39 protein-coding genes (1 of these 39 running past the window's edge) are annotated in these 41,961 nt (G+C 72.5%); 13 read left to right on the forward strand and 26 right to left on the reverse strand.

Features of this window, described 5'->3' with window-relative positions:
- Positions 1-89, reverse strand: the 5' portion of a protein-coding gene (locus K313_RS22095; RefSeq protein ID WP_029210618.1) for a hypothetical protein. It extends 361 nt beyond the left edge of the window; the window shows 89 of its 450 coding nt (coding positions 1-89); it begins with the start codon at positions 87-89; its stop codon lies beyond the left edge, outside the window.
- A gap of 9 nt (positions 90-98) precedes the next feature.
- Positions 99-2,453, reverse strand: a complete 2,355-nt coding sequence (locus K313_RS0104615; RefSeq protein WP_029210619.1) for an ATP-binding cassette domain-containing protein — start codon at positions 2,451-2,453, stop codon at positions 99-101.
- A 174-nt stretch (positions 2,454-2,627) separates the two neighbouring features.
- On the opposite strand from K313_RS0104615, the gene K313_RS0104620 reads away from it, so the two are divergent.
- Both K313_RS0104620 and K313_RS0104625 read left to right on the forward strand, forming a co-directional pair.
- On the forward strand, positions 2,628-3,053 hold the full coding sequence (locus tag K313_RS0104620) for a MarR family winged helix-turn-helix transcriptional regulator (protein WP_034251664.1): 426 nt from the start codon (positions 2,628-2,630) through the stop codon (positions 3,051-3,053).
- Positions 3,050-4,492, forward strand: a complete 1,443-nt coding sequence (locus K313_RS0104625) for an MFS transporter (RefSeq protein ID WP_029210621.1) — start codon at positions 3,050-3,052, stop codon at positions 4,490-4,492. Before K313_RS0104620 ends, K313_RS0104625 begins: the two co-directional genes overlap by 4 nt.
- On the opposite strand, the gene K313_RS0104630 is transcribed toward K313_RS0104625, so the two are convergent.
- Together K313_RS0104630 and K313_RS0104635 are read right to left on the reverse strand one after the other, a co-directional pair.
- The gene (locus tag K313_RS0104630; RefSeq protein ID WP_029210622.1) at positions 4,467-5,618 is read right to left on the reverse strand and encodes a flavin-containing monooxygenase; all 1,152 of its coding nucleotides are present in this window, start codon (positions 5,616-5,618) and stop codon (positions 4,467-4,469) included. The genes K313_RS0104625 and K313_RS0104630 overlap by 26 nt on opposite strands.
- Positions 5,615-6,457: an SDR family NAD(P)-dependent oxidoreductase gene (locus tag K313_RS0104635; RefSeq protein WP_029210623.1), complete on the reverse strand. Its 843-nt coding sequence runs from the start codon at positions 6,455-6,457 to the stop codon at positions 5,615-5,617. The genes K313_RS0104630 and K313_RS0104635 overlap by 4 nt, the downstream gene beginning before the upstream one ends.
- A gap of 226 nt (positions 6,458-6,683) precedes the next feature.
- On the opposite strand from K313_RS0104635, the gene K313_RS0104640 reads away from it, so the two are divergent.
- Positions 6,684-7,544 carry an aldo/keto reductase gene (locus K313_RS0104640; RefSeq protein ID WP_029210624.1) on the forward strand — a complete coding sequence of 287 codons (861 nt, stop codon included), beginning with the start codon at positions 6,684-6,686 and terminating at the stop codon, positions 7,542-7,544.
- Between the two features lie 121 nt (positions 7,545-7,665).
- Here the strand turns inward: K313_RS0104640 and K313_RS0104645 are convergent, their stop codons facing one another.
- From K313_RS0104645 to K313_RS0104655, 3 genes are all read right to left on the reverse strand, one after another.
- Complete coding sequence (locus tag K313_RS0104645; protein WP_029210625.1) at positions 7,666-7,878, reverse strand: hypothetical protein; 213 nt, start codon at positions 7,876-7,878, stop codon at positions 7,666-7,668.
- A gap of 151 nt (positions 7,879-8,029) precedes the next feature.
- A complete protein-coding gene (locus tag K313_RS0104650; protein WP_029210626.1) occupies positions 8,030-9,403 on the reverse strand; it encodes an MFS transporter in 1,374 nt (457 codons plus the stop codon).
- Positions 9,400-10,848, reverse strand: coding sequence for an FAD-binding oxidoreductase (locus K313_RS0104655; protein WP_029210627.1), 1,449 nt, complete (start codon positions 10,846-10,848; stop codon positions 9,400-9,402). The genes K313_RS0104650 and K313_RS0104655 overlap by 4 nt, the downstream gene beginning before the upstream one ends.
- A 158-nt stretch (positions 10,849-11,006) precedes the next feature.
- On the opposite strand from K313_RS0104655, the gene K313_RS0104660 reads away from it, so the two are divergent.
- Positions 11,007-12,905 (forward strand): helix-turn-helix domain-containing protein, encoded by a 1,899-nt coding sequence (locus tag K313_RS0104660; RefSeq protein ID WP_029210628.1) that lies wholly within the window; start codon positions 11,007-11,009, stop codon positions 12,903-12,905.
- A 6-nt stretch (positions 12,906-12,911) separates the two neighbouring features.
- On the opposite strand, the gene K313_RS22100 is transcribed toward K313_RS0104660, so the two are convergent.
- The 5 genes from K313_RS22100 to K313_RS0104685 all read right to left on the reverse strand — a co-directional run bounded on the left by K313_RS22100 (position 12,912) and on the right by K313_RS0104685 (position 15,565).
- A complete protein-coding gene (locus K313_RS22100; RefSeq protein WP_029210629.1) occupies positions 12,912-13,355 on the reverse strand; it encodes an NUDIX domain-containing protein in 444 nt (147 codons plus the stop codon).
- A gap of 162 nt (positions 13,356-13,517) precedes the next feature.
- Entirely contained in the window at positions 13,518-13,829 is a 312-nt protein-coding gene (locus K313_RS0104670; RefSeq protein WP_029210630.1) for a hypothetical protein, read from the reverse strand.
- 22 nt (positions 13,830-13,851) lie between these two features.
- Positions 13,852-14,256, reverse strand: coding sequence for a single-stranded DNA-binding protein (locus tag K313_RS20060; RefSeq protein ID WP_029210631.1), 405 nt, complete (start codon positions 14,254-14,256; stop codon positions 13,852-13,854).
- A gap of 119 nt (positions 14,257-14,375) precedes the next feature.
- Positions 14,376-14,999: a hypothetical protein gene (locus tag K313_RS0104680; RefSeq protein WP_029210632.1), complete on the reverse strand. Its 624-nt coding sequence runs from the start codon at positions 14,997-14,999 to the stop codon at positions 14,376-14,378.
- Complete coding sequence (locus tag K313_RS0104685; RefSeq protein WP_029210633.1) at positions 14,999-15,565, reverse strand: hypothetical protein; 567 nt, start codon at positions 15,563-15,565, stop codon at positions 14,999-15,001. The genes K313_RS0104680 and K313_RS0104685 overlap by 1 nt, the downstream gene beginning before the upstream one ends.
- Positions 15,566-15,680: 115 nt before the next feature.
- On the opposite strand from K313_RS0104685, the gene K313_RS0104690 reads away from it, so the two are divergent.
- Together K313_RS0104690 and K313_RS0104695 are read left to right on the forward strand one after the other, a co-directional pair.
- On the forward strand, positions 15,681-17,108 hold the full coding sequence (locus K313_RS0104690) for an MFS transporter (protein ID WP_029210634.1): 1,428 nt from the start codon (positions 15,681-15,683) through the stop codon (positions 17,106-17,108).
- Between the two features lie 122 nt (positions 17,109-17,230).
- Positions 17,231-17,590: an RNA polymerase-binding protein RbpA gene (locus tag K313_RS0104695; RefSeq protein ID WP_019285870.1), complete on the forward strand. Its 360-nt coding sequence runs from the start codon at positions 17,231-17,233 to the stop codon at positions 17,588-17,590.
- Between the two features lie 80 nt (positions 17,591-17,670).
- Here the strand turns inward: K313_RS0104695 and K313_RS0104700 are convergent, their stop codons facing one another.
- The 9 genes from K313_RS0104700 to kdd form a co-directional block, all read right to left on the reverse strand.
- A complete protein-coding gene (locus K313_RS0104700) occupies positions 17,671-18,276 on the reverse strand; it encodes an FxsA family protein (protein WP_029210635.1) in 606 nt (201 codons plus the stop codon).
- The gene (locus K313_RS0104705) at positions 18,273-19,037 is read right to left on the reverse strand and encodes a polyprenol monophosphomannose synthase (protein WP_029210636.1); all 765 of its coding nucleotides are present in this window, start codon (positions 19,035-19,037) and stop codon (positions 18,273-18,275) included. The genes K313_RS0104700 and K313_RS0104705 overlap by 4 nt, the downstream gene beginning before the upstream one ends.
- 41 nt (positions 19,038-19,078) lie before the next feature.
- A complete protein-coding gene (gene lnt, locus K313_RS0104710; RefSeq protein ID WP_029210637.1) occupies positions 19,079-20,650 on the reverse strand; it encodes an apolipoprotein N-acyltransferase in 1,572 nt (523 codons plus the stop codon).
- 524 nt (positions 20,651-21,174) lie between these two features.
- Entirely contained in the window at positions 21,175-21,588 is a 414-nt protein-coding gene (gene kal, locus K313_RS0104715) for a 3-aminobutyryl-CoA ammonia lyase (RefSeq protein ID WP_029210638.1), read from the reverse strand.
- Entirely contained in the window at positions 21,585-22,373 is a 789-nt protein-coding gene (gene kamE / locus K313_RS0104720) for a lysine 5,6-aminomutase subunit beta (protein WP_029210639.1), read from the reverse strand. The genes kal and kamE overlap by 4 nt, the downstream gene beginning before the upstream one ends.
- The gene (kamD, locus tag K313_RS0104725; protein WP_029210640.1) at positions 22,370-23,959 is read right to left on the reverse strand and encodes a lysine 5,6-aminomutase subunit alpha; all 1,590 of its coding nucleotides are present in this window, start codon (positions 23,957-23,959) and stop codon (positions 22,370-22,372) included. The genes kamE and kamD overlap by 4 nt, the downstream gene beginning before the upstream one ends.
- A complete protein-coding gene (locus K313_RS23835; RefSeq protein WP_169516819.1) occupies positions 23,956-24,417 on the reverse strand; it encodes an amidohydrolase family protein in 462 nt (153 codons plus the stop codon). Before K313_RS23835 ends, kamD begins: the two co-directional genes overlap by 4 nt.
- Positions 24,345-25,529: an amidohydrolase family protein gene (locus tag K313_RS0104735; protein WP_029210642.1), complete on the reverse strand. Its 1,185-nt coding sequence runs from the start codon at positions 25,527-25,529 to the stop codon at positions 24,345-24,347. Before K313_RS0104735 ends, K313_RS23835 begins: the two co-directional genes overlap by 73 nt.
- Positions 25,530-25,533: 4 nt before the next feature.
- Positions 25,534-26,643: an L-erythro-3,5-diaminohexanoate dehydrogenase gene (gene kdd / locus K313_RS0104740; RefSeq protein WP_029210643.1), complete on the reverse strand. Its 1,110-nt coding sequence runs from the start codon at positions 26,641-26,643 to the stop codon at positions 25,534-25,536.
- An 88-nt stretch (positions 26,644-26,731) separates the two neighbouring features.
- Here kdd and K313_RS0104745 point away from each other — a divergent pair, with 88 nt between their 5' ends.
- Complete coding sequence (locus K313_RS0104745; RefSeq protein ID WP_029210644.1) at positions 26,732-28,174, forward strand: KamA family radical SAM protein; 1,443 nt, start codon at positions 26,732-26,734, stop codon at positions 28,172-28,174.
- A gap of 84 nt (positions 28,175-28,258) precedes the next feature.
- Here the strand turns inward: K313_RS0104745 and K313_RS20065 are convergent, their stop codons facing one another.
- From K313_RS20065 to benA, 4 genes are all read right to left on the reverse strand, one after another.
- The gene (locus K313_RS20065; protein ID WP_029210645.1) at positions 28,259-30,952 is read right to left on the reverse strand and encodes a helix-turn-helix transcriptional regulator; all 2,694 of its coding nucleotides are present in this window, start codon (positions 30,950-30,952) and stop codon (positions 28,259-28,261) included.
- Positions 30,953-30,974: 22 nt separating this feature from the next.
- Positions 30,975-33,944, reverse strand: a complete 2,970-nt coding sequence (gene benC, locus K313_RS0104755; protein ID WP_029210646.1) for a benzoate 1,2-dioxygenase electron transfer component BenC — start codon at positions 33,942-33,944, stop codon at positions 30,975-30,977.
- A 77-nt stretch (positions 33,945-34,021) separates the two neighbouring features.
- Positions 34,022-34,573, reverse strand: coding sequence for a benzoate 1,2-dioxygenase small subunit (gene benB, locus K313_RS0104760; protein WP_029210647.1), 552 nt, complete (start codon positions 34,571-34,573; stop codon positions 34,022-34,024).
- 10 nt (positions 34,574-34,583) lie between these two features.
- Complete coding sequence (gene benA, locus K313_RS0104765; RefSeq protein ID WP_029210648.1) at positions 34,584-35,969, reverse strand: benzoate 1,2-dioxygenase large subunit; 1,386 nt, start codon at positions 35,967-35,969, stop codon at positions 34,584-34,586.
- Between the two features lie 243 nt (positions 35,970-36,212).
- Here benA and K313_RS0104770 point away from each other — a divergent pair, with 243 nt between their 5' ends.
- The 5 genes from K313_RS0104770 to ybaK all read left to right on the forward strand — a co-directional run bounded on the left by K313_RS0104770 (position 36,213) and on the right by ybaK (position 40,258).
- The gene (locus tag K313_RS0104770; RefSeq protein ID WP_029210649.1) at positions 36,213-37,127 is read left to right on the forward strand and encodes a LysR substrate-binding domain-containing protein; all 915 of its coding nucleotides are present in this window, start codon (positions 36,213-36,215) and stop codon (positions 37,125-37,127) included.
- Positions 37,124-38,290, forward strand: coding sequence for a mandelate racemase/muconate lactonizing enzyme family protein (locus K313_RS0104775; RefSeq protein WP_029210650.1), 1,167 nt, complete (start codon positions 37,124-37,126; stop codon positions 38,288-38,290). The genes K313_RS0104770 and K313_RS0104775 overlap by 4 nt, the downstream gene beginning before the upstream one ends.
- A 136-nt stretch (positions 38,291-38,426) precedes the next feature.
- Positions 38,427-39,299 (forward strand): catechol 1,2-dioxygenase, encoded by an 873-nt coding sequence (catA, locus tag K313_RS0104780; RefSeq protein WP_029210651.1) that lies wholly within the window; start codon positions 38,427-38,429, stop codon positions 39,297-39,299.
- A gap of 43 nt (positions 39,300-39,342) precedes the next feature.
- Positions 39,343-39,624 (forward strand): muconolactone Delta-isomerase, encoded by a 282-nt coding sequence (gene catC, locus K313_RS0104785; RefSeq protein ID WP_029210652.1) that lies wholly within the window; start codon positions 39,343-39,345, stop codon positions 39,622-39,624.
- 148 nt (positions 39,625-39,772) lie between these two features.
- Positions 39,773-40,258: a Cys-tRNA(Pro) deacylase gene (ybaK, locus tag K313_RS0104790; RefSeq protein WP_029210653.1), complete on the forward strand. Its 486-nt coding sequence runs from the start codon at positions 39,773-39,775 to the stop codon at positions 40,256-40,258.
- Here ybaK and K313_RS20070 read toward each other — a convergent pair.
- On the reverse strand, positions 40,236-40,778 hold the full coding sequence (locus tag K313_RS20070; RefSeq protein ID WP_029210654.1) for an Lrp/AsnC family transcriptional regulator: 543 nt from the start codon (positions 40,776-40,778) through the stop codon (positions 40,236-40,238). The two genes, ybaK and K313_RS20070, sit on opposite strands and share 23 nt — an antisense overlap.
- Before the next feature lie 85 nt (positions 40,779-40,863).
- Here K313_RS20070 and K313_RS0104800 point away from each other — a divergent pair, with 85 nt between their 5' ends.
- Complete coding sequence (locus tag K313_RS0104800) at positions 40,864-41,820, forward strand: 5'-3' exonuclease (protein ID WP_029210655.1); 957 nt, start codon at positions 40,864-40,866, stop codon at positions 41,818-41,820.
- Positions 41,821-41,961: the final 141 nt, after the last annotated feature.

Below are 41,961 nucleotides of genomic sequence, written 5' to 3' on the forward strand. Positions count from 1 at the left end.
TGCGCCGTGCTCGAGGTGCCGGCGGCAAGACGCGTCTGGAGGTGGGCGATGAGGTCGTCCTTGACCTGTTGCTTGCTGCGGCTGTCCATGGATCAAGCCTAGGCGCCGACGTACTCGGCCAGGTGCTTGCCGGTCAGCGTGTCCCGCCGGCGCACGAGCTCGGCGGGCGTGCCCTCGAAGACGACGCGTCCGCCGTCGTGACCGGCGCCCGGACCCAGGTCGATGATCCAGTCCGCGTGGGCCATGACGGCCTGGTGGTGCTCGATGACGACCACCGACTTGCCGCCGTCGACCAGCCGGTCGAGCAGGCCGAGGAGGTTCTCGACGTCGGCCAGGTGCAGGCCGGTGGTCGGCTCGTCGAGCACGTAGGTCGTGCCCTTGTCCCCCATCTGCGAGGCGAGCTTGAGGCGCTGCCGCTCGCCGCCGGACAGGGTGGTGAGCGGCTGACCGATCGACAGGTAGCCGAGGCCCACGTCCTCGAGCCGCTGCAGGATCGTGTGAGCGGCGGGGATCCGCGCGTCCCCCTCGGCGAAGAACGCGCACGCCTCGGCCACCGACATCGCCATGACCTCGGCGATGTCCTTGCCGTCGAGGTGGTACTCCAGCACCTCGGGCTGGAAGCCCTTGGCCTCGCACACCTCGCAGGGCGTCGACACGGTGTCCATGAAGCCGAGCTCGGTGTAGACCACGCCCGCCCCCTTGCAGTTGGGGCAGGCGCCCTCCGAGTTCGCCGAGAAGAGAGCGGGCTTGACGCCGTTCGCCTTGGCGAAGGCCTTGCGGACGGGCTCCAGCAGGCCGGTGTAGGTCGCCGGGTTGGACCGCCGCGAGCCCTTGATGGCGCTCTGGTCGATGACGACGACCTCGTCGCCCCGCAGCGACCCGTGGGTCAGCGACGACTTGCCCGAGCCCGCGACCCCGGTCACCACGCACAGCACGCCGAGGGGCACGTCGACGTCGACGTCCTGCAGGTTGTGGGTCGAGGCTCCCCGGATCGGGAAGGTCGACGACGACTCCCGCACGGTCTCCTTGAGCCGTGCCCGGTCGTCCAGGTGGCGCCCGGTCAGCGTGCCGCTGCCGCGCAACCCCTCCACGGTCCCCTCGAAGCAGACCGTCCCGCCCGCGGACCCGGCGCCCGGGCCCAGGTCGACGACGTGGTCCGCGATCGCGATCATCTCGGGCTTGTGCTCCACGACGAGCACGGTGTTGCCCTTGTCGCGCAGCCGCACCAGCAGCTCGTTCATCCGCTGGATGTCGTGCGGGTGCAGGCCGATCGACGGCTCGTCGAAGACATAGGTGACGTCGGTCAGCGACGACCCGAGGTGGCGGATCATCTTGGTGCGCTGGGCCTCTCCCCCGCTCAGCGTCCCGGCGGGCCGGTCCAGCGACAGGTAGCCCAGCCCGATCTCGACGAACGAGTCGAGCAGGTGCAGCAGCCCCGTGAGGAGCGGCGCCGCCTGGGGGTGCTTCAGCCCGCGCACCCAGGCCGCGAGGTCGGTGATCTGCATGGCGCAGCACTCGGCGATGTTGACGCCGTCGATGCGCGAGTCGAGCGCGTGCTGCGCCAGGCGGGTGCCGTCGCAGGCGGGGCAGTCCTGGAAGACGACCGCCCGGTCGACGAAGGCCCGGATGTGCGGCTGCATGGCCTCGCGGTCCTTGGACAGCATGGACTTCTGGATGCGCGGGATGATGCCCTCGTAGGTCAGGTTGATGCCCTCGACCTTGATCTTGGTCGGCTCCTTGTGGAGCAGGTCCTGCAGCTCCTTCTGGGTGAACCGCGCGATCGGCTTGTCCATGTCGAAGCCGAAGCCCGAGAAGATCCGGCCGTACCACCCGTCCATGCTGTAGCCCGGGACCAGGATCGCCCCGTCGGCGAGGGAGCGGGTCTCGTCATACACCGCTGTCAGGTCGAAGTCCGAGACCTTGCCGGTCCCCTCGCACTCGGGGCACATGCCGCCGGTGATCGAGAAGGTGCGCTTCTCCTTGGTGCCCTTCTTGGCGCCGGTCTGGATGGTGACCGCGCCGGCCCCGGACACCGAGGGGATGTTGAACGCGTACGCCTGCGGCGAGCCGACGTGCGGGGTCCCCAACCGGGAGAACAGAACTCGCAGCAGGGCGTTGGCGTCCGTCGCGGTGCCGACGGTCGAGCGGATGTTGGCGCCCATGCGCTCCTGGTCGACGAGGATCGCCGTCGTCAGGCCCTCGAGGTGGTCCACGTCCGGGCGCGCGAGGGAGGGCATGAAGCCCTGCAGGAAGGCGCTGTAGGTCTCGTTGATCATGCGCTGCGACTCGGCCGCGATGGTCGCGAAGACCAACGAGCTCTTGCCCGACCCGGACACCCCGGTGAAGACGGTCAGCCGGCGCTTCGGCAGCTCGACGCTGATGTCCTTGAGGTTGTTCTCCCGCGCGCCGTGCACGCGGATCAGGTCGTGGTGGTCGGCGCTGTGCTGCGTCATCGGGTCTCCGTCCGTCGGACCTGTGGGCTCAGGTCGCACGCGCCATTGTGGCGCCTCGCCCAGTCGAGAGCACCCAGCTGGCGGGTCCTCTCGGTGCGGCGCTCCAGCCCGGTCCCCCACCTGGCCGTATGACGTCTCCGCCGTCATCGGTGGTTGTAGGTATACAATGGTTGCATGAATACAACTAAGACGGTCACGACGGCCGAGGTCTGGACCCTGCTGGCGGCGGTGTTCACCGACCATCGGCACCTCTGGCAGCCGCTGGTCGTCGAGCGGATGGGGCTTCCCTTCAGCCGGTTCCGCGCCCTGCGGCGGATCGAGCGCCGGCCCATGAGCGGTGCCGGCCTGGCGGCCGAGCTGGGGGTCGACGCACCCGCGGCCAGCCTGATCGTGAGCGACCTCGCCGACCGGGGCCTGGTCCGCAAGGAGCCCGACGAGTCGGACGGCCGGCGCAAGATCGTGACGGTCACGCCGCAAGGACGCGCGCTCATGGACGACATCCGGGCCCTGCCCGGCCCCGTCCCCGGCCTGGAGGCCCTGTCCCCGACCGAGCTGTCCACGCTGCACACCCTGCTCGCGAAGGTGCAGGGACACCGGTGAGCGCGCCGGCCGCCACGGCCCGCCGCTCCCGTCAGGACTCCTCCAGCCGATGGCTCGTCCTGGCCATCTGCTGCCTGAGCATCTTCGTCGTCGGGCTCGACATCTCCGCGCTCAACCTCGCCCTGCCGTCGATCCAGCGCGACCTGCACGTCTCCGACTCCCACCTGCAGTGGATCCTCGACTCCTACACGGTCGTGCTGGCCAGCCTGCTCATGCTGTCGGGATCGATCGCCGACCGCGTGGGCCGCCGACGCGTCTTCCAGACCGGCCTCGTGACCTTCGGCATCGGGTCGGCCTGGTGCGCCTTCGCCACCTCGGGGGACATGCTGATCGCGTCCCGCGTCCTCCAGGCGGTCGGGGGCTCGATGATGAACCCCGTCGCGATGTCGATCATCACCACCACCTTCACCGATGCGCGCGAGCGCGCCCAGGCCATCGGGTTCTGGGGCGGCACGATCGGTCTGTCGATGGCACTCGGGCCCGTCGTCGGCGGCGTGCTCGTCCAGACCCTGGGGTGGGAGGCGGTCTTCTGGATGAACGTCCCGGTCACCCTGACCGCGTTCGTCCTGGCTGCGCGCTACGTGCCCGAGTCGCGCTCCCCACGGCCACGTCGCCTCGACCCGGTCGGGCAGCTGCTCGTCATGATCGTCCTGGCCACGGTGACCTTCGCCCTGATCGAGGGTCGCGAGGCGGGGTGGACCTCGATCGTGGTGCTGGCCTGCCTGGCCGCGGCGGCCGGGTCGCTGATGGCCCTGGTGGTGGTCGAGCTGCACCTGCCCGAGCCGCTGATCGACCCGAGGTTCTTCCTCAGCATCCCCTTCAGCGGCGCCGTCCTGTCCGCCGTCGTCGGGTTCGCCGCGCAGTCCGGGTTTCTGCTGGTCAACACGTTGTACCTCCAGGCCGAGCGTGGCCTGTCACCCCTGCACGCCGGGCTGATGACCTTGCCCATGGCCCTGGCCACCGGGCTCTTGTCGCCGGTGTCGGGGCGGATGGTCGGTGCGCGGGGGCCTCGGGCGCCGATGGTGCTGGCCGGGATCGGGATCGCCGGATCGGCGGCGGTGCTCGGATCCCTGACGGCGACCACCGACACGCTCGTCCTGCTCGCCGCCTACGCGTTGTTCGGCTGCGGGTTCGGTCTGCTCAACGCCCCCATCACCAACGCCGCCGTCACAGGGATGCCCCGGCACCAGGCGGGTGTCGCGTCCGCCGTGGCGTCGACCTCGCGCCAGGTGGGCACGGCCCTCGGGGTCGCGCTCTTCGGGACGCTGACCTTCTCCGCGCTGGGCTCAGGGACGAGCAGCCTCGCGATCGCCTCGCACACGGCTTGGCACGTGATGCTGGCGTGCGGCATCGCCCTGGTCGTCGTGGCCCTGCTCGTCACCACGGACGCGGCCAGGCGCAGCAGCGACCGGGTCAGCGCGCTGCTGGGCTCCTCGTGACCCCGCGCGCCGCCCGCCGGTTTGGCCGGATGGCGCGGGCGATCCGGGTGGCGTCGATCCGCAGCTCGCGGAACATCCCCGAGATGGGGTTGGTGAAGCCGGTGAAGTGCAGCCCCGGGAGCGCGGGCTCCGCGCCGTGCGAGCGTGGGAGCCCTCGGGCGTCCAGGACGCCGAGCGCCCCCACGAGGGGCTCGAGGTTCTGGCGGTAGCCGGCGGCCACGACCACCGCGTCGGGGCGCAGCCGCGAGCCGTCGGTCAGCACGACCTCGTCGCCCTCGAAGCGCGCCGGGCTCTTCACGGGGACCACCGATCCGCTCTGGATCGAGCCGACGATCCCGACGTCCTGGACGGGGATGGTCCCGGCGAGGACCTTGGAGTAGAGGCCGCCCGACGGGCGCGGCAGGCCGTGGGCGGACAGGTCGGGCGTCTCCAGCCGCAGCATGCGGTCCTGGAGCAGGTCCACCACGCGAACCGGCAGGTGCCGCACCATGATCCCAAGCAGGTTGGCGGTCATGGGGCCGCGGTCGCGCACCAGGATGTAGGGCGGGGTGCGGACGCCGATCCACACCGGACCGGCTCCGTGCTCGACCAGGTCGGTGGCGATCTCCGCGCCGGTGTTGCCGATCCCCACGACGAGCACGCTTCTGCCGCGCCAGGGTTCGCCGTTGCGGTAGGCGGACGCGTGGATGATCTCGCCCGTGAACGACTCCGTCCCCGGCCAGGTGGGCATGGCGGGCGTGTTGTTGTATCCCGTTGCCACGACGACGTTCTCGGCATCCAGCCTCCCGCCGTCCGCCGTCGTGACGGTCCAACCGCCGTGCTGCTGAGCGAGATCGGTCACCTCGACGCCGGTGCGGACGTCGAGGCGGTGGTGGGCGGCATACAGCTCGAGGTAGCGCACGACGTCGTCGCGCGACACCCACCGGCCGAACCTGCGCGGGATCGGATAGCCCGGCAGGCCGGACAGCTCGCGCGGGGTGTGCAGGTGCAGCCGGTCGTAGTGACCGCGCCACGAGCTCCCCACTGCTGCAGCCTTGTCCACCACGGTCACGGTCTCGCCGCGCTGCTGCAGGGCCGCCGCGACCGCCAGCCCGCCGGGGCCCGCGCCGATGACGACGGTGCTCATCGCTCCCCCTCGTGGGTGATCCGGTCCTGGCGCTCGCAGGCCTGCCGCGAGCCGCGGTCGGTCAGGCCGGGCAGGAACCGGTCCGAGCGCCACAGCGCCTGGGCGAGCAGACCGACCGGTATGACGGTGCTCCCGGCCTCCACGCCGCGGATCGCCCTGCGCGCCACCGTCTCCGGCGTGGTGAGCCGCGGCTGCAGGGTCCTGGCGTAGCGGCGGAAGTCGCCCGCGTGCGTCGTGGCGTCGTAGGGCTCGTCCAGCAGCTTGGTGTCGACGAACGCCGGGCAGAAGACGTGCACCCCGATCCCCTGGGCGGCCACCTCGAGGGCGAGCCCGCGGGAGAACGCCACGACGGCCTGCTTGCTCACGGTGTAGGGCAGCATCCGCGGCGAGACCATCAGCCCTGCAAGGGAACCCGTGTTGATGATGGTGCCGCTCCCCTGCTCGCGCATCACCGCCAGCGCGGCGCGGGAGCCGTTGACCACGCCGAGCAGGTTGACGTCCAGGGCGCGACGCCAGTGGTGGTCGTCGAACTCCTCGAACGGGCCGTTGACGAGGATGCCGGCGTTGTTGATTATCGCGTCGAGGCGACCCTCCGTCGCCACGACCTCGCGGACCAGGTCGTCCATGGCGGCGGCGTCGGCCACGTCGACGCCCCGCGCCGTCACGGTGAGCCCGTCCGCCCTGAGCTCCGCGGCGGTGCGCTCCGCTGCTGCGGCGTCGATGTCGGCGATCACCACCCGCGAACCTCGTCGCCCGATCTCGACCGCGAGCGCCCGACCGATGCCGGCGGCTCCCCCGGTGACCAGGCTGACCCTGGGTGCGAACGGCGTCCTTGCCATCGTGTGCCTCTCGTCGGGCCGCGTCGCGGCGCTGCAGGTGGGCACACCCTACTGGCTGGTAACAATGCGTGCGAGGGGCCCTCCACCGATCGGCGCAGTCCGTGCGCGCAGCGGGGCATCGGCAGTACCCCCCTCGGGCGAGCCTCCCGCGGCATACGACCCTGCGGTTGGATGGAGCATGCGGCGCCGGACCGGGTGCCGCCCCCGTTGCGAGAGAAGGCCACCCATGTCCCCCCAGGTTCCCAACGTCACGCTGGACAACGGTGTCGAGATGCCGATCCTCGGGTTCGGCGTCTACCAGATCCCCCCGGAGGAGACCGAGCAGGCCGTCTCGGACGCCCTCGCGGCGGGCTATCGCCACGTCGACACCGCTGCGGCCTACGGCAACGAGGCGGCCGTCGGGCGGGCGATCGCCGCCAGCGGGATCCCCCGCGACGAGCTCTTCGTCACCACCAAGCTGTGGATCCAGGACGCCGGCGACCAGGCCGCCCGCACGGCCTTCGAGCGCTCCCTGGAGCAGCTCGGGCTGGACCGGCTCGACCTCTACCTCATCCACCAGCCGTACGGCGACTACTACGGCTCCTGGCGCGCGATGCAGACGCTGCTGGGCGAGGGCGCGGTGCGTGCGATCGGCGTCTCCAACTTCCACCCCGACCGGCTCGTCGACCTGGTCGAGCACAACGAGGTCGTGCCCGCCGTCAACCAGATCGAGACGCACCCCTTCCACCAGCGCCGGGCCGACCAGGACCTCATGCGCGAGCTCGGCGTCCAGCACGAGTCCTGGGGCGGCTTCGCCGAGGGGAGGAACGACCTGTTCACCAACCCGGTGCTGAGCGAGATCGGCGAGGCGCACGACAAGTCCGTCGCGCAGGTCGTGCTGCGCTGGCTGGTGCAGCGGGACGTCGTGGTGATCCCCAAGTCCGTGCGCGCCGAGCGGATGGCGCAGAACATCGACGTCTTCGACTTCACCCTCACCGACGACGAGATGGCCCGCATCGCCGGCCTGGACACGGGCGAGTCGCTGTTCTTCGACCACCGCGACCCCGGCATGACCAAGACGCTGGGCGGGGTCCGCATCCACGACTGAGCGGTCACGCCCGTCAGACGGCGTGGGCCTGCCCGTCAGACGACGTCCCACGCCAAGAACCGGGTCGCCCTCGTCGTGCTCGCCCACGAGGCTCACCTGGTCTGACGGCCGGTCTGTCCCGTCAGATGCGCTGGGCGCCACCGCCCAGCATGGCTCCGGTGGCCACTCCCTCGACGGCGGGGTTGCGACCCCTGGCCTTCTCGTGAGGGACGTAGTCGTCGTCCGGCCAGGGCTCACGCTGGTCGTGCCCGGCCTGGGCCAGCCGCTCGGAGAAGGGCAGGTCCGCCCGCCTCACGGTCTCGGGCTCGTGCTGGTCGCGCCTCATCGGTGCCACCCACTCTCGTCCGCGCACCCACGCGACGGCGCGTCGGCGCTGATCCGTCCAGCGTACACGGCTCCCCTGGACGCCGGACGCGCCCGCGACCAGCCGGGCGGGCTGATCGCGGGCGCGTCGCGTCGCTGCGGTGAGTTGGCGCGGTGCCGCGTCAGGCCGTGGTGCTCCCGGACCGCTCGGAGACTGGGGCGTCGTCCTCGGCGCGCCGGGGCGCGTGACCCAGGCTCAGGGTGATCACGGCGGCACCGACCAGGAGGGCCCCGACCATCCACAGGGCGGGCTTGGCGCTGCCCGTCAGGTCGATGCTGAACCCCGTGACGAAGGGTGCGGCGAAGCCCGAGATGTTGCCGAGCGAGTTGATCAGCGCGATGCCGGCGGCGGCACCCGCGCCGGTGAGGAAGGCGCTGGGCAGCGACCAGAAGACGGGCAGGGCCGCGCAGACCCCGATGGCGGTGAAGGTGATGGCGACCATGACGGCGAACGGCGACTGCTGGTAGAGCGCGACCGGGATCGAGACGCCGGCGACGACCGCCGGCACCGCGACGTGCCAGCGCCGCTCCCCCGTCTTGTCGGAGTGGTGACCGTTGGCCACCATGGCCACGGCGCCGAACAGGAACGGGACGGCGACGATCATGCCGGTCTCGACGAGGGAGAACTTCGTGCCGAACTGCTTGGCGAAGCCCGCGACGATCGTGGGGAGGAAGAAGCTGAGCGCGTAGAGCCCGTAGCAGACACCGAAGTAGACGAACGACAGCGCCAGGACGCGACCGCTCGTCAGCGCCTTGCGCACGGACCAGCCGTGGGCGCGCTCGGTCTCGCCCTGCTCGTGCGCCATGCGCTCCGTCAGCCAGGTGCGCTCCTCGGCGGAAAGCCACGTCGCGTCGTCGGGACGGTCGGTGAGGTAGAACCACGCGATGACGCCCAGGATGACGGCCGGGACGGCCTCGACGAGGAACATCGCCCGCCATCCCTCGAGCCCGAAGAAGCCGTGCAGGTTCTGCACGAGCAGGCCCGACAGGGTGGCCCCGAGGGCGGAGGACAGCGGGATCGCGACCAGGAACATCCCGGTGATCCTCGCGCGGTCGCGGGCGGGGAACCAGTAGGTGAGGTAGAGGATCATGCCCGGGAAGAACCCGGCCTCGGCGATGCCGAGCAGGATGCGCAGGCCGTAGAGCCACTGGTGGTTGGGTACGAAGGCCATCGCCGCGGCGACGATGCCCCACGAGACGAGGATGCGCGCGATCCACCGCCTCGCGCCGAACCTGTGCATGGCCAGGTTGCTGGGCACCTCGAAGACCAGGTAGCCGATGAAGAAGAGCCCGGAGGCCAGGCCGAACATCGTCTCCGTGAGGGCGAGGTCCTTGGCCATCGTCAGCTTGGCGAAGCCGATGTTGGTGCGGTCCAGGTAGTTCACGAAGTACATGAGCGCCATGAAGGGCACCAGCCGACGGGCGACCTTGGCCACGACGCGACGCTGCAGCGCGTCGTCCGTCGCCGGGGTCGCGCGGTGCGCGGTCGAGCTCATCGGGGGTCCTCCAGGGAGTCGTCGTTCAGGGCAGGGTTCGGTGCAGGGGTCGGTGCAGAGCCCCGCTCGGCCGGCACGTCGGGCAGGGCCTTGCCGGGGTTGAGGATGTCGTGGGGGTCCAGGGCGCGCTTGACGGCGTGCTGCAGGGCGGCGACGACCGGCGAGACCTCGCGGGTGAGGCCGGGGCGCTTGAGCAGGCCGACGCCGTGCTCGCCCGTGACCGTGCCGCCGAGGTCGAGGGCGTCGCCGATGATGTCCTCGAAGGCCGCCTGCGCAGCCGCGGTGGCCGCGGGGTCGTCGGCCGGGACGATGAGCAGGGGGTGCAGGTTGCCGTCACCGGCGTGCGCGATGTTGGCGATGAGCACGCCGTGCCGCTCCCCCGTCGCGACGATGCGGTCCAGCATCTCGGGCACGGCACCCATCGGGACGCACACGTCCTCGGTGAGCACCGGGCCGAGGCGCTCCAGGGCCGGGTAGGCGAGCCGTCGGGCGGCGAAGAGCGCCTCCGCCTCGTCCTCGTCGGTGGACAGGGCCGCGAAGGTCGCGCCGGCTCCCTCCATCGCCGCCAGGATCGTGGCGGACTCGTGGTCGCCCGTGGCGCCGGCGGAGTCGACGCGGGCCAGCAGCAGGGCACCCGCGTCGACCGCGAGGCCCATGTTCTTCCACCGGTCCACGGCCTCCAGGCAGTGCCGGTCCACCAGCTCGAGGGCCGAGGGTATGACGCCGCTGGCGCCGATCGCCGCCACGGCGCGGCCGGCCGCCGAGACGTCCTCGAACTGGCCGGCGATGGTGCGCTCGGCGGGACGGGACGGACGCAGCCGCAGGGTGATCTCGGTGATGATGCCGAGCGTCCCCTCGGAGCCGACCATGAGGCTGCACAGGTCCAGGCCGGCGACCCCCTTGGCGGTGCGGCGCCCGAGGCGGACGACCTCGCCCGTGCCGGTCACCACCTCGAGCCCGAGCACATAGTCACCCGTCACGCCGTACTTGACGCAGCACACGCCCCCGGCGTTGGTGGCGACGTTGCCCCCGATCGTCGACCACGGGGAGCTGGCCGGGTCCGGCGGGTACCACAGGCCGTGGCGCGCCGCCTCGGCCCGCAGGTCGTCGTTGACCACGCCGGGCTCGACGACGGCGAGGCGCTCGCGCTCGTCGATCTCACGGATCGCGGTCATCGCCTCGAAGGACACGACCACCGATCCGGCCGTGGCGTTGGCCCCACCCGACAGGCCGGTCCCGGCTCCGCGCGGCACCACCGGCACCGCGTGGTCGCGGCACCAGCGGACCAGCGTGGCGACCTCGTCGGTGCTCCGGGGCCGCACGACGGCCAGCGGAGGCGCTGACGGCGCCCACTCCGCGTCGTCGTGGGCGTAGGACACGAGCCGCGAAGGGTCGGTGATCACCCGATCGGCGGGCAACAGGTCCAGCAGGGTGGCGATGGTCATGGGTCTCCGGTGGGCCGACGTCGTTGTCGCCGCGGGATCCGCGACGGGGTACCCGGGCAAAACTAGGCTGCTGAAGGCATGACCACGAGGGGTGAACCCTCCACATTCCGCGACGGAAGGTGTGGGGAACGCCCACAGCGGTGTGGGATCGTTGCCCCGTGCTACCCACCTGGCTGACCCTCGTGCTCGACGACGCGGACGACGACCGGCTCGCCGCCCACCTGGCGTCCTGCCTCTCGGAGGCCGCTCCGGGCACGGAGCCCCTGGCCCATCGTGAGGCCGAGCGCGCCCGCAGGCTGCGGGATCTCGTGCGGCAGGGCCGGCGGCGCACCGCCGAGCTCGGGGTCGTCAACGACCTCTCGCAGCAGCTGGCCCGGCTGCACGACCCCACGGACGTCCTGCGCGAGGTCGCCCGTCGCGCCAGGCTGCAGCTCGGCGCCGACGTGGCCTACCTCATGCTCCCCGACACGGACGGCACCCTGCCCATCCAGTACGTCGACGGGGCCCTGGGCCACGGCTTGCGGCGGACCCGTCTGAGGCCGGGCGAGGGCATCGGTGGTCGCGTGTTCGAGACCGGCCAGGCGTTCTGGAGCGGGGACTACCTCACCGACGAGACGGTCCGGCACGCGACCGGGGTCGACGAGGTGGCCGCCCAGGAGCGGCTCGGCGGCATCCTCGGGGTCCCGCTGCGCACGGGCGAGGAGGTGACCGGCGTGCTGCTCGTGGCCGAGCACCGTCCTCGCGCGTTCACCGACGCCGAGGTCGTGCGGCTCAGCGCGCTCGCCGCCCCGGCCGCCATCGCCATCCGCAACGCCCAGCTCATCACCCAGCGCGAGGCGGCGCTGCGCTCCCAGCAGGAGGCGGCGGCCCTGCACGACGACCTGACCGGCATCGTCGCCAACCGTGGCGGCCTGCCCGAGGTGGCGGCCGCGCTGGCTCGGGCCCTCGGGGCGGGTGTCGTCATCACCACCACCTCCGGGCACGTCGTCGCGAGCAGCGACCCGGGACTCCGCCCGCCTCGTGCCGACCGGGCCGCGGGGTCCTCGGCGGGGTCCACGGCGGGGTCCTCGCCTGGGTCCACGACGGCGCCTCCGGGCGGGGCGGGCTGGCACTGCGTGCCGGTCCGGGCGGGCGGCGTCGACCACGGCCGGCTGTGGGTATGCCGCGCGCAGAGCCTGACGCCGGCGGACGTCCGCAGCACCGAGCGAGCCGCCCTCGTGATCGCCCTGTCCATGGCGACCGAGCGCGAGCTGGCCGAGCAGAGCCGCCGGGGCGGGGCCGAGCTGGCGGCGGCGCTGTTCGTCGACTCCCCCGATCATCAGCGGGTCCGTCGCCGGGCCGAGGCCGTCGGCCTGGAGCTGGGGCGCGTGGCGACCGTCGTCGTCGTGGGCGCCGGCGGGCCGGGCGCGGAACGGGTGCTCGCGCGGCTGCCGAGGGCGTGGTCGGGCCAGGTGGCCGACAGTACGGTGGCCCTGCTCGACCAGACGGCCGACGAGGTCAGCGACGTCCTCGGACCCGCGGTCGCCCATCACGTGGTCGTCGCCGCCGTCCCGGGCGCGCACGGTAGCGCGGCCATACCTCGCCTGGAGCGTGCTCCGACCAGCGCGGGCGCGAACGGATCGGCGGCCGCCGGCGTGACGGCCGTCGCCGCGGCCTGGCGCCGGGCGGACCGGGGCCTCGGCGTCCTCACGACGCTGGGCAGGCCACCGGCGGTGGTGCGGGCCGAGGACCTCGGCGTCCTGGCGGCGGTGCTCTCGAGCGCGGCCGAGGGGGCCGGCGTGGAGCACGTGCGCTGGCAGCTGGGTCCGTTGCTGGACCGCGACGCCGCGACCGGCAGCGACCTCGTGGGGACGCTCGGTGCCTACCTGTCGGCGGGCCGGTCGCACGCCGCGACCGCAGCCCGCCTCGGCGTGCACACCAACACGCTCTACCAGCGGCTGCACCGGATCGACGAGCTGCTCGGCGAGCGGTGGCGAGAGCCCGAGCGAGCCTTCGAGCTCGGCCTCGCCCTCGAGCTGCACAGGCTCTCGGAGCGCGTGGGCGGGCCTGCCGGGTGACCCTCGTCAGTGACCGAGACCGTTGCTCTGCAACGGGAGTCGCACGGCCTCGGGGCCGTAGCGGACGACGGTCGCCAGGCTCGCCGGACGGATGTCGAGGTCGTAGAGGGACTCCGAGTCGAACCACCGGAACTCCATGCCGGGCACCAGCGCCTGGGAGGAGGTGCGGTTGACCTTGGCCTCGAAGGCGAGGTTGATCTCGTGATGAGCGACCCCGTCCAGCTCGAAGGCGTTCTCCACCACGGCTATCAGGTCCGCGACCTTGGCCTCGAGGCCGAGCTCCTCGAGGATGTCCTTGTGCAGGGCGTCCTTGGCCGACTCGCCCAGGGTCACCGGGCCGCCGGGCAGGAACCAGTAGTCGTGGTCCTCGAGCCGGGTCAGCAGCACGCGGGGCCCGCTGCGGATCACGGCCGAGACGACGACTTCGAACTTCTCCGGTCGGTTCGCCATGGCACGACTGTAGTCATGGGCCGAGCCGCAGGACACCCTCCCCATCGATCACGTCAGCCGATCACGTCAGCCGATGATGCCTGGCCGCAGGGAAGGCCGAGGGGAACGCCGAGGAGGCGGCCCGCGAGACGACGTCCCCGAGAGGCGAGGCGAGCGCGCTGCTCAGGCAGCTCCCGGCAGCAGGAACCAGCCCACCGCCAGCAGCACGGGAAGGATGAACGGACCCACGACGAGGAACGCGACCCGGCCCGGGGAGCGCCACCTGCGCAGCCCGTTGACCAGCACCGCACACCACGCGGCGACGGTCACGAGCACCCACCACGGCTGCGCGGCCATCCCGGAGACGGCGATCGGATAGAGGAGGGGGAGCATGAGCGCCAGGAACCACACGATGGCGGCGCCCGTGGTCCAGTGGCCCCGGGTGAGGGCCCTCCCACGGTCGTGGACCGCGGGACCGTTCGTCGAGGTCTGCATGGTGCACCTCCTCGTGCTCAGCCTACGCCTGGCCGGGGCACGGGCCCCCGTGCTCCTCGCGGTGCAGGAGCGAGATCGTGGCGGCCTGCACCTCGTAGCGGGACTGCGCGCCGCCCGGTGTCCGGTAGAACCGCCGTCTCAGGGCGCCGTGGACCTCCACGTGGTCGCCGTCGACGAGCTCGACGGCCTGCTCCTGCACGTCGCCCGGCCAGCAGGTCACGTCGATGGTGTCCACCGTCGGCGGCCGCCGGCCCTCCTCGGCCGCCTGGGGGTCGGGCGGCCGAGGCACGACCACCCGCAGGCTCACGAGGAGGACCTCGCTCGGCAGCGCCCTGAGCTCGGGCTCTCCGCTCACCCGCCCCCGCAGCCGGACCTCGTTGCACACCGCACCCACGCCACCCGCATCCACCACGTCCACCTGCACCATCTCCGCTCCTGCGCCACTGCCCGCACCCACCGATGGCGGGGTCGAGGACCACGGTGGCAGCGGGTCGGCATACGACCAAGGACCATGCCGGGGCTGTGGACGACGACGGTGGGAACACGTCAGCCTGTGGACGAAGGGGCCCCACAACGACGTCCCAGCCGCACGACCTCGCGCGGCTCCGCCGTCGCCGGCTCGACCGACACGGAGACCTCGCGACCACCGTCCAGCACGACCGCCAGCTCGGTGGGTCCGGTCCAGCGGGCCGAGGTCATGGTGCCGCCCGCGTACTCGCCGTTGAGGCAGGCGGCGGGCCACCAGCGCGCAGACGGTCCCCACTCGCGGTGACGGATGACGACGGTGGTCACGGGCGACACCAGGTCCCCGTCGCTGACGATGTCGGCCTCGTAGGGGTCGGTCCCGGCCTGGGCTGGAGCGGGCAGGACCAGCTCGTCGCGACCAGGGTTGACCCCCACGCTGAGGACCATCCCCACCAGGCCGAAGGCCGTGGCGCCCAACGCGGCGAGCAGGATGCGGACTACGAGCCGTCGCTGCGCGTCGACCGCCACCAACGAGACGCCCCAAGCGACGAGCAGGTAGCCGGCGAGGCCGAGGACGACCGGGTGGTCGAGGAGCTCGTGCACGAGCAACGAGCTGGTGGGGTTGAGCCGCCCCCAGGCCGCGGCGAGCAGCGTCGCGACCCCCGCGGCGATCCACCACGGGGCGCGTCGGCGCCCGTCACCCATCAGTCGTCGTCGTCCTTGCGCTCGCCGCGTCGGATGAGCGAGCCCATGCCGGGCAGGCCCTGGGCCGCGTGAGCCAGGTCGGTGACCGACTCGAGGATCTGGTGGACGTCGGGAGCGATGCGGTCGATCTGCACGAGCGCCTCCGGGAGCCGGTCGATCATGCCCACCAGGGCCAGGACCTCGTCGCGGTCGACGCTCGCCACCACCTCGGAGGCGATCGGGAGGGCCTTGTCGGCCAGCGCCGCGAGCGGCTCCACCATGGGCTGGAGCCTCGGGAGGGTCTGCTCGCCCACGGCCGTCAGCGCCTCGGCGCGGGCCACCAGCGCGGCCGCGCGCGCCGACGTCTCCGCGGCAGCGTCTGCGACCTCGTCGACGTGCGCCCGCGTGAGGGCGGCCTGGGCGAGCAGCTCCTCGGCCTGCTCCAGCAACGCCTCCCCACGGCCGACCATCGCCTCGACGCGGTCGATCAGGTCCAGGGTGCGGGGCCACAGGTCGGCGGCGTCGGTGACCCCGTCCTTGACGGTGACGGCGGCGGTGAGCAGGTCGTGGGGTCCGGGGATGCGCATGAACCCATCATGCCCCGGCGCTTCGTCGAGCAGGATCGCTGTCATCGCCGCGACCGGCCAGTAGGCTCTGGCCCGGCGACCTCGACGGCGAGGTCCCCGGCCGAGGAGAGACCGCATGCCCAGCAGCACCGACCGCAGCGCCGAGGCCACCGACCTGCCCGAGGGTACGACGCGTCGTCGCCGCAGCACCCGCCATCAGCGTGCGTGGTACTGGTACGACTGGGCGAACTCGGCCTACGTCACCACCACCGCCGCGGTGCTCATGGGCCCCTACCTGACCACCGTCGCCAACCGGGCCGCCTGCCCCGACCAGCCCGTCGGCCAGAGCTGCGCCGCGTACCTGTCGGTGCTGGGCATCCCGGTCGCCCCCGGCTCGCTGTACTCCTACACCACCACGGTGACCACCGTCGTGTCGGCGCTGCTGCTCATCGTCGTGGGCGCCGTCGCCGATCGTTCCCTGCGTCCCCAGCGGCTCCTGGGCTGGTTCGCCGGCGTGGGTGCCGCGGCCGCGAGCGCCATGGTCCTCGTCCAGGGGACGGCGTGGCAGCTCGGTGTCGTGCTCATCATGGTCGCCTCGGTGTGCCTCGGGTCGTCGATGGTCGTGTATGACGGGATCCTGTGCCGCGTCGCCCCGCCCGACGACCGGGACCGCGTGTCCTCGCGCGGGTGGGCGCTCGGCTACGTCGGCGGCGGCCTGCTGCTGGCCGCGAACTTCCTGCTGCTCAACCTCGGTCCTCGGGTGGGGATCGGCACGGAGACCGCCGTGCGGATCAGCCTGCTGAGCGCCGGGCTGTGGTGGGGGCTGTTCACCGTCATACCGGTGCTGGGTCTGCGCGACCTGCCGGCCCGGCCGCTCGCCGAGGGGCTCCCGCCCGAGGCCGCTCCCGAGCGCGGCGCCGTGCGAGGGGCGTTCGCCCAGCTGCGCGACACCTTCGTCGAGCTGCGCGGCTACCCGCAGACGCTGCTGTTCCTGCTCGCCTACCTGTTCTTCAACGACGGGATCCAGACGGTCATCGGGTCCTCCAGCCTCTACGGCACGCTCGAGCTGGGCCTGTCGCAGAGCCAGGTGCTGCTGACCTTCCTCGTCGTGCAGTTCGTCGCCGTGGGTGGCGCCCTGATCTTCGGCCGCGTCGCCGGTCGGATCGGGGCCTGGCGCACGGTGCTCGGCGGGCTCGTGGTGTGGACGCTCGTCGTCGGGGTGGCCTACTTCGTCCCGTCCGGGGTCTTCACCGCGTTCCTCGCGCTCGGCATCCTCATCGGCCTGGTCATGGGAGGGACGCAGGCGCTGGCGCGGTCGCTCTACAGCCAGCTGGTGCCGCAGGGGCGCGAGTCGGAGTTCTTCAGCCTCTACCAGGCGATGGAGCGCGGGACGAGCTGGTTCGGGACGCTGCTGTTCGGCGTCGTCCACCAGCTGACCCACTCCTACCGCCTGTCGATCGTCGCCCTGGTCGCGTTCTTCGTCATCGGCGGGGTGCTCCTGTCGCGGGTCGACATGCGCGAGGGGATCCGCGCGGCGGGCAACGAGGCGCCCGCCGTCGTCTAGGATGGTGTCTTTGGGTGCCAACCACCGCGCCCGGGAACATCCCCCGGATCAGCCGACGTTGATGGGGGTATGCCGCGAGTCAGTCCCACCGGGCTCGCGGTGCCGACGAAAGGGGATCAGACATGGCCGAGCGTTCACTTCGAGGTTCGCGACTCGGGTCCTTCAGCATGGAGACCGATGACGGCGTCGTCCCCAGCGAACGCCAGCTCGTGTCCTACACCTGCCCTCAGGGCCACGTGACCGAGCTTCCGTTCTCCATCGAGGCCGAGGTGCCGGCGACGTGGGAGTGCCGCTGTGGCGAGCTGGGCCGGCTCCAGGGCGGCGACGCCCCCGAGGAGAAGCCCACCAAACCCGCCCGCACCCACTGGGACATGCTGCTCGAGCGCCGTTCCGTCAAGGAGCTCGAGGAGCTGCTCGAGGAGCGCCTCACGCTGCTGCGTCAGTCCCGTGGCGAGAAGCCACGGCCCAAGCGCAGCGCCTGAGCAGCGCCGGACGACATCGAGGCCCGCCTCCCGTCAGGGGAGGCGGGCCTCGTCGCGTGCCGCACCGTGGGTGGAGCGACTCAGAGGATCTCGCCCTCGACGACGTCGTCCTTGCTGTCACGCCGAGGCTGCTGCCGCGGATGCCCCGCTGACGGTTGACCGGGCTGACCAGGTTGGCCGGGCTGACCAGGTTGGCCGGGCTGACCGGGCTGCCAGGTCGGCGGCGCCTGACCCGGGCCCGGGTTGCGGGGCGGCATACCGGCTCCCCACAGGACGACCCCCGGCCCGCTCGCGAGCAGCTGCCGGGTGATGACCGTCGTCAGCAGCCGCCGGGCCAGCGGCCGGGTGAAGGGCAGGACGAAGAAGAAGCCCACGACGTCGGTGAGGAAGCCGGGGGCCAGCAGCAGCGTGCCGCCGACGAGGACCAGCGCGGCGTCGGACAGCTCGCCCGCCGGCATGCGTCCGCCGGTCAGCGCACGCTGCAGGGCGGCCCAGGCGGCCCGGCCCTCGCGCTTGACGAGGTAGGCGCCGAGGGCGGACTCGACGAGCAGCAGCGCGATGGTGGGCCAGCCGCCGATGATCTTGCCGACGCCGATGATGACGGCGATCTCGGCGACGGGGACGACCAGGAGCAGGACGAAGGCGATCCACGTCCAGCGCGGGCGTCGTCGGGTCGGGGTGCTCACAACGACTCCCATCGCTCGACCTGGCGGGCGGCGAGCAGGTCGCGCACCTGCCCCTGGCGGTAGCGCAGACCCCACCGGGTGATCCGCAGCATGGACTCGCGCACGATGTCGCCGCTCATCTTGGAGTAGCCGATCTCGCGCTCGACGAAGGTGATCGGGACCTCCCGGATGGTCAGGCCGGCGTGAACGGTGCGCCACGTGAGGTCGGTCTGGAAGCAGTAGCCGAGGGACTCGACGTCCTGCAGGCCGATGCTGCGCAGGGTCGAGGCGCGGTAGGCGCGGAACCCGGCCGTCGCGTCGCGGACGGGCATGCCCAGCAGCAGCCGGATGTAGAGGTTGCCGCCGAGGCTCAGGGCCTTGCGGTGCAGCGGCCAGTTGACGATGCCGCCGCCCGGCACCCACCGGGACCCGATCACCAGGTCGACGGTGGGGTCGTCGAGGGTCGCCAGCATGGCGGGCAGGGTCTCGGGCGGGTGCGAGCCGTCGGCGTCGATCTCGACCAGCACGTCGTAGCCCTCGTCGAGCCCGCGGGCGAATCCGGCGAGGTAGGCGGCCCCGAGGCCCTCCTTGCCGGCGCGGTGCAGCACCCGCACCCGGGGGTCGGCGGACGCCAGGGCGTCGGCCACCTCGCCGGTGCCGTCGGGCGAGCTGTCGTCGAGGACGAGCAGGTCTGCCCCGGGCACGGCGCGGCGCAGGCGCTCGACGACGAGCGGGAGGTTGTCCCGCTCGTTGTAGGTCGGGATCAGGACCAGGGTGCGCATGTCGTAGTCAACCGTCCGTGGGGTCCGATGGTTCCGCCAGCCTAGTGTCGGCGCGGGCGCCGCAGCCGCAGCGCGAGGCCGAGTGTGAGCAGGGCGACGCACACCCAGACGGGCAGGTCGCCGATCCGGGCCGCGGGGGTGAGCTCGGAGCGCAGGGGCAGGTGGGCGTCGAGCGCGGCCGCGGTGAACAGCCCGGTCCGGTCGTGCGCCACGCCGTCGGGGGTGATCATCGCGGAGGCCCCGACGGTCGAGACGTGCACCACCGAGCGACCGAGCTCGACGGCCCGGATCCGCGAGATGGCCAGCTGCTGGTAGGACTCGTCGCTGTAGCCGAAGGTCGCGTTGTTGGTCTGCACGGCGAGGATCTGCCCGCCGTGGTGCACCGCGTCGCGCATCAGGTCGTCGTAGGCGACCTCGAAGCAGATCCCGAGCCCCACGCGGACCGCACCGGCGCGGGTCGGCACGTCCATCACGCCCACGGTGTCGCCCGCGGTGAAGTCGTGGGTGAGCAGGTCGACCTTGTCGCTGAAGTGACGGAAGAAGCTGCGGTAGGGGATGTACTCCGCGAACGGCACCGGGTGCCGCTTGGCGTAGTCCGCGACCGGTCCCCGGCCGGCGTCCCACAGCAGCGTCGTGTTCTTGATGCGCGCCTGGTCGTCGGTGCGAAGGGTGCCGACCAGGATGGGCGCCTGGGCGGTCCGGGCCGCGTAGGTGATCGCCTGGCCGGCGTCGGGGTTGCGGACGGGGTCGATGTCGGAGGCGTTCTCGGGCCAGACGACCAGGTCGGGGCGCTGGGTGCCGGCGGCCGTGCGGGAGCGGATCGCCTCGACGGTGACCCCGACGTGGTTGTCGAGCACCTGGCGCCGCTCGGCGTTGAAGTCCAGCCCCGCTCGCGGCACGTTGCCCTGGATCGCCAGCACGTCGACGGTCCGGCCGTCGGTGGGCACGGGCAGCAGGGCCGGGCCCCAGACCAGCGCGGCGGCGGCGAGGAGGGAGCCGAGGGACAGGGCCGTATGCCGTCCCGCGGTGCGGCGCGGGCGCCGGCCGGGTCGGGTGGCCGGCGCATGGCGGACGGCCACCGCGAGGAGGCCGCCGACGAGCGCCACCGCCGCGGTGAGGCCGGGCGTCCCGACATACCGGACCAGGGGCAGGATCGGCGCGTCGGCCATCCCGAAGGCGATCTTGATCCAGGGGAATCCGCCGAACGGGGTCGTGGACCGCAGCCACTCCCCCACGGCCCAGGCGGCCGCGACGACGACGGGGTAGGGCAACCGGCGGGGCACCCGTTCCCGTGGCCGGGTGTCGTCGGGGGCCGAGAGCAGGCCGCACAGGGCGCCGGTGATCCCGACGTAGAGCGCCTGCAGCACCGACAGCGCGACCCAGGGCAGGTCACCGACGTAGATCCCGGACCAGTGCAGCGCCGGCAGGTAGGCCGCGAGGCCGGTCACGACGCCGAGGAGGAAGCCACGACGGGCGCCTGCCCCGTGGGTGGCGAGGGCCAGCAGGGCGATCCCCACGGGTCCGAGCCACCACACGTCGTGGTCCGGCCAGGACAGCCACAGGGCCAGACCCGCGCCGATCGCGAGCGGCAGGGCCAGGAGGAGTTTACGCACGGCGACACCCTAGCCGTACGGGCCGGTAGGTCGGTGCGCGCCGCCACGGGGCCAGCGCGCGCCGCTGAGGCACAGCACGACCCGCAGGCCGTTGGGGCCGGCGCGGACCCGACCGGATGCCGGGGCTGCGCCGTTGTCTACTAGGCGTGCGGGTCGTGCTGCTGTCCGAGGTGCGGTGATCGCGGAGGTGGCACCGACGGGCACGGACGATGACCTGGATTCACCCGATCGGGCGCTCCCCCAGGGAGTGATCACCACCGCCCACGTCGGAGACCCGGATCGGACCCCACTCGAATGGTCGGACAACCTCGGCCAACCTAGAGCCTCCCCCACAGCGGCTGTCAAACAGCCGCTGACCTGCGACGACGCAGAGATCCGCTGGTCAGGGGCGTGACCCTGAACCGAAAAAAGTCGGTTGACGTCGGCGTGTCGCCAGCATGCGGACACCGACGGCGCGTTCGGCCGAACGGGCGGAGGCAATGACCCTGTGCCATAGCGCTCCGGACGGAGGGTGAACCTGCGTGTCAGGGCTCGTGACGCTGGGGCACGACCACCACTCCACGGGCCGTCGTCGCGACCACCGGCGGGTCGAGCACATCGGCCGCCGAGGCGCCCCGGTCCGGCGTGCCACGGGCCACCACGTGGACCGAGAAGTCCATCTCCCGCGACCGGGAGCCTACCCGGACCAGGGTGCAGCTGATCTCGAGGCAGTCGCCGGCCCGCACGGGTGCCGAGAACTGCACGTCGCTGTAGGACGCGAACAACCCCTCGTCCCCGTCGGTGCGGATGCACATCTCGGTCGCCACGTCGCCGAACGCGGCCAGGGAGTAGGCCCCGTCCACGAGGTTGCCGGCGTAGTGCGCGTGGCTGTAGGGAACGTAGCGGCGGTGGACGAGGGTCATGCCGACCTGGGGCGGGGACGACGGGGTGGTGGTCATCGGGCTGGCTCCTCGGCTGCGGTCCGGGTGCGGGTGGGTGCCTGGGGGCGGGCGTGGCGCTGGGAGATGGCGTGGACGAGGTATGACGCCACCTCACCGGGCGTCGTCCCCTTGCCGAAGACGCGGTCCACGCCGAGCTCCCCGGCGGCCGCCTCGTCGAAGCGCGGACCGCCGACGACGAGCAGCGGCGCGGTGCCCGCGGGATAGGCCTCGCGGAAGGCCGCCGACATCTCCTGGGTGTTGGTGAGGTGGGCGTCCCGCTGCGTGACCACCTGCGAGACCAGCACGGCGTCGGCCTGCTCCGCGCGGGCCCGCTCCACGAGCTCGGGCACGAGGACCTGGGCGCCCAGGTTGACCACGGTGATCTCGGAGTAGTACTCGAGCCCCTTCTCCCCCGCGAAACCCTTGATGTTGAGGATCGCGTCGATCCCGACGGTGTGCGCGTCGGTGCCGATGCACGCTCCCACCACCACGAGCGGACGGCGCAGCTGTCGCTTGATCGCGGCGTTGACGTCCTTGGCCGGGAGCAGCGGGTAGTCGCGCTCCATCACGTGGACGTCGCGCAGGTCCACCAGGTGGTTCACGGAGCCGTAGACCACGAAGAAGGTGAAGTCCGGACCGATCGGCTTGGCGTGGACGAGCAGGGCGGGCCGGATCCCCATCTTGTCGGCCAGCTGCAGGGCCGCTCCCTCCGCGCGCTTGTCGTGGGGCACCGGCAGCGTGAAGGAGACCTGGATCATGCCGTCACCGGTGGTGTCGCCATACGGCCTGATGATGTCGCTCATCGCGTGGCTCCCTCCTCGAGCAGGGTCGTGGCGGGGTTGTCGTAGTCCGGGCCCTTGCGGACCACGCCGTCCAGGCCCTTGCCGGCGTCCGCCGGACGCTTCATCAGGCCGAAGGTCCCGTCGGCGATGGCGTCGAGCAGGGTGTCGTCGACGATCCGGTCGAGCAGGTCCACGGCCTCGGACAGCACGGCCCGGGCCCGCGTCTGGACGAAGCCGTCGGGTGGCGGGCGGAAGTCCTCGCGCAGCCCGCGGCCCGCCTCGAGGGCGTAGCGGACGTTCTGCAGCGCCAGGTCGCGGTCGGACAGGAAGGGCGTGACGACGGCCTCGGTCATCATGCCCACCAGCAGGATCCCCTGGTCGGTGAGCCCCCCGACGAGGTTGAAGAAGCCGTCGAGCAGGTAGCCGCGGAAGACGTCCCCCGTCATGTGCTTGGTGGGGGGCATCCACTTCAGGGGCGCGCGCGGGAACAGGTCGCGGGCGAGCATGGCGTGGGCCAGCTCCATGCGGAACGAGTCGGGCACGTCCGGGTTGATCTCGAAGGCGTGGCCGAGACCGAGCTGCCAGTCCGCGAGCCCCGCCTCCTTGGCGAAGTACTCGTTGAGCAGCTGGCTGACCGTCACCGTGTGGGCGGCCTCCACGGCGTCCGCGGTCGTGAGGTAGTTGTCCTCGCCGGTGTTGATGATGATCCCGGCGCGGGCGTGGACCTGGCGGGAGAAGCGCTGGTCCACGAAGGTGCGGACGGGGTTGATGTCGCGGAAGAGGATGCCGTACATCGAGTCGTTGAGCATCATGTCCAGCCGCTCGAGGCCGGCCAGCGCCGCGATCTCCGGCATGCACAGCCCGGACGCGTAGTTGGTGAGGCGGACGTAGCGGCCCAGCTCCTTGCTCGTCTCGTCCAGGGCGGCCCGCATCAGGCGGAAGTTCTCCTGCGTCGCGTAGGTCCCGGCGTAGCCCTCGCGGGTCGCGCCCTCGGGGACGTAGTCGAGCAGGGACTGCCCGGTCGAGCGGATCACCGCGATGACGTCCGCTCCCCCGCGGGCCGCGGCCTGCGCCTGGGGCATGTCCTCGTAGATGTCGCCGGTCGCCACGATGAGGTAGACCCACGGGCGGGCGGGCGCGTCGCCGACCTTGGCGATCAGGCGCTCCCGTGCGGCGCGCTGCCGGTCGATGCGCGTCATCCCCTTCTTGACCGAGCGCATGGCCAGGCGGCGCGCCGCGGTGCGGTCCTTGCCCTCCGGGAGGCGGAAGGTCACGGCGCCGGCCGCGGACTTCTGGGCGAGGGTGAGCAGGTCCGGTGCCTCCCCCCGCGCCAGGGCGTCGTGCACCGGCGTGGTGACGCCGGCCTCGAGCCCCACCTGGTCGCGCACGCCCTGGACGAGGTGGTTGACCCACGGGACGCGCTCGTGGTCGGCGCCCGCGAGTCCCGCCAGGCGCAGCGTCGCGCGCTCGACCGACACGGTGGTGTGCTCCTGCGCCAGCCGGACGACGGGTCGACCAGCCCGGCGGGCGAGGCTCCTCGCGCGACGTACGACCTGGGGGTCCAGGTCGAGGTGGGCGCGCGCACCCGGCGCGGGCGTGCGGGTCATGTCAGAGCTCCTTCGCTCTCGTGGATCGTGCGGCCGCCGACGACGGTCAGCAGGGCTCGGGGTGTGGAGACGTCCGGGGTCAGCCGCGGCAGGCCCGGCGTCTCGAGCGGGGAGCGCGATCCCCCGCCGAGCTCGCCCGGCGGCACCTCCCACACCACGAAGTCGGCGGGGAGCCCGACGTCGAGGTAGCCCCGGGTGCCGTGGCCGGACGCGTGCCAGCCGCCGACGGTGTGGGCCCGGAAGGCCTCGCCCACCGAGATCTGGTCCTCCTCCGAGCGGTGCCAGCGGGCGGAGCGCAGCGTCTGCCAGGGGTCGGCTTCCAGCCAGGGCGACGAGCTGGCGAGGGCCGTGACCAGGCCGTCGACGCCGAGCGAGCCGAGGCGCATCATCTCGCGGGCCCGGGCCGGGCCGAGGCTGCGGGTGAACTCGCCGTCCGGGCCGCCCCACCTGCTGTCCACCTGGGGCATGCGGACGGCCACCACCCCGAGGTCGATGAGGGTGCCCAGCACCCGGGGGTCGGCCAGGGCGAAGGTGACGGTGCGGTGCCGGATCGAGCGGAACCGGTCCAGCCCCACGGTCCGCACCGCGGTGCGCATGCCGTCATCATGGCGTCGGCCGCGCGGTCTCCCAGGGCGACCAGGCTGGTGCGGACGCCGGCCAGCGAAGCGGTGACGAGGTGCTCGGCGATCATGCCGGCGGGCATCGGGTCGGGGCCGAGCTGGCCGGGCAGGTCGATGTAGGTCTCGTGCAGGGCTGCCCGGTGGCTGTTGACCGGCCCGTCGACCTGGAGCGTGAAGCCGTACAGGTCGTGCTCGCGCAGGAGCTCGATGGGGTCCTCGCCGGGCCGGCAGACGTGACGGAGGTAGCGCTGCACGACGGGCCCCGGCAGCTGCGGGCGCACGGTGGTGAAACCGTCCAGGAGCCGGGGGCTGGAGATGTGGTCGTGCAGGCACCCGATGCCGTAGCCGGCGGCGGCGGACAGGGCGCCGTCGAGGATCGCCTGCTGCTGGGCGGGCGTGCGCAGGGCGACGAGCACCTTGAGCAGGGCCCCGACGCTGGGTCTGCGGCTCCGGTCCGACAGGTCGCACGTGTCCACCCCCAGGCGCTCGGCCGCGGCGGTGAAGGCCGGCGAGCTGACGCAGGCCCCCTTGTCCGCACGCAGGATGACGGCGGGACGACCGCCCACCGCGCGGTCCAGCTCCTCGGGCGTCGGTGGGCGCTGCTCCGGCCAGCGACTCTCGTCGTGGCCGAACCCCGTCACCGGCCCGTCGGACCGACGGGCGGCCTCCGCGAGCCGGTCGAGCGCCTCCGTCAGCGAGCGAGCCCCCATCAGCTGGGTCACCGAGTGCCACTCCGCGGTCTCGACCACGTAGTGGATGGGGTCGACGAACGGCGTGGTGACCAGCGCTCCGTGCAGGTCCACGACCCGGTCCGCCTCGTCGACCTGCCCGTCCGCCTCTGACTGCGTCCCCACCCAGAGCACCCGGGTGTCGTCGACGAGCATGGCCGTGGGGAAGCCGCGGGTCGGGACGTAGACGTGGCCGTTGCGGTAGAGGGTGCGTCGTCGCATGGGCTCAGTCTGCCCGTGGTGCGAGGCGACCCTCGAACAACGCGCGCACCGACGCGTCGGAGCGCAGCAGGTCGAGCGCGAGGGCCGCATGCCCGGGGGTGTAGCCGTTGCCCACGAGCATGCGCACGTCGGCGGCCAGCCCCTCCGCGCCCAGCGCGGCCGCGCTGAAGCTGGTGGCCATCGAGAAGTAGATGATCGTGCCCCCGTCGCGCGTGACGAGGATCGAGGGGTGCTCGCACCCCGGCACGTCGACGCAGACCACCGTGACGTCGGCCGGGCCGTGCGCGGCCTCGACCGCCTCGAGCAGCCCGAGCGGGTCGCGCGCGTCGGCCAGGACCACGTCGTCCGCGAGCCCCGTGCCCCGCAGCAGGTCCGCCTCGGCCTGGACGGGCACCACCGCGGTGAGGTGGCCGGCCCCGGCCCGCCGGGCGGCGGCCAGCGACAGCGAGCCGGACTTGCCCGCACCGCCGAGGACGAGGACGGCGGGCGGCTCCCCCGCGCGGGCCCGGTGCTCGCGCACGACCCGATCGACCAGGGCGGGGGCACCGCACACGTCCATCACCATCAGGGCGAGCTCGGGGTCGAGGTCGTCCGGCAGGGTCGCGGCGATCGAGCGGCCGAAGAGGATGGCGTGGCCCTGCGCCGGGACGCGCTCGTCCTCGCCGTCCCACCGCGCGAGGCCGTCGGTGATCCGCAGGGGCGTCAGGGACAGGCTCACGAGGGTGGCCACGCGGTCCCCGGGCCGCAGCCCCAGGGGGCTCTGGGGCCCCACCTCGTCCACGGTGCCGATCAGCATGCCGCCGGACCCCGTCACGGGATTCTGCATCTTGCCGCGCTCGCCGACGATGTCCAGCACCGCCTGGCGCAGGGCGCTCCCGGCATACGACCCTCTCAGCTGGCGATAGCTCGCGGCGTCGAGGTTGAGGGTCTCGACGGACACGCGGACCTCGTCCGGCCAGATCTCCGGCCGGTCGTCGAGGCAGCGCGCGGCCTGCGGGAGGGACGGGCGCTCCCCCGGGCCGACGATCACGCGGTGCAGGCCGTATGGCGACGAGCTGGTCGCAGGGGGCGTGGGGGCACCGCTGCCGGGGCGGGCGACCTGCGCGCTCTCCATGCCGATTCTCCACTCTGAGACGGGTGATGGTGCAAAACCTTCTGCCCGCAGTGTTGCAGGCCGCAAACTCTCCGCTACCGTAGGGGTCATGAGTGCGATGGAGCAACCATACGTCTACCGTCGGCGCGAGCTCGTGGAGCCCGACTGGCGCCGGCTGCCGGGCTGGCGCGACGTGACCGACAAGGACTGGGCGAGCGCCCAGTGGCAGCGCACCCGATGCGTCAAGAACGTCAAGCAGCTGCGCGAGCTCATGGGCGACCTGCTCACCGAGGACGTCTACGCCGACCTCGAGCGCGACCAGGCCGAGCGCGCCACGATGTCGATGCTCGTGCCGCCCCAGATGCTCAACACGATGGTCCCGGCCGTCGACTCCCCCATGCCGGCGGCCGGCGCGGAGTTCAGCGCCGCGTTCCTCGCCGACCCGGTCCGCCGCTACATGCTGCCGGTCTACTCCGACCGCCGCACCGACTGGCCGAGCCACCCCCACGCCTCCCGCGACTCGCTGCACGAGGCCGACATGTGGGTGGCCGAGGGGCTGACCCACCGCTACCCCACCAAGGTGCTGGCCGAGCTGCTGCCCACCTGCCCGCAGTACTGCGGGCACTGCACGCGCATGGACCTCGTCGGCAACTCCACCGCGCAGGTCACCAAGCTCAAGCTGGCGGGCAAGCCGGTCGACCGGCTGGACGCGATGATCGACTACCTCAAGGGATCCCCGCAGGTCCGCGACGTGGTGGTCTCGGGCGGCGACGTCGCCAACATGCCGTGGAAGAACCTCGAGTCCTTCCTCATGCGCCTGCTGGAGATCGACAACATCCGCGACATCCGGCTCGCCACCAAGGCGCTCATGGGCCTGCCCCAGCACTGGTCCGCACCTGACGTCGTGGAGGGTCTGGGCCGGGTCTCCTGGACCGCCGCCTGCCGCGGCGTCGGGCTCGCCGTCCACACGCACATCAACAACGCCCAGTCCGTCACGCCCTCGGTCGCCCACGCGACCCGGCTGATGCACGAGGCCGGGGTGCGCTCGATCCGCAACCAGGGCGTCCTCATGCGCGGCATCAACGACACGCCGGAGGCACTGCTGGACCTGTGCTTCACCATGCGCGACGAGGCGGCGATCAACCCGTACTACTTCTACATGTGCGACATGATCCCGTTCAGCGAGCACTGGCGGTTGTCGCTGTCCGAGGCCCAGCACCTGCAGCACGCGATCATGGGATACCTGCCGGGCTTCGCCACGCCGCGCATCGTGTGCGACGTGCCGTTCGTCGGCAAGCGGTGGGTCCACCAGGTCGAGGAGTACGACCGCGAACGCGGAATCTCGCTGTGGCGCAAGAACTATCGCACCTCGATCGAGGGCGAGGAGGTCGACGTCACGAGCACCGACTACGCCTACTACGACCCGATCTACACCCTCCCCGAGAGCGGGCAGCGCTGGTGGCGCGAGCAGCGGGACGAGGCGGCCGTGGCGGCGGCCCACGAGGCGGAGGTCGCCGCAGCGGCGGCCTCGCGCACCGCGTCCCTCGTCTGACCCCGCCCCCCCAAGATCCTGAGGGTTTCGTCCAACATTCTTGGACGAAACCCTCACGATCTTCGCTGGGGGAACGGGGGGATCTCAGGGGGACGGCGCTGGTGAGTGATCCTCGGCGACCCAGGCGGCTGCGAGCTCGGTGCGCCCTCGCACCTGCAGCTTCCCGTAGACATTGGTCAGGTGGTACTGCACCGTCTTGACCGACAGGCTGAGCTCGCGCGCCACGTCCCGGTTGGGGTGTCCCGCCGCGACCAGCCGGGCGACGGCCTCCTCCTGAGCCGTCAGCTCGGTGGCGCGTCCGGGTCGCCTGGCCTGCGCGACGCCGGTCGCCTTGAGCTCGCGCTCGCAGCGCTCGGCATAGGCGTCCGCCCCGAGGTCGCGGAAGTCCTGCTGCGCGGTCCGGAGCGACTCGTCGGCCTCCCGACGGCGGCCCGCCCGACGCAGGACCAGGCCCTGCGAGTAGTGGATCCGCGCGACCTGGAACGGTTGGTGGGCGGCGGTGGCGGCCTCGACGGCGAGCGCGAAGGTGCTGGTCGCCGCGTCCACGTCGCCGCGCCCGCCGTGCCAGCGGGCCCGGGCTGTCGCCAGCGCCGCGACGGGTCCGGCGCGGTGCCGGTCCTCGGCGCGGGCCTCCAGCGGGGTGAGGAAGGCGTCGGCGTCGTCGAGCCGCCCCAGGACCACGAGCGCGTTGGCATAGGGCTGGTGCCACTGCCAGAAGCCCGGCTCGTCGATGTCGCGGCGCCGCGGCATCGCGGCGACGGGCGCGAGGTGCCGCACCACCCCGTCGTAGTCGGCGCGCGCCTCGCACACCTGCGCGCGGGCCAGCGCGGCGGGGATCCGCATGACCGGGTAGGCGTCGACCGGGCAGGCGGCGCGCTGGGCGTGCCGGTCGGCGGCCGCCCAGCGACCCATCAGGGCGTTGACCTGCGCGCCGGTCCAGTGGAGCAGGGGCTCGCCGAGCCTCAGCTGGGTGCTGTCCCCCAGCGAGCTCCCGCGCTCCACGAGCCGTATGGCGGCGGCCCACTGCCCGGCGTCGAACCGCGCTCGCGCCAGCCACCCCTGGGCCCACATCGCGATGCGGACCGAGCCCTCGTCGCCGGGGCGGCCGCAGGCGTCCTCGAGCCGGTGGGCTGCGGTGTCGGCGTCGCCCGTGGCCAGCTCGACCCAGCCCGCGGCGAGGGCGACCCGCTGCCGGTGGGGGCCGATGGGGTGGTCGTGCAGGATCTCGGCCAGGCGGGTGCGCGCGCGTCCGGCGTCGCCGAGGATGGCCGTGCCGATCGCGCCGGTGCACTCGGCCTCGAGCCGGGACGCGTGGTCGTCGCCGCCGAGCAGCGCGGCGCGGGCGCCCCACTGCTCCAGCTCGGCGCCGTCCCAGCTGCACAAGGCGTGCAGCGCGCGACGACCGGCGACCTGGACAGCCTGGGCGGGGCGGGTGCGCGGGTTGCACTGCCGCCAGGCCTGGTCGAGGCAGACCTCGGCCCGGTCGGGGCGGCCGACCATGATCGCGTGGTAGCCGAGGGCGGCGTCGCGCAGCACGCTCGGCGGGCCGGCCGAGACGGCGGGGACCAGCTGGTCCGCGGTGACGAGCTGCCCCGCGCCGGCGGCCGCGTCGAGCGCCTCGGGGAGCAGGGCCTGGCGCCGGTCCGCCTCGCGGGTGGTGCGGACGGCGAGGGTGAGGGCGGCCGAGGCGCGCCGCCAGTCGCCGTGCTGGGCAGCGCCTCTGCCGAGGCGGACGACCTCCTCGACGGCGGCCTCGTCGACCAAGGGACTGCCGCGCAGGACGTGCCGGGCCCGCTCGAGGTCGTCCTGCGCGACGGCGGCGGCCCGCCGGTGGGCGGCCTGACGTCGGGCGAGCGGCATCGCCTCGACGACGGCGGCCGCGAGCATGGGTGCCACGGGGGCGACGCGCACGCGGTAGCCGTCGTCGACCAGCCGCACCGGCGCGCTGCGGACGGCGTCGTCGACCGACGCGGTGGGGTCGGCCTCGCCCGTCAGCGCGGCGAGGTCGTCCAGGTCGAGGGTGCCGAGCACCGAGACGAGCTCCACGACGTCGCGGGCGGGTCCGTCGAGCCGGGAGACGACCGCGTGGGCGTCCGACCTCGCCGACGGGGTCGATCCCAGGCGGACGTCGAGCGCCGATGCGGTCAGGTCGGTGGCGAGGTGGGTGAGCAGGTCCTCGACCAGGTCGGCGAGCCCGGCGGTGTGCTCGACCACGCGCATCGCGGCGAGGCGGTGCCCGAGGCCGCGCGCGTCGATCCTCTCCTGGACGCGGGGGAGGTCGAGGGGGCGCACGACGCACCGGTGGTCCGGCACGAGGGGCAGGCCGAGGGTGCCGTCGTGGACGAGGACCACCGTTGGGCGGTCGGGTCCGGGAGCACCCGCGCGGTCCACGAGGGGGGCCAGCAGGTCGGGGTCGGCGAGGTGGGCGTCGTGCACGACGACGAAGGAGGGGTCGGCGGCGTCCGCATCGCCCTGGCGGGCCTCGTGGCGGTCCACACCTGCGGTCTCGCCGGCGCTCACGGTCTGGACGACGGTCTCGCCGGCGCCCACGGCCCAGCTCCTGTCCCCCGGTCGGGCACGCAGCACGCGCGGCTGCAGGCCCGACCGGCGGGACACCTGCTCGACGACGGCGTCGGTGAGGGCATCGTGTCCTGATCCGAGCGGCCCGATCACGACCACCAGTCCTCCCGGACGGGCCACGAGCTCACCGAGGGCGTCCCGCAGGCTCGCCGCCTGGTCCGGGTCGACCCATCGGCTCGCCGTGGCACCGTCGCTCATCTGCCACAGGCTAGGGCACGCGCTAGCCCAGGTCTCCTCCACCGACGGGCAGGACCGTGCCGGTGATGTATCCCGCCTCCTGCGAGGCGAGGAAGGTGATCGCTGCGGCCTGCTCGTCGAGGGTGCCGTAGCGGTGCATCGGCGCCGACGCCAGCGTCTGGTCGATGTGCGCCTGGAACCACTCCTGCTCGGCCTCGCCCTCCGGCGAGGGACCGCGCGGGACCCGTCGCGGCGGCGCCTCGGTGCCGCCAGGGGCGGTGGCGACGACGCGCACGCCGTGCTCGGCCGCCTCGACCGCGAGCGCCCGGGTGATGGCGTTGACGCCGCCCTTGGCCGCGGCATACGGCACCCGGTGGATGCCTCCGGTGGCGATCGAGGAGACGTTGACGATCGTGCCCCGGCCTGCCTCGACCATGGGCTCGAGGACCGCGCGGCAGCCGTAGAGCGTGGTCATCAGCGACCGGGCGATCTCCGCGTCGATCTGCTCGGGGGTGAACTCCTGGAACGGCTTGAACCAGATGGCGCCACCGACGTTGTGGATGGCCACGTCGACCCGACCGTGCCGGGCGACCGCGTGGTCCACGACGGACCGCGCGCCGGAGTAGGTCTCGAGGTCGGTGACCACCGCCTCGGCGGGGGTGTCCCCACCGAGCTCGTCCGCCAGCTCCTGCACGAGCTCGGAGCGGTCGGCGAGCACCAGGGCGCCACCCTCGGCGTGGATCCGCCGGGCGACGGCCTCGCCGATGCCCTGCGCGGCGCCGGTGACCACCACGACCTGGCCGGCGAAGCGGCCCGGGGTGACGAACGCCGGACGGCGCGTGGCGGCCTGCTCGCGCATGGCCCGCCGGGTGGTCTCCTTGGACCGGGCCGCGTGCTCGCTGATCAGGGTGCGAGCGGCGTCCCGGTCGCCGCCCTCGAAGGCCGTGACGATGTCGAGGTGGTCCTGGGCGCAGCGGGGGTCGCACCAGGTGGCGTTGCGCAGGGTCTGGTCCATGTGCCCTCGCACCCCGAGCCGCTGGTAGGCCTGGAGCAGGTGCTCGTTGCCGGTCAGCGTGAACAGGTAGTCGTGGAAGGCCGCGTTGGTCTCGGTGTAGGCCGCCGCGTCCACGAACCGGTCGCCCTGGACGTAGGGCACGGTCGCCTCGGCGAGCAGGCGGTAGCCCGCGAGCTGCGTCGTGGACAGCCGGCCGATGGTGAGGGCGAGCGCCCCGAGCTCCAGGGCCTCGCGGGCCTCGAAGATCGCGTCGGACTCCCCCACGTCGGGGTGCTCCTCGCCGATCTCGTAGCCACCGGTGCCGGTCCCGGTGACGTCGGTGCTCCCGGCGCCGGCCGTGGTCCCGCCCGCGTCGGTCGTCGCCGCCGCAGGCACGGGCCGGGGCTCGTGCAGCGGCTCGATCTCCCCGGCCGCGAAGATCGCCTGACCGGCGAGGCTGCGCGCGTCCGGGTCGGTGACCAGCGTGGAGGCCTCGTCGAGTTGGGCGGGCTGCCCCGCGTCGCCCTCGCGGGCGGGCCAGAGGTCCTGACCCATGAGGGTCCGGGCCGTGGCGGTCCGCTCGGTGGGGTCTGAGGGGTCGGTGGGGTCTGTGCGCTCCGGACCAGACCCGCCGGAGCCCAGCGGGGCGAGCTCGGCGTCGGCCGCGAAGATCTCCTGGCCGGCCAGCCCGCGACCGCTCGGGTCCTCGAGCAGGACCGCGCCCGCGCCCGTGACCTGGACGCCGACCGTGGGCGCCGCGACCTGCGTGAGGCCGGTCTCGGGGTCGGTCTCCTGGACGGCCGGCTCGGCTGCTCCACCCACGGTCCCGCTGTCGGTTTCAGTGCCGTATGCCGCGTCCGCGTCGGTCACCGTCTCGTCGGCGGGCGTCCCGCCGGGTGCCCGGTCGCCGCCCTCGCCGGGCTCGGCCGGGGCGGATCCCGTGACGGGGCCCGTCGTCGTGCCGGCCGGGCTGGTGGCGCCGGCCGCAGGGCCGGAGGCCGGGGCGGCCGCAGGGCCGGAGAGGGCGAACTTCTCGTAGTAGAAGCCCGTGGGCGTGAGCTGTTGGTCGGAGAAGTGCGTGCGCACCGCCTCCACCATGGGCGGAGGCCCGCACAGGTAGACCGCGACGTCACCGTCATACAGGTGCTCGTCCCTGATGAGGCTCATCACGTAGCCCTTGTTGGGGGCCCCGGTGCCGGGGTCGGAGACGCAGTAGTCCCAGGTGAACCCGTCGATCTGGTCGGCGAGCCCGGCGAGGGTGTCGAGCTCGACCAGGTCCTCGTCCTTGGACACGCCGTAGACGAGGTGCAGCGGGCGGTTGTCGCCGTCCGCGCGCACCTTCTTGAGGATCGCGAGGATCGGGGCGAGCCCGGTGCCGCCCGCCAGGAGCAGGACGGGACGACGGGTGTCGCGCAGGAAGAAGCTGCCGTTGGGGCCGGTGAACCTGACCTCGTCGCCGACCTGGGCGCGCTCGGCCAGCCAGGTCGACATCACGCCGCCCGGGGTGAGCTTGACCAGGAAGGTGAGGCGCTCGTCGTCCGGCGCCGAGCTGAAGGAGTAGGACCGCGTGTCGTCCGTGCCAGGGACGTGGACGTTGACGTACTGCCCCGGCAGGAAGGCGAGCTTGGCGCGCTCCGGCGTCTCGATCGAGAAGCCGATGGTGGAGTCCGAGTGGCGCGTGATGTCCACGATCGTGCCGGTGAAGGTGGCCGCCTGCGTCTTGGCCACGGCGGACGTGCTCGGGATCTGGAGCACGAGGTCCGAGCGTGGCTTCATCTGGCACGGCAGGCAGTAGCCCTGCGCCGCCTCGTCCTCGGTGAGGGCGTCGTCGATGTAGCTGCCGCCGTCGAACTCGCCGGACTCGCACAGCGACTTGCAGGTGCCGCAGGCGCCGTCACGGCAGTCCAGCGGGATGTTGATGCGGGCGCGGTAGGACGCGTCCGCGACGGTCTGGTCGTCGTCGACCTGGATGAATCGTGTGACGCCGTCCTCGAAGGCCAGCGCTACCTGGTGGCTCATGGTGCCCTCTCTCCCCGCGTTGCGCCGCAGTCGTGATCGGCTGCGGCGCAACGGGATCCGACGATGCTGCTCGTCGATCAGATGTGGTAGATGTCCACGATGTGGTGGATGTAGTCGTTCTTGAGGACGACGGTCTTGCGCCGGATGACGGGCGCCTCGCCGGAGAAGTCGATCGTGTAGAACGACGTGCCGTAGTACGGGTCCACCGTGTTGTAGCGGAAGTACATGGTGTGCCAGTTGAAGCGCACGTCCACCAGGTCGCCCCGGCGCTCGATCACCTCGACGTTGGTGATGTTGTGGCTGGTGCGCGGCTCGGGCAGGCTCGTGGCGCTGGACCGCTCGGTGCGGATGCGAAAGATCCGGTCCTCGAGGCCGCCCTTGTTGCCGTAGTAGATCAGCGACATCTCGCGCTGCGGGTCGCTGGTCAGGCGGTCGTCGTCGGCCCAGGTGGGCATCCAGTAGACGACGTCGTCGGCGTAGCAGGTCAGCCACTTCTCGAACTCGCGGTCGTCGAGGTAGCGGGCCTCGCGGTAGAGGAACTGCTCGATGCTGGTCTGGGTGATGGTGCCCTGGGCGCTGGTGCCCTGGGTGCTGCCCTGGGTGCTGGTGGTCAGCTCGGTGGTGGTCATCGTCGTCTCCTCAGGCGCCGGCGGGCTCGGTGCGCGCGGCCGCGGCCTCGCGCTCGGTCTCGACGGCCCGGCGCATCGTCTCGAGCCAGTAGCCGTGCTGGACGGGGTACAGGCCCTCGTCCTCGTTCTTGACGCCGCTGCTGCGGACGTTGGTCATGCCGAGGGAGCGCGCGACGTCGTCCGGGCCGGTCAGCCAGTGCTCGGCGCCGCGGCTCATGTCGTTCCAGGGGGCCGCGGTGGCCAGGAAGGTCTTCTGGCAGGAGCGGAACTCCTCCAGGTCGTCCGGGGTGGCCATGCCGGAGGCGTTGAAGAAGTCCTCGTACTGCCGGATCCGCCACTCGCGGGACTCGGCGGACTCCCCCTTGGGGGCGATGCAGTAGATCGTGACCTCGGTCTGGTCCGGCGCGATCGGGCGGAAGTGTCGGATCTGCGTGGAGAACTGGTCCATGAGGTACACGTTCGGGTAGAGGCACAGGTTGCGGGAGCCCTTGACCATGAACTCGCCCTTGGCGTCGCCCTGCTCGGCCTTGAGCCGGTCCATCTGGTCCCACAGCGGGCGGTCCTCGGGGTTGCCGGCCCAGGTCCACAGGCACAGGTGCCCGTGGTCGAAGGACCAGTAGCCGCCGCCGGACTTGCCCCACTTGCCGGCGTCCAGCGCCTTGGTGGTGTTGGCGGACTCGCCGGTGGAGCGGCGCGACGTGGTGGCCGCGTAGTTCCAGTGGGTCGCAGACACGTGGTAGCCGTCGGCGCCGTTCTCCGCCTGGACCTTCCAGTTGCCGTCGTAGGTGTAGGTGGAGGCGCCGCGCAGGACCTCGAGGCCCTCGGGCGACTGGTCGACCAGCATGTCGATGACCTTGGTGGCGTCGCCGAGGTGCTCCTCGAGCGAGGGCACGTCGGGGTTGAGGCTGCCGAACAGGAACCCGCGGTAGCTCTCGAACCGGGCGACCTTGGTCAGGTCGTGCGAGCCGTCGGTGTCGAACTGCTCGGGGTAGCCGGCGCCGTCGGGGTCCTTGACCTTGAGCAGGCGACCGTCGTTGCGGAAGGTCCAGCCGTGGAAGGGGCAGGTCAGCGTCGTGCGGTTGTCCGTCTTGCGGCGGCAGATCATCGCGCCGCGGTGAGCGCAGGCGTTGATCAGGCAGTGCAGCTCCCCGTCCTTGTCGCGCGTGATGACGATCGGCTGCCGGCCGATGTAGGTCGTGAAGTAGTCGCCCGGGTTCGCCATCTGCGACTCGTGGGCGAGGTAGATCCAGTTGCCCTCGAAGATGTGCTTCATCTCGAGCTCGAAGAGTTCCTCGTCGGTGAAGATCGCCCGGTTGGCGCGGTAGATGCCCTCCTCGGGGCGCTCCACCACGGCCTGGTCCAGATCGAACTTCGGGGTGCCGGTGGGGTACGGCATGGTTCCTCCTGTGGCGTCGTCGGCACGGACTGCGATGCGGCAGAGGCGTTCTGGCCGCGTGCTCCCCACCACTCTCACGGTCGCGAGGCACCCCCGCCCCCGTCATCTGCCCAGGGTTGACCTAGGGTGCCATTGACACGCAGCGCCTATCAATGAGGCCGCAACAGGTATTTGTGTAGATCAATCCACCCGGCCTACCGTGGAGGTCGAACGCACCGCCGACAGCTGACGAGGAGGTCACCGATGGAGCTGCGTCACCTGCGCTACGTCGTCGCCGTGGCCGAGCACCGCCACTTCGGCCGCGCCGCCCGCTCGCTGCACATCTCCCAGCCGCCCCTGTCCCAGGCCGTCCGCCAGCTCGAGGACGAGCTGCAGGTGGAGCTGTTCGAGCGGACCACCCGCACCGTCGCCCTGACGCCCGCCGGCGAGGTCTTCGTCGGCGACGCCCGACGCACCCTCGCGGCCCTCGACGACACCGTCGAGCGCACCCGCCGCATCGCCCGCGGCCAGGTCGGGGTCCTGCGCATCGCGCTCACCGGGTCCGCCACCTACGGCTACCTCCCCCGCATGGCCGCCCTGGTCAAGACCCGGATGCCGGGCGTCGGCCTGCAGCTCCAGACCGACCGCCTCACCCCGCAGCAGGTCCAGGACCTCGACGCCGGCCGCATCGACGTCGGCATCCTGCGCCTGCCCGTCCGCGACGACCGGCTGCGCACCCGCCTGATCGCCCGCGAGCCGCTCGTGCTCGCGCTCCCCTCCGGCCACCGCCTCGTCGGCGACCCGGACGTCACGGTCGACGACCTCGTCGAGGAGTCCTTCGTGGTCCTCGCGCCGAGCTCGCGCTCCGTGGTCACCGACGCCGTGGTGCGCACCTGCCTCGACGCCGGCTTCTATCCCACCGTCGAGCACGAGGTCACCGAGATGTCGACCCTGCTCTCGCTGGTCGCCGGAGGCCTCGGCATCGCCCTGGTCCCCGCGTCCACCCGCGCCTCCGGGCTCGAGGGCGTGACCTTCGCCGACCTGCCCGGCACCGCGACCGTCGACCTGGCGCTCGCCTGGCGCGCCGACCAGCCGAACCCCCTGGTGGAGGCCTTCGTGCAGACCCTCGAGGAGCACGACCTCCTGCAGGCCGACCCGAGCCGGAAGGCCCCCCGATGACCACCAGCACCCCCACCAGCCGCACCAGCGCGACGACCAGCACCCCCGGCACCGCCGATCTCACCGTCACCGAGGTCGAGACCATCCCCTTCGCCATCCCCTACCGCAAGCCCCTGGCCTTCGCCAGCGGCTCGGTCTCCGTGGCCGAGCACGTGCTCGTGCGGGTCCGCACCGCCGGTGGGCTCGTCGGGGTGGCCGAGGCTCCGCCTCGTCCCTTCACGTATGGCGAGACCCAGGCCTCGATCGTCGCCGTCATCCAGCAGATCTTCGCCCCCGCCGTCCTCGGCACCGACGCCCTGCACCGCGAGCAGATCCACGCCCGCCTGCGCCGCACCGTCGGCAACCCCACGGCCAAGGCCGCCCTGGACATGGCCCTGTGGGACGTCATCGGCCAGGCCTTCGGGCGGCCGGTCACCGAGCTGCTCGGCGGCTACTCCGACCGGATGCGGGTCAGCCACATGCTCGGCTTCGCCGACCCGGCGGCCATGGTCGACGAGGCCGAGCGGATGCGCTCGACCTATGGCATCACGACCTTCAAGGTCAAGGTCGGCCGCCGCCCCTTCCGCCTCGACGTCGACGTGTGCCGGGCCCTGCGCGAGCACTTCGGCGACGCCGTGGAGCTCTACGTCGACGGCAACCGCGGCTGGACGCCCTCCGAGGCCGCCCGCGCCCTCGACGCCATGGCCGACCTCGACCTCACCTCGGCCGAGGAGCTGTGCCCCGCCGACGACGTGCTCGGACGGCGGTGGCTGGTCCGGCATACGACCATCCCCACCGTCGCCGACGAGAGCGCGACGACCCCCGGCGAGGTGACCCGAGAGATCCTCGGCGGCTCGGCCGACGCCATCAGCATCAAGACCGCCCGCACCGGCTTCACCGACTCCCGCCGGATCCTGCACCAGTGCGAGGGCCTCGGGGTCGAGGTCGTCATGGGCAACCAGATCGACGGGCAGCTCGGCACGGCCTGCGCGGTCGCGTTCGGCTCGGCCTACGACGCGACCACGCGGCGGGCGGGCGAGCTGTCCAACTTCCTCGACATGAGCGACGACCTGCTCACCGAGCCCCTCCAGATCCAGGACGGCACCCTCGCCGTCAGCGGCCGCCCCGGCATCGGGGTCACCGTCGACGAGGACAAGCTCGAGCACTACCGCGTCGACCTCTGACGCCACGCCGGCTCACGCCGGGCACGACATACGAACCGCACCTCCTGCTCAGCTCAGCACCGCACCACGCAGCACCCACGTCACGCACCGCACCCATCACGGACCGGTGGCACCGACGCCACCCGAAGGAGAGATCATGAGCACCGACACCAACCCGACCTCCCAGGCCACGCTCGAGGCTCGCGCCGCCGACTCCGGCGCCAACGCGACCGCCGCCTTCCGCAAGAAGCAGCGCGCGCTCGACGTGCCCACGGAGCGCGTGGACGCCATCGCGACCGACGCGCTGCAGGCCCTGCACGAGGTCATCCGCAAGCACCGCCTCACCTACGAGGAGTACGACGCCCTCAAGAGCTGGCTGATCCAGGTCGGCGAGGACGGCGAGTGGCCGCTCTTCCTCGACGTGTGGCTCGAGCACGTCGTCGAGGACGTCAACACCGACCACCGCGAGGGCAACAAGGGCTCCATCGAGGGTCCGTACTACGTGCCCGGGTCGCCCGAGCAGGGCTCGCACGGCACCATCCCGATGCGCGACGACGAGCCGGGCGAGGCCATGACCTTCCAGGGCCAGGTGCGCACGACGGACGGCTCCGCCCTCCCCCACGCCAAGGTCGAGCTGTGGCAGGCCAACGCGGACGGCTTCTACAGCCAGTACGCCCCAGGCCTGCCGGACTGGAACCTCCGCGGCAGCTTCACCACCGACGACGAGGGTCGCTTCGAGATCCACTCGATCATCCCCGCCCCCTACCAGATCCCCACCGACGGTGCGTGCGGCAAGCTCATCGCCGCCGCCGGCTGGCACGCCTGGCGCCCCGCCCACCTGCACCTCAAGGTGTCGGCGCCCGACCACGAGCTGCTCACCGCGCAGCTCTACTTCCCCGGCGACCCGCACAACCAGGACGACATCGCGACGGCGGTCAAGCCCGAGCTCATGCTCGACCCCAAGCCGGCGGCCGACGGCCAGGGCAAGGTCGTGGACTACGACTTCGTGATCGACCCGGTCCGCGCCTGACCGCCCCTGCCGCCATCCACCACCTGCACCGAGGAGCACCACCATGCTGTATGCCGTGAAGATGCACGTCGCGATCCCCCACGACCTGGATCCGGCGGAGCGGGACGCGACCATCGCCCGCGAGAAGGCGTACTCCCAGGACCTGCAGCGCGGTGGTGAGTGGCGGCACATCTGGCGGTGCGCCGGGCAGTACTCCAACATCTCGATCTTCGACGTCGAGAGCAACGAGCGGCTCCACGAGATCCTCTGGGGGCTCCCGCTGTTCGCGTACATGACGGTCGAGGTCACGCCGCTGGCGACGCACCCCTCGGACATCCACGCCTAGACCTACCGGCGGTAGAGGCATCGACCGGCCTTCGTTCGCCAGGTCGATGCCTTTACCCCCGGCGGGTCTTCGGGCCGTATGACGGAGCCGCTCGCCGCCACGCAGATCACCGCGTGGAGGCGAGCGGCTGCGGCATACAGTGACGGGCATGGCCAAGAAGCACGCCTCGTCCGGGACCCCCGCCACGGTCGCCCTGGACCGGGCGGGCGTGGCGTACGAGGTGCGTGCCTACCACCACGACCCGGCGGCGTCGTTCGGGCTCGAGGCGGCCGAGGCGCTGGGCGTCGACCCCGCGCGCGTCCTCAAGACCCTGCTCGTCGACACGGGGTCCGGGCTGGCCGTCGGCATCGTGCCCGTCGACCGGCAGCTGGACCTCAAGGCCCTGGCGCACGCCCTCGGCGTCAAGCGGGTGGTGATGGCGGATCCCGCTGCGGCCGAACGCAGCTCGGGCTATGTCGTCGGCGGGATCAGCCCCGTCGGTCAGAAGCGCGCCCTGCCCATGGTCCTGGACCAGTCCGCCGTGGAGCAGAGCACCGTGCTCGTCAGCGGTGGGCGCAGGGGCTTCGACCTGGAGCTGGCGCCGGCCGACCTGGTCGCGGTCACCCGCGCGGTCACGGCTCCGATCGATCGCTGACGTCGTCGCGGTCACCGGGCGAGGTGCCCGACGTCGCCGTCGCGGCCGCCGTGTCGCCCGCCGAGCGGCCCGGCATACCGCCACCGCTGGCCGACCGACCCTCCCAGGAGGTGGACAGGACCACCGTGGTGCGCGTCGAGACGTTGCCGCGCGAGCGGACCAGCGCGATCAGCTCCTCCAGCTCGTGCGGCGTGGCGACCCGCACCTTGAGCAGGTAGGACATGTCCCCCGCCACCGAGTGGCACGCCTCGATCGCGCTCACGTCGCGCAGCCGGTCGGGGATGTCGTCCGGCTCGGTCGGGTCGAGCGGCGCGATCGAGATGTAGGCCGCCAGCGGCAACCCCGCGGAGTCCGGGTCGATGGTCGCGCGATAGCCGGTGATGACCCCGCGCTCCTCGAGCCGTCGCACGCGCTGGTGGATGGCCGACGTGGACAACCCCGTCGCCTTGCCCAGGTCGGTGTAGGACATGCGGCCGTCGCGGGACAGGTGCGCGACGATCTGCTGGTCGACAGACTCCATCCCGCAACACTAGCGGCCGCAGGGGCTCTCGGCCGGATGCCCCGAGCATCCGGACGGCGGCGCCGAGATCCGGCAGACTGACCCCATGACGCCGCCTCCCCACTCCGCGAGCCCTCGTCTCATGCTGCTCGACGCGGCGTCTCTCTACTACCGCGCCTTCTACGGCGTGCCGGACCGTCGCAAGACGCCGGACTCGCCGCCGTCCAACGCGGTGCGGGGCTTCCTGGACATGGTGGCGACGCTCGTCACGACCTATGCCCCGACCCACCTGGCCGCGTGCTGGGACGAGGACTGGCGTCCGGCGTTCCGCGTGGAGGCCATCCCGACCTACAAGACCCACCGCCTCGCCGACGGGTCACCGGACTCCGAGGACACCCCCGAGGCGCTGGCCCCACAGGTGCCGGCCATCGTGGACTCCCTTGCCGCGCTGGGGATCTCGCGGGTCGGATCGGCAGGCTACGAGGCGGACGACGTCATCGGGACGCTGGTCCACCGGCACCGCCGCAAGCTCCCCATCGACATCGTCACCGGCGACCGCGACCTCTTCCAGCTCGTCGACGACGCCTCCGGGGTGCGCGTGCTCTACACCGCGCGCGGCGGCGTGCGCGACGCCGACGTCATCGACCAGGCCTATCTCGCGACCAAGCACGGGGTGCCGACCGGCGCGGCCTACGCCGACATGGCGGTGCTGCGCGGCGACACCAGCGACGGCCTCCCGGGCGTCCAGGGCATCGGCGACAAGACGGCCGCCGCCCTGATCCAGCAGTATGGCGACCTGCCCGCACTGCGGGCCGCCGTCGACGGTGGCGATCCCGCCATCAAGGGCGCCCGCCGCACCCGGCTCGAGGAGGCGTCGGCCTATCTCGACGTCGCGCCCCGCGTGGTGCGGGTCGCGCACGACGCGCCGCTGCCCGGGGTGACGCTGGGCTCGCTGCGCCTGCCGACCGAGGTGGCGGACGTGCGGCTGATGTCGGTGGTCGCGGACGAGCTGGGCGTGGCGTCGAGCTTCACCCGCGTGCTGTCGGCGCTGCACATCCTCTGACCGCGCCGCGCTCGCACCGCCCGCGCGACTCCGGCGCTTGCGCGACTCCGGTGGGAGGGCGGAACTGGTTGCTCGGACTGCCGGGAGGGCGCCATAGCTGCCCTCTCACGAGCTGCCGACCACGGGCCGTTGGTGGGATCT

Source organism: Arsenicicoccus bolidensis DSM 15745, from assembly GCF_000426385.1.
Lineage (GTDB): Bacteria > Actinomycetota > Actinomycetes > Actinomycetales > Dermatophilaceae > Arsenicicoccus > Arsenicicoccus bolidensis.

What these genes read in the sequence shown, in the direction of transcription:
- K313_RS0104630 (WP_029210622.1), bottom strand. Translation starts at nt 5,618, where the DNA reads ATGAGCACCGTCGTCATCGGCGCGGGCCCCGGCGGGCTGGCGGTCGCG.
- benC (WP_029210646.1), bottom strand. Translation starts at nt 33,944, where the DNA reads ATGAGCCACCAGGTAGCGCTGGCCTTCGAGGACGGCGTCACACGATTC.
- K313_RS20070 (WP_029210654.1), bottom strand. Translation starts at nt 40,778, where the DNA reads ATGGAGTCTGTCGACCAGCAGATCGTCGCGCACCTGTCCCGCGACGGC.
- catA (WP_029210651.1), top strand. Translation starts at nt 38,427, where the DNA reads ATGAGCACCGACACCAACCCGACCTCCCAGGCCACGCTCGAGGCTCGC.
- K313_RS0104770 (WP_029210649.1), top strand. Translation starts at nt 36,213, where the DNA reads ATGGAGCTGCGTCACCTGCGCTACGTCGTCGCCGTGGCCGAGCACCGC.
- K313_RS0104640 (WP_029210624.1), top strand. Translation starts at nt 6,684, where the DNA reads ATGTCCCCCCAGGTTCCCAACGTCACGCTGGACAACGGTGTCGAGATG.
- kdd (WP_029210643.1), bottom strand. Translation starts at nt 26,643, where the DNA reads ATGGAGAGCGCGCAGGTCGCCCGCCCCGGCAGCGGTGCCCCCACGCCC.
- kal (WP_029210638.1), bottom strand. Translation starts at nt 21,588, where the DNA reads ATGACCACCACCCCGTCGTCCCCGCCCCAGGTCGGCATGACCCTCGTC.
- K313_RS22100 (WP_029210629.1), bottom strand. Translation starts at nt 13,355, where the DNA reads ATGGCGAACCGACCGGAGAAGTTCGAAGTCGTCGTCTCGGCCGTGATC.
- catC (WP_029210652.1), top strand. Translation starts at nt 39,343, where the DNA reads ATGCTGTATGCCGTGAAGATGCACGTCGCGATCCCCCACGACCTGGAT.
- benA (WP_029210648.1), bottom strand. Translation starts at nt 35,969, where the DNA reads ATGCCGTACCCCACCGGCACCCCGAAGTTCGATCTGGACCAGGCCGTG.
- kamE (WP_029210639.1), bottom strand. Translation starts at nt 22,373, where the DNA reads ATGAGCGACATCATCAGGCCGTATGGCGACACCACCGGTGACGGCATG.
- K313_RS0104655 (WP_029210627.1), bottom strand. Translation starts at nt 10,848, where the DNA reads ATGACCATCGCCACCCTGCTGGACCTGTTGCCCGCCGATCGGGTGATC.
- K313_RS0104620 (WP_034251664.1), top strand. Translation starts at nt 2,628, where the DNA reads ATGAATACAACTAAGACGGTCACGACGGCCGAGGTCTGGACCCTGCTG.
- K313_RS0104635 (WP_029210623.1), bottom strand. Translation starts at nt 6,457, where the DNA reads ATGGCAAGGACGCCGTTCGCACCCAGGGTCAGCCTGGTCACCGGGGGA.
- K313_RS0104775 (WP_029210650.1), top strand. Translation starts at nt 37,124, where the DNA reads ATGACCACCAGCACCCCCACCAGCCGCACCAGCGCGACGACCAGCACC.
- K313_RS0104680 (WP_029210632.1), bottom strand. Translation starts at nt 14,999, where the DNA reads ATGGGTGACGGGCGCCGACGCGCCCCGTGGTGGATCGCCGCGGGGGTC.
- K313_RS0104735 (WP_029210642.1), bottom strand. Translation starts at nt 25,529, where the DNA reads ATGCGACGACGCACCCTCTACCGCAACGGCCACGTCTACGTCCCGACC.
- K313_RS0104670 (WP_029210630.1), bottom strand. Translation starts at nt 13,829, where the DNA reads ATGCAGACCTCGACGAACGGTCCCGCGGTCCACGACCGTGGGAGGGCC.
- K313_RS20065 (WP_029210645.1), bottom strand. Translation starts at nt 30,952, where the DNA reads ATGAGCGACGGTGCCACGGCGAGCCGATGGGTCGACCCGGACCAGGCG.
- K313_RS0104690 (WP_029210634.1), top strand. Translation starts at nt 15,681, where the DNA reads ATGCCCAGCAGCACCGACCGCAGCGCCGAGGCCACCGACCTGCCCGAG.
- K313_RS0104705 (WP_029210636.1), bottom strand. Translation starts at nt 19,037, where the DNA reads ATGCGCACCCTGGTCCTGATCCCGACCTACAACGAGCGGGACAACCTC.
- K313_RS0104615 (WP_029210619.1), bottom strand. Translation starts at nt 2,453, where the DNA reads ATGACGCAGCACAGCGCCGACCACCACGACCTGATCCGCGTGCACGGC.
- K313_RS0104800 (WP_029210655.1), top strand. Translation starts at nt 40,864, where the DNA reads ATGACGCCGCCTCCCCACTCCGCGAGCCCTCGTCTCATGCTGCTCGAC.
- K313_RS20060 (WP_029210631.1), bottom strand. Translation starts at nt 14,256, where the DNA reads ATGGTGCAGGTGGACGTGGTGGATGCGGGTGGCGTGGGTGCGGTGTGC.
- ybaK (WP_029210653.1), top strand. Translation starts at nt 39,773, where the DNA reads ATGGCCAAGAAGCACGCCTCGTCCGGGACCCCCGCCACGGTCGCCCTG.
- K313_RS0104685 (WP_029210633.1), bottom strand. Translation starts at nt 15,565, where the DNA reads ATGCGCATCCCCGGACCCCACGACCTGCTCACCGCCGCCGTCACCGTC.
- K313_RS0104745 (WP_029210644.1), top strand. Translation starts at nt 26,732, where the DNA reads ATGAGTGCGATGGAGCAACCATACGTCTACCGTCGGCGCGAGCTCGTG.
- K313_RS0104695 (WP_019285870.1), top strand. Translation starts at nt 17,231, where the DNA reads ATGGCCGAGCGTTCACTTCGAGGTTCGCGACTCGGGTCCTTCAGCATG.
- benB (WP_029210647.1), bottom strand. Translation starts at nt 34,573, where the DNA reads ATGACCACCACCGAGCTGACCACCAGCACCCAGGGCAGCACCCAGGGC.
- kamD (WP_029210640.1), bottom strand. Translation starts at nt 23,959, where the DNA reads ATGACCCGCACGCCCGCGCCGGGTGCGCGCGCCCACCTCGACCTGGAC.
- K313_RS0104650 (WP_029210626.1), bottom strand. Translation starts at nt 9,403, where the DNA reads ATGAGCTCGACCGCGCACCGCGCGACCCCGGCGACGGACGACGCGCTG.